26 protein-coding genes and 1 pseudogene are annotated in these 41345 nt (G+C 56.6%); 11 read left to right on the plus strand and 16 right to left on the minus strand.

The genetic code is table 11. From position 1 onward, the window contains the following. The 5 genes from nodI to nifA all read left to right on the plus strand — a co-directional run. Positions 1–763: nodulation factor ABC transporter ATP-binding protein NodI (gene nodI, locus SO140_RS37640; RefSeq protein WP_498543821.1), on the plus strand; the 763-nt coding region annotated here is incomplete at its 5' end. Beyond that, complete coding sequence (locus SO140_RS37645) at positions 763–1551, plus strand: ABC transporter permease (RefSeq protein WP_498543839.1); 789 nt, start codon at positions 763–765, stop codon at positions 1549–1551. The genes nodI and SO140_RS37645, both read left to right, overlap by 1 nt. Before the next feature lie 162 nt (positions 1552–1713). Beyond that, positions 1714–3762 carry a carbamoyltransferase family protein gene (locus SO140_RS37650; RefSeq protein ID WP_498543822.1) on the plus strand — a complete coding sequence of 683 codons (2049 nt, stop codon included), beginning with the start codon at positions 1714–1716 and terminating at the stop codon, positions 3760–3762. Positions 3763–3996: 234 nt separating this feature from the next. Next, complete coding sequence (locus SO140_RS37655) at positions 3997–4986, plus strand: nodulation protein NodZ (RefSeq protein WP_498543823.1); 990 nt, start codon at positions 3997–3999, stop codon at positions 4984–4986. A gap of 1716 nt (positions 4987–6702) precedes the next feature. Next, complete coding sequence (nifA, locus tag SO140_RS37660) at positions 6703–8520, plus strand: nif-specific transcriptional activator NifA (RefSeq protein ID WP_449382944.1); 1818 nt, start codon at positions 6703–6705, stop codon at positions 8518–8520. Positions 8521–8789: 269 nt separating this feature from the next. On the opposite strand, the gene SO140_RS37665 is transcribed toward nifA, so the two are convergent. Then, positions 8790–9020, minus strand: coding sequence for a hypothetical protein (locus tag SO140_RS37665; RefSeq protein WP_498543824.1), 231 nt, complete (start codon positions 9018–9020; stop codon positions 8790–8792). Positions 9021–9473: 453 nt separating this feature from the next. Here SO140_RS37665 and SO140_RS37670 point away from each other — a divergent pair, with 453 nt between their 5' ends. Continuing rightward, positions 9474–10382, plus strand: coding sequence for a LysR family transcriptional regulator (locus tag SO140_RS37670; RefSeq protein ID WP_498543825.1), 909 nt, complete (start codon positions 9474–9476; stop codon positions 10380–10382). A 287-nt stretch (positions 10383–10669) separates the two neighbouring features. Here SO140_RS37670 and SO140_RS37675 read toward each other — a convergent pair whose 3' ends face one another. The 11 genes from SO140_RS37675 to SO140_RS37725 all read right to left on the minus strand — a co-directional run bounded on the left by SO140_RS37675 (position 10670) and on the right by SO140_RS37725 (position 25894). Beyond that, positions 10670–10915, minus strand: coding sequence for a hypothetical protein (locus SO140_RS37675; protein ID WP_498543826.1), 246 nt, complete (start codon positions 10913–10915; stop codon positions 10670–10672). Positions 10916–11732: 817 nt separating this feature from the next. Further along, positions 11733–13040, minus strand: coding sequence for an MFS transporter (locus tag SO140_RS37680; RefSeq protein WP_449382950.1), 1308 nt, complete (start codon positions 13038–13040; stop codon positions 11733–11735). A 392-nt stretch (positions 13041–13432) separates the two neighbouring features. After that, positions 13433–14257 (minus strand): transglycosylase domain-containing protein, encoded by an 825-nt coding sequence (locus tag SO140_RS37685; protein WP_449382951.1) that lies wholly within the window; start codon positions 14255–14257, stop codon positions 13433–13435. Positions 14258–15320: 1063 nt separating this feature from the next. Then, complete coding sequence (locus SO140_RS37690) at positions 15321–15596, minus strand: LysR family transcriptional regulator (protein ID WP_449382952.1); 276 nt, start codon at positions 15594–15596, stop codon at positions 15321–15323. 412 nt (positions 15597–16008) lie between these two features. Beyond that, positions 16009–17529, minus strand: a complete 1521-nt coding sequence (locus SO140_RS37695; RefSeq protein WP_498543840.1) for a class I adenylate-forming enzyme family protein — start codon at positions 17527–17529, stop codon at positions 16009–16011. Positions 17530–17829: 300 nt separating this feature from the next. Then, positions 17830–18498, minus strand: a complete 669-nt coding sequence (locus SO140_RS37700; RefSeq protein ID WP_449382953.1) for a hypothetical protein — start codon at positions 18496–18498, stop codon at positions 17830–17832. A 36-nt stretch (positions 18499–18534) separates the two neighbouring features. After that, on the minus strand, positions 18535–19284 hold the full coding sequence (locus SO140_RS37705; RefSeq protein WP_498540911.1) for a P-loop NTPase family protein: 750 nt from the start codon (positions 19282–19284) through the stop codon (positions 18535–18537). A 1251-nt stretch (positions 19285–20535) separates the two neighbouring features. Next, on the minus strand, positions 20536–22143 hold the full coding sequence (locus tag SO140_RS37710; RefSeq protein WP_498543827.1) for an acyl-CoA carboxylase subunit beta: 1608 nt from the start codon (positions 22141–22143) through the stop codon (positions 20536–20538). A gap of 1 nt (position 22144) precedes the next feature. After that, positions 22145–22648, minus strand: coding sequence for an acyl-CoA carboxylase biotin carboxyl carrier protein subunit (locus tag SO140_RS37715; RefSeq protein WP_498543828.1), 504 nt, complete (start codon positions 22646–22648; stop codon positions 22145–22147). A 1-nt stretch (position 22649) separates the two neighbouring features. Beyond that, on the minus strand, positions 22650–24125 hold the full coding sequence (locus SO140_RS37720) for an acetyl-CoA carboxylase biotin carboxylase subunit (RefSeq protein WP_498543829.1): 1476 nt from the start codon (positions 24123–24125) through the stop codon (positions 22650–22652). A gap of 1574 nt (positions 24126–25699) precedes the next feature. Beyond that, positions 25700–25894 carry a hypothetical protein gene (locus tag SO140_RS37725; RefSeq protein WP_498543830.1) on the minus strand — a complete coding sequence of 65 codons (195 nt, stop codon included), beginning with the start codon at positions 25892–25894 and terminating at the stop codon, positions 25700–25702. Between the two features lie 280 nt (positions 25895–26174). Between SO140_RS37725 and SO140_RS37730 the strand changes: the two are divergent. Beyond that, positions 26175–26362, plus strand: a pseudogene (locus tag SO140_RS37730) (IS481 family transposase); the annotation flags it as partial. A gap of 353 nt (positions 26363–26715) precedes the next feature. After that, positions 26716–27090, plus strand: coding sequence for a hypothetical protein (locus SO140_RS37735; RefSeq protein WP_498543831.1), 375 nt, complete (start codon positions 26716–26718; stop codon positions 27088–27090). 386 nt (positions 27091–27476) lie between these two features. On the opposite strand, the gene SO140_RS37740 is transcribed toward SO140_RS37735, so the two are convergent. Together SO140_RS37740 and nolL are read right to left on the minus strand one after the other, a co-directional pair. Then, positions 27477–28118, minus strand: coding sequence for a hypothetical protein (locus SO140_RS37740; RefSeq protein ID WP_498543832.1), 642 nt, complete (start codon positions 28116–28118; stop codon positions 27477–27479). A gap of 531 nt (positions 28119–28649) precedes the next feature. Beyond that, entirely contained in the window at positions 28650–29774 is a 1125-nt protein-coding gene (gene nolL / locus SO140_RS37745) for a nodulation factor fucose acetyltransferase NolL (protein ID WP_498543833.1), read from the minus strand. 674 nt (positions 29775–30448) lie between these two features. Between nolL and SO140_RS37750 the strand changes: the two genes are divergently transcribed. From SO140_RS37750 to SO140_RS37760, 3 genes are all read left to right on the plus strand, one after another. Further along, positions 30449–36019 (plus strand): trifunctional serine/threonine-protein kinase/ATP-binding protein/sensor histidine kinase, encoded by a 5571-nt coding sequence (locus SO140_RS37750; RefSeq protein ID WP_498543834.1) that lies wholly within the window; start codon positions 30449–30451, stop codon positions 36017–36019. Between the two features lie 1103 nt (positions 36020–37122). Beyond that, positions 37123–37368 (plus strand): GSU2403 family nucleotidyltransferase fold protein, encoded by a 246-nt coding sequence (locus tag SO140_RS37755; RefSeq protein ID WP_498543835.1) that lies wholly within the window; start codon positions 37123–37125, stop codon positions 37366–37368. A gap of 7 nt (positions 37369–37375) precedes the next feature. Further along, positions 37376–37798, plus strand: a complete 423-nt coding sequence (locus SO140_RS37760; RefSeq protein ID WP_498543836.1) for a GSU2403 family nucleotidyltransferase fold protein — start codon at positions 37376–37378, stop codon at positions 37796–37798. A gap of 815 nt (positions 37799–38613) precedes the next feature. On the opposite strand, the gene SO140_RS37765 is transcribed toward SO140_RS37760, so the two are convergent. Together SO140_RS37765 and SO140_RS37770 are read right to left on the minus strand one after the other, a co-directional pair. Continuing rightward, complete coding sequence (locus tag SO140_RS37765; protein ID WP_498543837.1) at positions 38614–39555, minus strand: dihydrodipicolinate synthase family protein; 942 nt, start codon at positions 39553–39555, stop codon at positions 38614–38616. Between the two features lie 204 nt (positions 39556–39759). After that, on the minus strand, positions 39760–40203 hold the full coding sequence (locus tag SO140_RS37770) for a hypothetical protein (protein WP_498543838.1): 444 nt from the start codon (positions 40201–40203) through the stop codon (positions 39760–39762). Between the last annotated feature and the right edge of the window lie 1142 nt (positions 40204–41345).

The raw sequence follows: 41345 nt of genomic DNA on the forward strand, positions 1-41345 counted from the left end.
ACTTGGCATGGCGCCTCCGGACTCTGGCCAGATTAGGGTGCTCGGCAAGCAGGTGCCGACACACGCGCGTTTGGCACGCGCGGGCGTAGGCGTGGTCCCGCAGTTCGACAACCTTGAGAACGAGTTCACGGTACGCGAGAACTTGCTGGTTTTCGGGCGCTATTTCGGCATGAGCGCACGTGAAATAGAGGCGGTCATCCCGTCACTGCTCGAATTTGCGCGCCTCGAAAGCAAGGCGGATGCGCGGGTTGCTGAGCTATCCGGCGGCATGAAGCGCCGGCTGGTTCTGGCACGAGCTCTGATCAACGACCCGCATCTGCTTATTATGGACGAACCAACGACCGGTCTTGATCCACACGCGCGCCATCTGATCTGGGAACGGCTGCGTGCGCTACTTTCGCGCGGCAAGACGATCCTGCTGACGACCCATTTTATGGAAGAGGCCGAGCGGCTGTGCGACAGGCTCTGCGTGCTTGAGGAAGGACGCAAGATCGCCGAAGGCGAGCCGCAGGCGCTGATCATCGACCAGATTGGCTGCAATGTCATGGAGATCTATGGCGGTAATCCGCACGAATCGATTGAGCTGATCAGGCCTTACGCACAGCGTATTGAACTAAGGGGCGAGACCATCTTTTGCTATGCACCGGATCTGGAGAAAGTGCGGAAGCAGTTACGGGGAGCTGCGGGTTTACGCCTTTTGGAGCGTCCGCCAAATCTCGAAGATGTGTTCTTGCGGCTGACCGGACGCGAGATAGAGATATGATGAGAATGACTTATGGCGCGGCCATGCCCTCCAACGCATTTAATTGGGTCGCCGTATGGCGTCGCAACTATTTGGCCTGGAGGAAGGTTGCGCTTGCCTCGCTACTCGGCAATCTCGCCGATCCGTTGACGAACCTACTTGGTCTTGGCTTTGGTCTCGGGCTAATCGTCGGTCGCGTCAACGGGACGTCCTATATCGACTTTCTGGTGGGGGGCATGGTTGCGACCAGCGCGATGACGTCCGCGAGCTTCGAAACGATTTACGCAACGTTCGCCCGTATGCACACTCAACGGACCTGGGAGGCAATGCTGTGCACACAGCTTACACTTGGCGATATTCTGCTCGGTGAAGTGGCATGGGCAGCCAGCAAAGCCGTGCTGGCGGGTACAGGAATTACGATCGTTGCTGCTGGCCTTGGTTATGCGGCATGGCCATCCATGCTTTATGCGCTGCCGGCAATTGCTCTTACTGGTTTCGTCTTCGCGAGCTTGGCGATGGTCGTCGTATCACTAGCGCCAAGTTACGACTATTTCGTATTTTACCAGACGCTCATCCTTACACCGATGGTGTTTCTCTGCGGGGCAGTGTTTCCGATCAACCAGTTGCCCACCGCCTTCCAGTTCGCAGCCAGCCTGCTGCCCCTGAAGCATTCGATTGAGCTCATTCGCCCGGCGATGCTTGGGCGGCCAGTCGGCGGCGTCGGGGTTCATATTGGCGCACTCTTTATCTATGCGGTTGTGCCGTTCTTGTTGTCGGTTGCACTGCTTCTGAGGCGCCTCATGCGCTGAGAGGCCGCAGTGGTAAAGTTGACGAACGCGCGCGCCATGGTGTGGAGCACGTGAAAATCGCAAAGGTCACTCGGGCTGATGACGTCGTGCTTCTGCATACAGCGACGAACGATCGTGAGGCGGGTAACAAATCGAGTATTCTCACAATAAACGGAGAGTAAGATGCTGTGTCTCGGAGTTAGCGGCGGACTAGACAAGGTGTTTGAATGCCGACCCGAGCTTCCAAGCACATTTCTTCACGATGGCGCTGCCGTTCTCGTGCGCGACGGTCGTGTGATAGCAGCCGTCGAAGAGGAGCGTCTCAATCGGGTCAAGCACTCTAACAAGTTTCCAAGCCAATCGATCCAGTACTGTCTCGACATTGCCGGTATTCAACTGAGCGATGTCGATCGCATTGCGTTCTATGCGACCGAGGCTTACTGCAACGCCATGCTCGAGCGCCTGTTTATTTCGCAGCCGTCCAACGCTATTCCGATGGATGCCAGGCTCTTGCTCCGGACGATGCTGGCGCAGGAGTTCGGCACGGACATTGATCCGTCGCGCGTCTCATTCGTAAGTCACCACCGGGCGCATGCAGTCAGTGCGTTTGCAATGTCCGGATTTGAGCAAAGTCTGGTCCTTGCAATCGATGGCGGCGGTGAGTTTCTCTCCGGTCTCGTGGCCATCGGGTCTGGAACCGAAGTTAGGCAACTCGAGAGCTTCCCGGAGAGCAACTCCTTGGGATTGTTTTATCTCGAGACGATCCGGTATCTCGGATATGGCCTGTTCGACGAATACAAGGTCATGGGTCTTGCTCCCTACGGAGATCCTGCTCCATATCGCAAGCTCTTCGAGCAGTTCTATGAACTCACCGACAACGGCGGCTACCGTGTCCACCTGGATCGCATAGGACCGACGTTGCTCCGCAATATCCAAGTGCGTCGAAAGGGCATGCCATTCACGCAGCAGCATCGAGATGTGAGTGCTTCCTTGCAGGAAGCGCTGGAGCGAATAGTGTTTCACATGCTTCGGCATTATCGAGAAGCGACCGGCATGAAGCGCCTGTGCTTGGCCGGAGGGGTGGCCCACAACTGCACCATGAACGGTAAGTTGTTGTATTCAGAGCTGTTCGAAGACATATTTGTGCAACCCGCGGCACACGACGCTGGTTGCGCATTAGGTGCTGCACTCATGATGTCTTGCGAGGTAGGCCAGCCCGCGCCGCGAGAGCGGCTCCAGGAGGTCTATTGGGGACCCGATCTCGGAGCGGACCGCGCCATGGAGCAGGAGCTGAATGCATGGGCCGGACATCTCGAGATTGAACATAGCAATGATGTTGCGGGCAGGGCCGCCGACTGGATGGCAAACGGCGCAGTTATTGGCTGGGTGCAGGGGCGGTCGGAATTCGGGCCGCGTGCCCTCGGTAACCGAAGCATTCTTGCCGACCCTCGACCTGCAACGAATAAGGATCGCATAAACGCGATGGTCAAGAAGCGCGAAGGCTATCGACCGTTCGCGCCCTCTGTGTTGGAGGAAGATGCACACGAATATTTCGACCTCCCGGCCGGGAAGCGCGAGTTTCCCTTCATGAATTTCGTGGTTGGCGTGCAGGAGTCCAAGCGAGGTTTGCTCGGCGCTATTACGCATGTTGATGGTACGGCGCGGTTGCAAACAGTGTCGCGCAAGTCGAATCCAGCCTACTGGGACCTTATCGACGAGTTCAAAAAGCGAACGGGTGTCCCAGTTCTGCTCAATACGTCGTTTAACAACAATGCCGAGCCGATTGTGGATTCGGTTGCAGACGCCGTCACAACATTCCTGACGACCGAGCTCGATGCTCTTGTCATTGGCCCGTTCCTTGTCAAAAAGCGCTCCGTTACCCTGGACGATTGGACTTCGCTCGCTGTCTCATTGCCGCCTTATGCGTCCCTCCATCGGGTCCGGGCACACACAGCACGAGATCGGCAGGAGACGGTATGCGAGATCCGCGCGGCGTTTTCGGGCGATTATGGTGTCCGGATTTCACATAATGTGTACAATCTGCTGATGCGGGTCAAAGGCCAAGCCGTCCTCCTCGACGTCTTCAACTCGATGGCATTGGATCAGGCCGGGCGCGAAGCTCTCGTCAAGGAACTGCGGAGCCTGTGGGAGCAGCGCCGTGTTCGCCTGCATCCTCCCTCACGCGCTACTCGTGTAGAGGGTGACTGCGATCAGATGGCGGAGCCAGCATAAAGGCCCGATCGATGATTATGGCTACTCAGATCTCTCGCAATATGAGTTCGAGTGGGTCCAGAAGGAGCGTGTTCACCGAAGAACGAGCGCCCTGCATCGCATGGCCAGCTCGCCGAGAAGGTTCTACGAGGCGATTTGTCGGCGCCATTTACCGGATGACAGCCTCAGGCGAGACATCTCGTACAGTTGTGCTTCTCCCTGAGCCTTCAGGTATGTCGTGGCAAGGAAAATAAAATGCCGGTTGACGGGTCTAAGAAGGAAAGGTTCGTTGTTTCTCGGCGACGTACCGGTTTTGGGGATTGCCTCTGGTCGTTGGCGGCCGCCTGGCAGTACGCGAAGCGGACAGGGCGTACACTGGTCATCGATTGGCGCGGCTCGTGTTATCTCGATGAACCCTTCACCAACGCCTTTGGGGTGTTCTTCCAACCGATTCAAGACATCGCCGGCGTGCGCGTGATTTGCGATGACCAAGTCAATCAACTCTCACTCCCGGGGCCGTTTTTTCCGACTTGGTGGAATCGGCCGTCCATCGATTGCATTTACCGGCCTGACGAACAAATTTTTCGAGAGCGGGATGAGCTGAGGCAGCTCTTCGACGCCCAAGAGGACACTCAGGCGAATACTGTGGTGTGTGATGCCTGTTTGATGTGGGGGTGTGATCAAGACGCAGAGCGAGAAATATTTCGGGCCATCAAACTGCGGCCTGAAATTCAAGCACGGATTGACGCGACCCATCAGGAGCAGTTTGAAGGTCAAAGCGTAGTAGGTGTCCATGTTCGACACGGCAATGGCGAAAATATCATGGGGCATACACCGTACTGGGCCGATCCGGAGCTTGCCTTGCGGCAGGTATGCGCTGCCATTCAAAGAGCGAAGGCGTTTCTCCACACAAATCCAGTCAAGGTGTTTTTATGTACGGATAGCCCGAAGGTGCTGGAGAAGGTGTCGGCCGCGTTTCCAGACCTCTTTACCATTTCAAAGCGCTTCCAGGCGGATCAAGCAGGACCATTACACAGTGCAGAACTGGGCGCGGAGGGAGCGTTTTCTGCTCTCACGGAGATGTACCTCCTCGCTCGATGCGATACCGTAATTCGCTTTCCGCCGACCAGTGCCTTTACGCGCTATGCGCGCCTTGTGGTGCCACGCATCATTGAGTTCGAATTGAATGATCCCGGTCGCTTGATCATAACCGATGAGTCGCGCGAACATCACGTCGTCGCGTAACCTGCATAATCCGCACGCGCGGATCGTAAAGCCGGTTTGCATGTACCGTGTTGTTTCGTCGCTAAATGTATTGGCAGAGCTCTTTCAAAATGCACCGCGCCGAGTGATGCCGACAATTTCCCGGGTAAGATGAGCCTTGACGGATTGAGGCCGCCGGCGGGCTCGTCCGGGCCTGCCGAGGCCCTTGTGCTGACAAAGCGATACCCGCAGAGCATCAGCTAGACCAAGCGTCCTTTAAGCATGGGACAACATCGTATTCGGGTCGACTAACAGGCGTGTCGGTGCCGAAACAAACGCCACCGTCGGACCAAACCTGTCAAGTAGGACCACTGAGCCGATGAACCTGACATGTGAGGCTCACGACGTCCGATTGGCTGCCGTGGTGAGGATCGCGCCGCCGCAGTAGCCAAAAGCCTACCCGAGAGGGATGGTCGATGGGAGGGCCGGCAGTCGCAGCCCGGAGCTCTCACGACGCGACGACGAGACCGGACGGTTTGTCTCCTACGCATCGAAGGCCATCGAGCCAAAATAGGCGCGCCAGCGGCTGTCGTCTTTGTCGGTTCGGCGGTCAAATGAGAAACTCCCGGCGTTGAAGCGTTTCCGACAAAGAGGACACTATTGTCCTGGTTGAACTTGAGGGAAAACGAGGTCAGTCGAGCGCGTGTCCATCAGGATGGCTACTGGAGATCAATAAGTGACAAAGCGACGTCGCGCGCAGCTGTCAGAAGCGAACGCGCTATTGCTTTAACCCACTAAGTTAAGCGCGACACTGCGTCGCAATCGTGTCGCCCCCCTTCGCGTTGCGCTGGCCCAAATCCTGCACCGACGTGCGCGTGAGTGACCGCGGCAAGGACAGCGGAATGAGCGGCGGGTTTAGTTCTCGACACGGCAGCCGACGATGCGATCCGGTGTTGCATATCGTAAATGGACGTCGAGGTCCGTTTTACGCCGCAGTAACCTACTGCAGGAGGGAAGATGGAACATGCTGGTGCTGACGGGGAGCCGCGGCATCGGCCACAGGGCTAGAAGGCGCTTTTCGGGGTGGCACACCACCTTGCGCATGGCAAGCCGTCGATGGCGATCTATATCCGTAGGAAGCGGCGCCGGACAATGATGGCGAGTCGAGTTGGCTGTCGCAGACGGCCACCGCGCCGCATGACCGAACTTGATGAGTGTTGCCACATGCGCTTGCTGCATTGCCCAATGGTATGACCGTCTCGCCCAAGGCGCCGGATGGCACGCTGCTGCATCATCGACAACGTCAGTCGGAGAAGGCCCGATTAATTTTTGTCAGCGGCGGTGCCTGGTGGCCTGGTGGCCGTTCAATCCTCTGACTCACAAATGTCGCTTCTAATCAGTGCGATGTATCTGCCAGCACGCAATTGCCCGCAGGCGGCACTGTGGCTCGCTTGATCGCAATGGGTGGAGACACCTACTGCCAATAGCCGAAACGCAATGGGAGAACGAAAAGCGCATTTTGGGCTCGAATGTCACGCTCGACCTCGTGCGATGACGTAGAACATATGTGACGGAATCTGCACACATACGAAAGATCGCTGCTGATTGTGGGTAGATCTACGCCGGTCTTTTTCCAATGGAGTTCTTGCGCGATTTTGTGAAGGAGTGTGAATCAATGAAGGTGTATCATTTATACTCGTGCCATGAAAAAGTGTTATCTCCTGGCGCAATCAGAGTGCGCGCGAGATCGAGAGTGAGATGCAAGACAATGCTTCGAAGTGCGAACTAAGTGAAAACACGGCGCGGAAGGGCGACGTCGGGGTTGTCGCGGTTCATATTGCTAGCGAATCCGAATGGCATGACCCCGGCGACGGTGCGAACCATTCGGTGGTCCTGCCATTGAACGAAATCGCGCTCAGAGGACTGTTCGAAATATCGAACATGCTCGCCAGTCCTTCGCGGCTCGAAGTCGCGCTGGCAAGTGTGATCGATTTGCTACAATCATCTCTGCAGATGCGGCATGGCGTCGTCTCTCTCCTGGCAGACGATGACGTGCCGGAGATTGCGGTCGGCGCTGGCTGGAGCGAAGGAAGCGATGAGCGCTACCGGATGCGCCTGCCGCAAAAGGCGATCGAGGAGATTGTGGCAACGGGTATCCCGTTTGTCGCTGACGACGTTGCCACGCATCCAGCGTTCAGCGTAGCTGATATGGACGTGCTCGGCGCGTCCGACCACGTACGGTTATCGTTCATCGGAGTTCCCATCAGCGTCGACGGAAAAGTAGTCGGGACCCTATCCATCGAGCGTGTGCCGGACATCGATTCGATGTTCCCGCCGGATTGCGATGTCCGGTTACTCACCATGATCGCCAACCTCATTGGACAGGCGGTGAAGCTCCATCGTTTGGTGGCGCGCGACCGCAAGCGCCTCATGGCGGAGAGCTCTCGCTGGCAGAAAGAGCTCCTCGAATTTAAGCAGCCGGCGCGAGAGCGTAAGAGAGTTCACATCGATGGTATTATAGGTACCAGTCCGGCGCTGCGCGGGCTACTTGACAAGATCGCGGTGGTAGCCAAATCGAATGCCACGGTTTTGTTGCGAGGTGAATCGGGCACTGGCAAGGAGTTAGTGGCCAAAGCTATTCACGAGCTATCCCCGCGTGCCAAGCGGCCGTTCATCAAGATGAACTGCGCAGCGCTGCCGGAGACCGTGCTGGAATCCGAATTGTTCGGTCATGAGAAGGGAGCCTTCACCGGCGCTCTTAATTCACGCAAAGGGCGCTTTGAGCTCGCCGACAAGGGCACACTGTTTCTGGACGAGATTGGCGAAATCTCAGGCTCCTTCCAGGCAAAGCTGTTGCGGGTTCTTCAGGAGCAAGAGTTCGAGCGGGTCGGCAGCGGCCACACCATGAAAGTTGATGTTCGCGTGATTGCCGCAACCAACAAGGACCTGGAAGGGGCGGTGGCAAAAAACGAGTTTCGGGCCGATCTTTATTATCGCATTAGCGTGGTTCCATTGCTGCTGCCGGCGTTGCGCGAAAGGCGCAGCGACATTCCGTTGCTTGCCACTGAGTTTCTCAAAAGCTTTAACAGCGAGAACAGTCGAACGTTAACTTTCGATCCGAGTGCCATGGACGTGCTGATGAATTGCGGGTTTCCGGGCAATGTGCGTGAACTCGAAAACTGCGTGCAGCGGACTGCAACTCTGGCACCAGGCCCGTTCATTGTCAGGAGCGATTTTGCTTGCTGTCACGGTCAGTGCCTTTCCGCGCTGCTGTGGAAGAGCGGATTGGATGAAACGAAGCGGCGGGCCGCAGCGACCGGCGAGCTATCGGCGAGACCAGCTATGCCAACCCCTGACATAACTGCGTCGGCTGCGGTCCTCACTCCACCTGTTGAGATGGCGCCGGCCGACGGGGCGCTCGTGGGTGGTGCGAAGCTGACGGATCGCGAGCGCCTCATTGCTGCAATGGAAAAATCCGGTTGGGTGCAGGCAAAGGCGGCACGCCTCCTCGGACTAACGCCGCGCCAAATCGGCTATGCGCTGAGAAAATATTGCATCGAAATTAAGCGCCTGTGAGCGGTTTGGACTTGGCCTATGCTGTCAGACCGCGAGCTTGCGGCCAATCGATGGAGGCGTGCGCGTCCAATAAGCAGTCAATGAGAATCGATGACATGATCAGGCGTCCATCATCGCTTCGCTATTGATCCGAGGGCACCGGGCGCACTGAGCATGTTTCCTTAGAGGGGAGCACGAAGGACGGGCTTCCTCCAGCTTGAAACGGATCGAATCCGGGCGCGTCGTTTGTCAGGCGAGATCCCGCTGTGAGAGTTTATCGACCTCTGCCATCAAGCGTCCTCGCCATGCCCGGAGCTCGAAGACCAGTTCTTCGAAATCTCTAGGAGGAAGGCCTGCGAGGGATCGGCATCGTCGATCGATTCGATGGATCCGTCATCGAGATAGTGAACATCGCGGTCGCGGCGCAATTCTGTGGCAATTGCGTCTAGCGTTGCCATATTGGCCACGCCCATACCGTCTTTCGGAGTCGGCAACCGAGGCTCGGCGGCGAGGACAGCCACGAATCGCTCTCGTAGCAATCACCACGGACGTGCCGTCAATGGCCACGAAGCGACCACCGCGTTCTGAGCCTTGCATCGGCGTCAGTCCGCAGTCTGTGAGAAACCGGGCGGCGCCCGCTACGTCGACGCCGAAAGATGAGACTGTCCAATCCGACGATTTTCATTGTTCGTGTCTCCAGGCCGTGTCTGTTTCACGCAATGAGACTGCCAACGGTCTCGGCGACTCACTTTGCGATGCAATGCGTTGGTGCCGTCATCGTGGCTCGAGCGCCACTCTCGCGCCCGTTAAGGTTTTTGGCACGCGTGTCCGGCCGCTGTGCGGAAAGTGTTTGATCATTTGGAAGTCAACGCATTGTCCTCGATCACCGCCAAGCGTCTTGTCCACCATTTTAGAAATCCATTGTGGAAATTTCTTACGTTGATAGAGCTAACTGGCTGTGCAGGAAGGAATGCATGCGTTTCAACAACACGCTTGACCTTAATCTTCTCGTCGCGCTCGATCACCTGCTTCACTTACGCAATGTGAGCGCGGCCGCGGCACGAATGAACATGACTCAATCCGCCATGAGCAGCGCGCTCCAGCGTCTGCGTGATTACTTTGAGGACGAACTTCTAGCCAAAGTTGGCCGCAAGATGGAGCTCACACCACGAGCCGAATCGCTCAAGGAATCAGTGAGAGATCTGCTTGTTCGGATCGAAGGAACGGTCGCGACAAGCTCGCGTTTTGACCCTTCGCAGTCGGAACGCTGCTTCACCATCCTGGCTTCCGAGTATACTCTCGCGACGATCGCACCAGCCTTACTTCGACGTTGCGAACGAATCGCACCAGACGTGAAGTTCAACCTTGTGAGCGAGGTCGCCGCGCCGGAGCGGCTGCTCGAACAGGGAGCGGTCGATCTACTCATCATTCCGAACGAGTTCTGCTCGAAGCGCCACCCGTCGGAAATAGTCCTGCAAGACGAGTTCTGCGCCGTCGCGTGGAACAAGGGACGCTACGCGATCGGCAAACTTTCCAGGAAAGAATTCTTGGCGGCGGCCCATGTTGTGATTCGAGGCGCCGAAGACGATCGGTCATTCGAAACGTCTCTTGGGACGGGGCGCGGCGTACAACGCCGGATAGACGTGACCACCTATAGCTTCAGTGCGATGCCCGGGCTGGTCGCTGGTACCAATCGCATTGCGACGACGCACCGGCGCCTCGCAAAAGAGGTAGTTGGCCGGCTACCGATCAGGATCGTCGAGCTTCCGTTCCAGCTTCCGCCCATGCAGCTATCCGTGCAGTGGCACAGGTACAGATCGAACGACACGGGCTTGATCTGGCTTCTTGAGATGATTAGGGCAACGGCAAAGGAGTTAGATTAGGCTGAGCCCCACATGTGAGTGCGCGACACGTGCAGAACGGCCACACAGGGTTTTGCTCGGGACGGGGGAATGTTTTGCTATTTGCTCGGCCGAGCGCGACATAAAGCTTCCGTGCCGTCATGGCCGGGGCTTGATGAAGAGCCTCCTCTCAGAGGACTAAATCGGCCAGCTGAAACCGTTGAAGTGTTATACCGGAAAGTTGCGCGTCGTTGATCGGGATGAGACAGTCCGAAGTGTAGGGACGGTCGCTCATGGAACCGCGCGGGGGCCCTCCCCTGAAGGCGAGACTATAATCCCGGCCGCCGTCCCAGTTCGGTACGTAGATTCCCAATAGCGTTGTTGGCCAGATGAAGTACGTTCTTCTCACCTGTTCTCAATGAGCGTTCCAGGTGGACTCGCAGCCGAGCGCGCAGCAGCGCCTCCGCATTATGGGTCAGGAATGGATCTTTCTCTACGAAACGCCATGACTTCTCAAAGGCCACGCGTACCAGAGTTTCAAACGTTTGCTCCTGCTTAGGGGAAGCATGATCCATGGATAGAGACTCCAACAAAAATATCCTTTTCAGCAACGACTCGCCGCTGGTCAGAAATGGTAGGTCGAAAAGCTGGCGCTTAAGCGGGGCGGAGCCTGCCCAGTCGTCATTCAGCTTGTAGAACGCGTGTCGATTGCTGTCGGGTCTATACAGGCGTATGTTGAAGCGATGATGACCGCCGCTGTGCAAAACTCCTTCAGACTTCCCTGGTTCGGTATCCTAGTAGATTTGAGGACAATTGTTGGTTCGATTATCCCGACGCGGACGGCCGCTGGCATCGCCCATCGATAGGCGAATACGTTAGACCTGTGCATCTAGGAGGTCCACGAGCCAAGCAAAGGGTGAAGCAGGTTTGATATGCGCCCTAAGGCAACCAAGCTCGACGTTCAGGACTACCGGCGGATCAGCAGGCCGCCTATCTGGAAGCAGCGCTTGAGAACGAAGAGCCTTCGTTCATTGCTGCAGCTATCTGAGATTAGCCAAGGCTCGGGGAGTTTCGAATTCGCCCGCAAGACAGACTAAGCCGCGAAGCGATCTACGAAACGTTTCGCGTGGCCCGCAATCCAACACTCGATGAACTGAGCAAGTCGACGGACGTTCTAAGCTACAAGCAAACTCTTGTGCCGAGAGAGCGGATCGCTGGCTCAGCTGGTCACCCGAGCGGCCAGCGCGCGCTAGCATAGGTGGATCGCCGATAAGCGAACGCCATCGGTTCACGGGGAGCTGGCCGGCGACGATAGCGGAGCCGCGCCCAGCGCAAGCCCCCGAGCTGCGACTTTGTTCGACCACTTCGAGATCTAGCTCACGATTGGCGCGCTCAGGCTGCGACAGCTTTGCCACTCTCGACGGCTTGAGGGGTGCCTGGGTAGGCGGTGAGTGTTGCGATGATGCCGAGCACGGCTGCTAACATTAGCCAGAAGCCGGGCGAAGCTCGATCACTTGTCTGGTCTATCAGCCAAGTCGAGGCGAACGGCGTAAAGGTACCAAACAGCGCGGCCGCCAGTGAAAAGGCCAACGAGAAACATGTGGTGCGCACGTGCGCCGGCACGATCTCCACTAAGCACCCGAGCATGGCGCCGCTATAGATGCCGAAGTAGAATGAGAACATCATTTCCACCGCAAGCATCTTGCCGAAGTTCGGCTCGTTCACCAGCCAATGTAGGGCTGGATAGGTGGTTAGTAATGCCAGGATGGCTATGGTCAGGAGAACAGGTTTGCGGCCGATCCGGTCGGATACAGCGCCGCCAACCGGATTCCAAATGAAGTTGGTCACAGCGACGAGGGTGGTAACCAACAGCACTTCCTGTGAAGAGAGTTTTAGCACGTTCTTGCCGAATGTTGGTGTGTAAACGGTAACGAAGTAAAACGTTGTGGTCGTGAGGATCGCAATCATCATGCCAAGGACGACGATACGCGCGTTTGCGACGGCCGAGGCAAAGACCTCGCGAGCAGTGGGGTGTCTCTTCATGGCCAAAAAGTCCGGCGTTTCTTCGAGCGTTCGGCGCAGGAAGAAGATCAGCGGAATGATGAAGCAGCCGACAAAGAAGGGAATGCGCCAACCCCAGACAAGAACGGTATCAGGTGGCATCATCTCGCTAAGGATGTAGCCGAGGATCGCTGCGACGAAAATCGCGACCTGCTGGCTTGAGGACTGGAGTGAGGTGTAAAAGCCGCGATTATTCGGAGTCGATATCTCCGATAGGTAGACCGAAACGCCACCGACTTCTACGCCAGCGGAAAAACCCTGTAGGAGGCGTCCAAGCAGCACGATTACGGGAGCGGCAATACCGATGGTCGCATAGGTCGGACAGAATGCGATGACCACCGTGCCGATCGCCATGATGGAGAGCGTGACGATGAGACCCTGGCGACGGCCGATCCGATCAATATAAGCGCCCAGCACGATAGCGCCGATCGGGCGCATTAAAGCGCCCAGCCAGAACACACCAAAGGTGTTAAGCAGCGAAGCGGTTTCATCATCCGATGGGAAGAATGCCTTTGCAATGGCGCTGGCATAGAAACCGAACAGGAAGAAGTCGAACTGCTCGAGAAAGTTTCCGCTTGTGGCGCGCAGAATCGCACCAACCCGTGATTTCGGTCCGTGTGGGACAGTTGAGTACGACATCGGCGTTTCCCCGTTGAAATGGCCATTGTGGAATAACGCATTCCAGTCCGGCTGTGATTCGCTATCGGAAGGTGTTGCCGACAAATTCTGAAGCGCCTTGGATCATCGGCATATTTTCGGCGACAGTTCACAGAAGTAAAAGTGTCGGCATCCTCTTAATAAAAGAAGGGGGGCGCTGCATGACGGCGTATAAGCGCCCTGTAGAAGTCGGCACTAGCCGGCAGCGCAAAAATGGAGAGACCGAATGTCAAGAGACGCTCACTCCGCAATGAGATCCGACGAAATGGCTCGCCGAGCACGCAAGCTCGAATGGAGTTTTGCCATGGAACGCCAGATGACGGCCAGTGGCGACGCATGATGTCAAATACCTGAGCAACGGTGGGAAAGCTGCGTTAATTCGGTGAAGTCTTCATACCTCGTACGACTACTCTGGCTGCATCGGACCGTGCTCTCAGCACTTGGTCTTCAGTCATAAACCCGGCTTCGACCAGGTTGTCCAGGACCACGTTGGCGCGAGCACGCGCTGTGGTCAGGTCGATGTGAGGGGCATAATCTGTCGGCGCCTTGATCAGGCCGACCAGCATAGCAGCTTCCGCGAGCGTCACATCGCTGGCCGGTTTATTGAAATAAAATCGCGCGGCGCCATCGACGCCGAGGGAGTCGCCGCCCATATTGACACTGTTCAGGTAAAGTCTCAGGATTTCATCTTTGGTCAGATGCCATTCGAGCCAGACGGCAAGAAATACTTCATTGATCTTGAGTCCGATGCCGCGCTCGGTGTTCGAAAGCAGAGTCCGGGCGAGTTGCTGGGTGATCGAGGAGTCATCCTGGTGATCGTTCTGTGTTCTTGCCAGGAGAGCGTGGAGATCACCGGGGAAATCGATGCCGAAATGTTCGTAGAAGTGGCGGTCCTCGGTTGCGAGCGTGACCTTGATCAGAGCATCGGGAAAATCCTCAAGCGGGGTCGAAACACCACGGTCAACCGGCCTGCCACCAATCGGATCGCCGAACTGATCAAACAGACACGCCGCGACGTTGCAAGCCTTCAGCCAATCCTCTTGCAGGGGAGCGCGAATGGTGGGAACCGCAAGCGCCAACAACAGGATCAGTCCGCCAAAAATCAGAGTCAGAGTTTCGGAAAAGGGCTCGAGAAGCAGCCAGCGCTGCCGTCGGCCGAGAGAGATGCGGTCTAAGAATCGCGAGTAACGGCCATACAATGTCCGCAACTCCCTTGCGCAGAATACTAGGGCGGAATCGGAAGACAGCTGAGGGGCCGACAAGGAGTGCCGGAGCGTGGTCCACCGTTTCGGCGGAATAATCTGACTCACGTGGATCTTTCAGTTCTTGCTGTGTGCGTGGGGCCGCGCGAGGAGGGCGCTGCGACCGAGTGCGTGTCTCAATTTCAGCTCACGGGTCCGCCTAGGATTGCGGAAGCCGAACGAAATGACTGGAGTTCGTCTTTGGAAAAGTCGGACAATCCAACTTGATCCATCCTGGTCACAAGAACGACGGATCGCCGGTACTCACCTGAAAGTCGCTCGAGCTGCAGTGTCTTCGAGCGCCGCATCTTACGAGCCGTATCGAAACAAATGACGTTCTGACCAGGCATCGATGCTCCCGCTGTCTGATGTGGAGTCTGCTCTCTAAATCGGCGAGCAGATTCGGCCGCTCACATAGAGGGCAAGTGTGGCGTCTTCGCGCGGTCGCTGAAGCGAAAAATCGGCAACAGCTGACATCTTTCGCAAGTGCGTCAACTTTCGTCCGGAAAAGTCGGCGAGAACGGTCGTTACCGCCGGCTGCAGTCGATCTGGTCCGTGAGCTTAATGATGTTTCGTTGGCAGATTCGAAAATGGTCCCGAGCGGAAACCAGCTCCCTTAAGTCTGTGCTCGCTACGCCGCGCGTAGCCGCGATTGCCCACGCATTGAGGCAGAATTCTAGGACTTTGCGGGTTTGCCGCGCCCCCAAAAATGGGCAGTGCCGCCAGTCAAGGGCGGCTCGTCTGCTCGGCTTGGCCGCGCCAGACCGGTCAAGTGTTGAAAAAGTACGGCTTTGAGATCGAGCCCGCCAGAGGTTGATGACATTCTTCGCTCGAAAGAAAGGCCAGGCGGTTCGCTGGCGCTGATGGGTCTCCCTGTCATGGAGACGCCATTCATGACGGTGTGTCTCGGTGAGATCGATCCGAAAGCCTCTCTCGCCGATGTTCTCCATCGCCGAAACCGGACGTGCGTTAAGGCGCGTCGCGAAAGTGATCGTCACGTCTGGATTTCTGTGCCAGGAATTTAGGACGTCGCGGTGCCGACCTGCGCGTGCTGAAGCTTAGCAAGATCGTCGTCGCGATCGAGCGTATCGCCCTTGGCGCAAACGTTGAAGGAGGCAGTATTGATCTTCCCCAGCGCTTCGCGAACATCGCGCGCATAGGCCTCGCCGGCAGCGGTCAGGCGGATCGTGTGGCCCACGCGCGCAAAAAGTGCGATCTCGAGCTGCTCCTCCAAGCTCTTGATGTGCCGGCTGACCGCGCTCTGGGTGAGGCTGAGCTCGCGAGCTGCTAGGGTCACGCTGCCTGTTCTGGCCGCGGCGTCAAAAGCTGCGAGCCTTGCGGTGGACGGAAGAAACCGGCGGGATGTTGGCATTTTTGCTCCAAACGAGGATAGTCGTTTAGCAACGATGATTGCGTTGAAAAGGCGGCGGTGTACACCTAAGGAGGTGTCCATCCTCCACCGATTGTTCGAGTCAATTCGCTAGCCTCGAAACTGCCTCGACGGTTGGGAAACGAGCTACGCCGGATGAATACCACGCAAAACGATCTCCGAGGTCCTGTTGAGCACTAGACCGGTATTTCCGTTTAATCGACACCATCACGTGAGAGTTGGATGAGCTTCTTGCTGCACGCGCGAGCGAAGTGCATAGGTACGGTGGGACAGGAACCGTTGCAAGCGACCGAGATTCCGATCGTTAATTGCTGAAGCCTTACTCGCCTGATTGAGAATCGATTTTTCTGAGCACACTATGCTGAATCTTGCCTAGTACCGTTCGCGGCAATTCTTTCGTGAAAATGATCTCGCGTGGCACTTTGAAGCGCGCCAGATGCAATTGCATATGCATTACGAGTGCCTCCGCGTTCATCCGGGAATCAGGTCGCCTGACCACATAGGCGATCGGTACCTCGTCCCATTTTGGGTCCGGCCGGCCGATGACCGCGCACTCAGCAACATCAGCGTGCTCTAAAAGTACACGTTCGATCTCCGCCGGATAGATGTTTTCCCCGCCGGAAATGATCAGGTTCTTCTTGCGGTCATGAACCCAAAAATAGCCGTCGGCATCGCGACGGGCGATGTCGCCAGTACGATACCAGCCGTCATGCATCGCCTCGCACGTGGCTGGTTGATTGCCCCAATACTCGCAAAAAACATTAGGGCCGCGCACCGCGATCTCACCCGGAGTCCCCGCGGGCAATTCGTTGCCGCCGTCATCCGTGACCATCGCTTCGCAGCATAGTCCGGGTAGGCCGGTCGACCCCTCCCGTGAAAGGTCACCGCCGAGCCTCGTATAAACCGCAATGGGGCTCGTTTCCGTGGAACCGTAAACTTGAAGAACAGGCAGCCGGCACGCAACCAAGCGATCGATTAGGTGCTGCGGCACTGTCGTTGAGCCTACCGAGACCGCTTTCAGCGACGACAAATCGATCGTCGACCACCTAGGGTCGTCGGTCAAGGCCTGAATGATCGCAGGCACCAGGACGGTCAAAGTTGGTCGATCATGCTTGAGTGCAGCAAAGGTGGCGTCAGTCGTAAACCGCGAATGGATGGTGACGGTTGCGCCAAGCTGTAATGCGGGCGTCGTCTGAATGTTCAGCCCGCCGACGTGGAATAGCGGTAATACGGTCAGTACATGATCGTCCGATGTGAGTGCGTGCATATGCTGGCTCATCACGCCGTTCCACAACAAAGCTTCCTGGCGCAGCACCGCTCCCTTCGGCCGGCCTGTGGTTCCCGAGGTGTAGACGATCAGAAGCGGGTCGGTCAGGTCCGCGCAAGGGTAATAGCTGTCCCGCCGTGTCTGATCCAACAGGTCCTCCCACGCGCGAGTGCCGGAAGGCGCAAAGTCGAGGCCCACTGTCGCGACCTCGGGCAGTGCCTCTGCTAGAATCGACAGAAGTACTTCAAAAGCCCGCTCAATGACCAGAACCTTAGCGCCAACGTCGGACAAAATGAAAAGCTGCTCAGTAGCCGCGAGCCGCCAATTCAAGGGCACTAAAATCGCCCCGAGCCGCGCGCAAGCGTAGAGGAGAACGAGGTAATCAGGGCGGTTGAGGCTGAGGACGGCAACGCGATCGCCTCTGTTGACGCCGAGCCCGTTTTTCAGGGCCCGCGCAGCCCGATCAATGCGTCTATTAAGGTCGCCGTAACTTAAGGTATCGCCCTCGAAATGGATTGCGGGTTTGTCAGGACCGAACGCTGCGTTGCGCTCAATCAGTGTACAGAGATCCACCATCCTTCATCCTCGGTCGTTGGGCTCTCACAAGGCTCATGCCTGCGTTTTCTGAACCTGACTTGTCAGCGTCCATTTGAAGGTTGCGATCGTGCGTCACGTTTCTGGGGCCGGTTTAGCTGAACGGGAAAGAGTGTCACGCGAGACCGCCTGCAAAGAAGAATCTGCCCGGATCTCGTACAGCCCAGGCTGTGGCAGGGCGGCGGGCTTGGAACCAGATCGTGTTCGGCATTCAGTGGCCGTTACATAGTTATGGAAGCCGATCGACTCGTATGTCCTGTGTTCGTCGTGGATCACCGCTCACAACGAGCGCCGGGGCAGCAGACTCGATTCGAGATCACGAAAGATGGTGTAGTTTCGTCGAATCCACTCATGCAGTTCAGTCGAGGAATCCTTTTCTTGGCGCAGATAGCCGGTGAAAGACAAACTTAATCGGCAGATAAAGGCATTCAGAAACACCGGCAGCGCCGCGAGCCGGAGCGTGCGGCCGCGCTTCATGGCCTCGAACAACTCGCCGCGAACAACGAATTCGTTATGCACGGTGATCAGAATATGCCGCGGAACTTGCCAGCGTAGCATCTCATAGGCTCGCGATGAGACACGGTCGATGTCAGGTACGAACAGGACGATTGGCACGACGTTGTGCAGTATCGCCTCGCGTAAGAAGTCGATTTCGCTGCACACCTTGAAGAATTCGTCGAAGGCGTGGAAGCCAAGGTCTATCACCTTGGCCACGCTATCGTTGATGATTAGTCGGTCAATTAGCTGCATCTTGCCGTAGGTGTCCATGACATCTGCTGTCTCAGTGATGGAAGGAAGGTAGTCAAGCAACGACGGCTCCTTCAAGTTGAGGTCGAAGGAGAGCACCGTACCGTTCTTCAGCAGCAAGAACTCGCTCAAGAGCCGCGCGATCAGCGTCTTGCCGACCTGCGGGCTCGCAGAGCAGATGATATAGACCGGCGTTACCAAAACTGCGCATCCAGCGCTGCATAAGTCCTCGAACGACTATCTTTCTCCCGCACGGGTCACCGATTTGGCGCCGGCGAGGTCTGTTAGGTTGATGCGGTCATACTCGCTCCACACATTGGCGAGCCAATGCCGGACGTATCCGCGCAGCACGAAGGAATAGTTAGCGGCGTCATCGTGCGGCCCCTTGTTCGCGACAAAATTGACGAACGGGACGGAAGCGACCTCGACCTGTTCATAGGCCATCTCGTTGAGTTTCGGGATTGTCAGGTCGGTGGCGTCTTTGATGCGGTGGAAATAGGAATTGTAGGTCGACTGGTCCCACTGAAAGAATTGGGTGTCATTGATGAAGTTCTTGACCAGGAAGTATTTTGCGCCGGCCATGAAATTGCTCGTCTCGGCGATCTCGTCCAGCGAGGCGATAGACGATCCCAATACGTGGAAAACGGCAAAGGTGATTTGGCCCGATCGCGCGGCGTCCAAAAAGCCTATGTCGCGAAGCGATGCTAGTGCGGGGGACATCAGTCCTGCGCGCACGTCGATCACGCTGACGGAGAGGCCCGCGTTTAGCGTGTCGAATATCTTCATCTGGTCTGCGGTCCTTGTCATATCCACAATTTCAGTGATCGCGGGATGAAAGCGCTTTAGCGTTCCGCGGGGCGACTCGGTGTCAAATGCGCGGGTCTGCACATTGTTCGCGCTGAAATAGTCCAGAAGAGTCCGGGATACGGTCGTTTTGCCGACGCCGCCCTTGTCCGCGCCGACCACAATCACAACTGGCTTTGCCATGGAAGTCTTTTACCTCAAGATATTTGTTTAACCGGGAGAACCGCAAAGTGCGGCTGTATGTGTCTTGCGATGCTCTGGAGCCGAACATGGCAGAGACAAGAGATCGCGCGATGTCTTAAAACGTCAACGACACGAGTGTCGGGGAGTCTCCTAGCGCCAGGGCCGCACGAGGACGATGGCGGCGATGAGCCGATGAAACGGCAGTGGGCGATAAGCCGTCGGCGCACCGTCGTGGTTCGTACGCGCGGTTGGCAGTGAGCGATGATAGGCAGCGCGTCCTCGACAGGCCGTCGATACTCGGCAAACCGATAGTCATCGAGGGCTGATTGGAACTGGGCATCATCACGCTGACCTCTCAAGGACAGCGGATTCAGAGCTTGCGAAGTTAGAATGACGATCCTCCATCGTGATGTGGAGCATGACAGGGACAGCTTGCATGTTCGTTCCTAAGATATCTGAAGAGGCAGATTGATTATCTCGTTTCATGGGTCTCGAATAAGCTTGAGGCTGAGGTTATGGGCTATGGAGTGTCCATGCATAGCGCTTTCCGGTGCGCGCAGGGCGGAGCCCCGGCTCCAGGCTGAGGTGAATCCAAATCTGGAGCGTCTGACTGAACCGAGAGGGGGGACGAACTCCCGCCTTCCAAATTGCCGGTCATGTCCGGCCTATTGAGCCCGAAAAGGCAGACGATGATGGCAAGGACGAGTAGCGCGCAGCCTATCCACCTCCGAATCCAAAGTGTTGGCATTCAGGCGTTCCTTAGCGCGATGGTGCCGACGACCGCGAAGAGGGAGCGGCTCGCTCCTCGGTCGAATGACCGCGGCTCGGGCGGACGATCTCCTGTGCGCGGGTAGAAAGTCGCATCGTTCATGGGGGGGTCCTATTATAGTTCAGGCGCGAGCGATCCTCAGGCCAGCATTCTCGAGCGCAGCCAGAATCTCGCTTGCAACGCCCTGCGCACCACCCTGGTGCTCACCGATCAAGTTTGACGCCACGATATCCGCGATAATCGCGTACGCTCTCTGGCGATGGGTGAAATCGTCCTCAACATAGTCACCGCAGGCATTGCAGGCGAGCACCGGTCGGCCGCTCCAGGGGTCGTGAAATGCGGTTAGGTCATTGGCGTTACAATTCGGGCACTGCATTGGTGGCTCTTGGCATGTTTCATTCTTGCTCTGTGCTCATCTATTCAAGCGAGGATGCACTCAATCGTTCGCCGCAATCGCTCTTCGAGCCGACGCGACCGCTACGCTACATTCTGAAAACGCCGTAGTGCGGTGCTTCGATTGGAGCATTAAGCGAGGCGCTCAAGGCGATTGAGAGTGCGTTTCGGGTATCTACGGGATCAAGAATGCCATCATCCCAAAGCTCGGAAGTTGCGTAGTAGGCGCTCGATCGCTCCCGATAATCCGTCATGATTGGTTCTCGAATGGCCGCCAGTTCCTGATCGGACAAACGCCCACCTTCACGAGCCAATTGCCTTGCCTTGACGTGGGTGAGTACGCCCGCCGCCTGCTCGGCCCCCATGGCCGAAATCTGCGATTGTGGCCAGGTAAACATAAAGCGTGGATCGAATGCGCGACCAGCCATGGCGTATGTTCCCGCTCCGTGGGAGCCGTTGCAGATCACTGTAAGCTTGGGCACCGACGCTCCAGAAACGGCCATGATGAGGTTGGCGCCATCTTTGGTGATGCCGCCATGTTCGTACTCCCGTCCAACCATAAAGCCGGTGGTATTCTGCAGAAAGAGCAGGGGCGTCCGGTTCTTGTCGCAGAGTTGGATAAAGTGAGCGCCCTTCATCACGCTGTGATTCTGCAGCACACCATTGTTCGCGATAACGCCGATCTGATACCCGTGGAGGCGCGCAAAGCCGCATACCAGGGATTGGCCATAGTTCGGCTGGTACTCATGGAATCGGCTGCCATCCACCAAGCGCGCGATGATCTCCCGAATGTCGAACTGAACGCGAGGATCTTTTGGAAGAATGCCGTATAGCTCGGACGCATCGTAGACCGGAGGCTCCGGAGCGGATCGATCAATGGCTTCTTTCGTCGGACGCGTCAGGCGAGCAACAATGTCCCGGGCAAGAGCAATCGCATGCATCTCGGAAGTCGCGGCGTAGTCACCTGTTCCTGAGACGCTCGAATGCATGTGAGCGCCACCAAGCTCTTCGGCAGATACCACCTCTCCGGTGGCTGCCTTTACGACTGGAGGCCCGCCGAGGAAGATGGCTCCAGTCCCCTGCACCATGATGTTGTAATCGCTGAGCGCCGGAACATAGGCCCCTCCAGCGGTACAGTGCCCCATGACGATGGCAATTTGCGGCACTCCCATCTTAGAGAGAATTGCTTGGTTACGCAGGATTCGACCTGCGTGATAGCGGTCTGCGAAGAACTCCGCTTGCAGAGGCAAGAACCCGCCGGCGCAGTCGCAAAGATGGACCACCATGAGGCGGTTCTCAATTGCGATATCTAGTGCCCGTACGATCTTTTTCACGGATAGTGGATACCAAGCGCCGCCCTTTACACTGGAATCATCTGCATGAACAATGACCTCGCGACCCGCGACTATGCCGACGCCGACGACCTGCGCGGCGCACGGCACCTCGCCATCATAGGCCTTGTTGCCAGCGAGCGTCGAAAGCTCGAGAAACGGAGTTTCGGGATCGAGCAACGCCTCGATCCGATCTCGAACAAATAGCTTGTTTTGCTGCCGCAGACGCGAAAGGTCTCGTGCCGGTCGGTCGAAGCGAGCGGAACGTTGGCGTTCCTTCAATTCGGCCGCAAGCCGTCGGTTATGGAGCTCGTTGAGGCGGAATTCTTCTGATCGGGTGGCCGCGCGAGAAACGATCCGCTGCATATCAGCGTCCTTCCTCGGAAAACGTAACCAGCGCGGAGTCTCGCTCGAAGCTTTCGCCGACTTTAAAGTGTATGCGCTCGACCACACCGTTCCGCGGGGAGCGTACGACAAATTCTAACTTCATACTCTCGGCCAACATCAGCCTAGCGCCTGCGGAAACGACATCACCAGGTGAAACCTCGGTCGCAACCACGACGCCCGGCATCGGTGCGCGGGCTACAAGATCATCCGCCTGCGCGTGTGACGAAGCGAGCGCTCGCAATTGATCGCGATATTGTAGGATGTGCGTCCTACCGCGGATATGCAGGTAAAGCGTATCACCGCCGATTGCGAATTTGACCGGGATGGTGTCGCTCGGAATGACAAGAAGACCGCTGCCGTCGAGTTGATGCAAGAACGTCACCGGCGCAATGACCTCGTCATCCAGGTGAAGACGATAGCCGTGTTGGCCAGGTGAGAGCCACAATTCATAATTCTCAACATCAAGCGCAAAAGAGTGCCTCACGTCAGTTTCTCCACTTGCCGAGCTCCGCGTGGAGCGTGGGTACGGCATCTGCCGAATCACGAACGGCCCTGGTCAGGAGCGCGGCGGCTGCTAGGACGGCGGGTAGATCGCTCGCACATTGACCAACTGCGACGTGCGGATTGTCATCGAGATACCCGGTATGGATCTGTCCAGTCAAAAACGCCTCGTCCACGAGCAGACGCGAAAGGAAATCGACGTTTGTCTCGCAGCCAAGAAGCACCAACTCGCGCATTACGCGTTGGGACGTTGATGCGGCTTCGCGGCGCGTGTGCGAATGTACGACGACCTTTGCGAGCAAGGGATCGAATGCTGTCGTAATTTTCTGACCTTGAACGATTCCGCTGTCAATTCGTACGCCCGCAGTCTCTGGGTACTCCAGCTTGAGTATCTGGCCGGTCGTCGGAGCGTAGTCTCGTTCAGGAGATTCAGCATATATTCTGGCCTCAATCGCGTGACCCTTTGAGACGATATCGGACTGCGAAAAGCGGAGCTTGTGACCCGCAGCGATATGAAGCTGTTCGGCAACAATGTCGATGCCGGTGACCATCTCGGTTACGGGATGCTCAACCTGAAGCCTGGTGTTCATCTCAAGGAAGTAGAATTCACTTCCATCAAAGATGAACTCGACAGTTCCCGCATTTCGATAGTTGGCGCTACGAGCGATGCCGACCGCCATTTCGCAGACCCGTTTCCGCAGCTCCGGCGACAAGGCAGGTGAGGGCGTCTCCTCAATGATCTTCTGGAAACGGCGTTGCACCGAGCACTCTCTTTCGAAGAGGTGGACCACGTTTCCGAAGGAATCGGCTAGCACCTGCACTTCGATGTGGCGCGGGCGTTCAGCATAGCGTTCGACGTAAAGTCGGCCGTCCCCGAAGTACCGCTGCCCCTCCCGGCGTGTTTGAGCAATCGCGTCGTCGAGAAGTTCGAGATTGCGCACAATCCGCATACCCTTGCCGCCGCCGCCCGCTGACGGTTTGATTAGCAAAGGGAGGCCAAGGGCTCGCGCTCTAGAAAGGAAGGTCTCTGGATCGTCTTCTTCGACGGCTGAAGGCGCGACGGGAAATCCACTTTGCTGAACAAATCTGCGGCCGCGGATTTTATCACCCATTAGATCGATGCTTTCGGAAGTGGGCCCGACGAAGGCAATGCCTGCCCTGGCAACGGCTCTCGCGAAGTCAGCGCTCTCCGATAGAAAGCCATAGCCGGGATGCAAGGCGCCGGCACCTGCTCTGACGGCGCAAGCGATGACTTGCTCGGCATCAAGATAGGCCGCGCTCGGTGAGCGACCCTCGATGACAATCGCTGCGTCCGCCATAGAAACGGCCGGCGTGCCCGCATCGACGTCGTGGTAGACGATAGCTGATCGTAGCCCTAACTTGCGCAACGTCTTGATGATGCGCACAGCTATCTCGCCCCTATTGGCGATAAGAACTGTATTGAAGGGCAGGATCTGCATCCGCGTACTCGTCCAAGGAGGGGGGAATCACGACGTTCGAGAGCTGTTGGGTCTACGAGCAGCTGTCCGTACCAGTCACATAAAGGTGAAAATCCCCGCGACTGTCCTTTGGAGGCTGGAAACGCCGACCGGGACCATCAAAGGTATGAGCTGAAGTCATTTCGAGCTTGATTTTGCTTTTGCACTTTCATGCACTGAGATCACGTAGCGACACTGGTCACTCAAGCTGGTGAACTTGGTTCGAAGACAAGAAGTGATAGCCTCGACATCCGGGATGGCACTGCTGCACAGCCGAAACACGTCCGGGGTGCAAGCCTTCTGCTCATCCGCCGTCGCTTGTCGATCTCCGGCGATTGCGCATTCAAAGGTTAGAGAATTCAAAGCCGCAAAAACAATGAAAACCATGAGGTGGCAACCTGCTCGATAGGCCCGATCAGGTAGGGGACGCTGCATTCGGTTCACGAAATCCTCTTTGATGGTGAGTTGTGCCGTGTTGAGTGTCGTGCACGACACTCAACAAAGGAGGCCAAAGGCTCAGATTAGCGACGTTCCCGGCAAGAGGCCCATTTGAAGGTGGAAGTCGGAGCGATGGTGTTGGCCGTCGGTGCGATCGCCGTCACTGCAAGGTGAGCTCGAACGCATCCGAAAATGGCAGATGACAGACACGTGCTAAACTCGGCTCGGGACGCCAGTTAGCTGCACGTCGTTCATTTCCATCACAATGTTCTGTGTCGGGCACGCGCGTAACGCGTAGGGTTGGTGCTGTACCGGACACCTATCCGGTTTGTGACGATGAGTACGATACGACATTGTATGTGTGTCTGGATCCTGATGATGTCGTGCGGCGAGACCTGGACAGGCTAGACATTGACGATCCCTAAACGACTTCGAGCGTCGGCCTCGCCGGAGACCACCGCCACTTGTTCGATACCTTACAATTTGACGCTACGTACGATTCAAGCCTTCCGAGCGGCTTACTTGATGAAATTGTGTGAATTCGTATGGCAGCGGCAGGCGTATCATTTGCGACAATGTCTAGAGGCAGGGCGAAAGGAAAAAATGAGAGACGACTTCGCGGCTCACCCCGCGAAATCACAGTGCATCGTGGCCGATCCTGGTAAGCGATCGTTTTGATCGCACCTTCTTGTGGCGCGAGGATAGGCGAGGTTAACGATTTCTTTGAAGGGATCGGCTCGTGGCAGCGGCTGTTGCCATCGCGTTGTTCCGATGCTGGGACAATCGGTTGGACCTCAAAGATTAAGGTTTGTCCGTTGCGTACGGACTACGGCGTCAATGCGCGACGCGCCTTCGTTGCACGTATGGGGCAGCTATTGAATTTCCGTCGGTGCTGACTGAGAGCAAGTGTCGTGCTCGGCGCGCCCCCTTATCTCAATGTGCCCGAGCCGCAATCCAGCAGTTCGCGCAGCAGAGATCGATGCCCTGCAGCGACGTCTGGAGTGGGTGACCGATCAGACAAGTCGCGGGTCCAGAACAGTCCATCATCGAAGTCCCTCGTGCCGAATCAGCTCGGCGCGAGGGAATCAGAACCCGCTGATTAGACGGACTCTACGACTCTATCTGCACTCCGGGTCGACCAAGCAAAAAAAGGTTCGGCAGACCCATTCCATCTCCGGGCTGGCGCTGCAAAGATCGAACGTATCGGCGACCTGCGCATTGGTGTCGACCGGTGCTGCGGCCTCAGCGACAAAAGTCGGCTCCGTCGCTGCAATCGTTATGGCGGTCGCAGTCACAAACAAGAATGTTTTCATCGATCGTCACTTCTTTAGCTAAACCCACCCGTCCTTCTGCTTAACAGAGCCAACGCAAAACACAAATCTAACGTTACGTCAGGTTACATCTGGAGATTATTACTCATCAACGCAGGTTTCCGATGGCGTATTGGGCTCGGCTTCCGATCGCGCTCGCGTAGTTGGGTTTTGGCGATTGGAAGCGGGATTACGGCCGCGGCAGGTCGAGGCCGCGCAACATTCTTGTATGCTGCGCTCTTTAGAAGACGCAGCGCGAGGGATCGCCGATCGTTCGACTGATCCCGGGGAAGCCAGGTCGACTGTCCTTTTCGTCAAGGAAGAGGTGATCATCGTCGCTTTCCGGGCTGCACACGCTGCTGCCGCTCGACGATTGCCTCTATGCGGGGCCAACCGACCATCCCGCGTCTGACGCGGTCATCCCAGCATCGCTGCCTCCAGCGCCATGTCATCTGCCGATTGCCGGAGGTCAAAGCGATCCGGAGACGTTGCGAGACATGAAAGAGTTGGCCGCTCAGTCGCAAGACGACACCACGCGTGGGTCAAACGGAAAACGGTCCGTTCTACGTCCGCCCGCGCGCCGTGAACGAGAACGACGAACTAAGCAGAGACGGTCGCATGAGAGGCGGCAGCGCTTGCGAGGCGAGCCGAAGAGTTGCTGTCAGCGCACCTCCGCGTCCGCAAGATTGGGAGGTCATGTGCGCAGGCTTAGCAATGGGTCACGGTTGGAGCCAATTAGATTTGGTGGTGACCTGAGGAAAAGCTTGAAATGCACATAACGTCACATTGTAGGTTCGGAGCGCGAAACATTAAAGGTAGCCACCATGCTTCAATCGCAATTGCATTCGCTCTCCACTTACGCGCTCGGCATAGAGCACGGTATCATACCAGGCGACTATCCCGTAGGTGCCAAATGCGGCGTGTCTAAGAACGAACAGGAGGAGGCTGAAAATATATGGGCCTACTGCTTCTCACCTCAGGATCGGATCAAGTACATTCGCAAGAATCGTTCGCAGTTTGAATTTCACGACTACAGCCAGATGGTCGGGGTCGTGCGGGGCCGCTGCTTCACCGGTTCCGCCTCGGAGCTGGTCAACTGGCGCCGTCGATTCAGGGTATGGGCATGGCGCGCTGTCTTATTGTTCTGTGTGGCGACGTGGGTAGCCATTGTCCTCGCCGTAATTCGAGCGGCCGGTTGAACGTTGGCAATTGAGCCACTACGAGCAAAGCAACACATTAGTTCGGATCGATAGAGTGCCGAGAAGCCGCGGAAGCATCTGCTAGTCTGCATTTGCGGGCGGCGTTCGGTTGCGCCAAAAGCTCGCCAAGCGATGTGTCGTTCATTACCCACCGGGGCGGATAGCCGGCATGGATGATGCTGCGGCTTATATGAGTGTATCTGCGATGCCGGGAAGGAAGTCCTGCTTTGGCGTGAACTTGGAGATTGGGCGGCGAGATCAGGTGCCGCCGCTGTACTAAAACGTCGTCTTGTCGAGCCACCCCACGCTGAGGCGAAAGCAGCTCGACGTCTCTTTTGCAAAATCATGTGCTCTATCTCATAGCGATGGCAAGGCCATCAGCTATATCATGCGGCAGCTACGACAGCGATAATCAACTTAACAAGAAGTCCAAGTTCGACTCGAGTAAAAGATGTGCGTCCTAAAATGAGTCTGGCGATCTCTGTTCGGTTGGAAGGAGTTCGCATGCTTGGGGGTAATGCCAAGACTGCTTCATCGAAAAGCCGTCCCAGTGTCAGAAGCTCTTGTGGCTCGTATAGCTTGCCGTACTCCTGCTCCAGACGGCTCGCGCCCTCTTTGATTGCCGCACTGTCGGCTTGTTCGTCGATTTCCGGGCATAGGCCGAGCTTCGCCGCTACGAGTTCGTTTGTAAGTGCATCGAGGAGCCGGGTCGCCTCGAGTGCGCTCTCGTCCTCGCAGATCAGCCTTGCAACCTCTTCAATTTGTAGCTCGATCCTCTGCTTAAGATATTGAATACGCGAATTGCAGGGATGAAGGTGCTCAGCACGTTCTCGAGGCGGCGGTGCTGTGGGGATATTTGGATCGGTATCGGCTTTCAGTTGAATGGGCGATGAGTGGGCGAAAGCGCGTAGAGGAAGGACAAAATATCGAAGGAGCTGCGAAAAGAAACAAACCACTATCTCCCGATAAGCTTGGTTCAGGCCCTCAACTGGCCTGGATTTTCTAGGCACGTACGTTGTCATAGTCATGGCTGCCTCATGTATCGTTCTGGCACACGGATCTTCTGTTGCGCAGCGCTGGCCTGCAGCCCGCGTGAGGATGCCGCTTGACGAGACCTGCCGATAACCGTTCGAACGGCCCTTCTGAAGCCTTGCTGTTGAGCAGGTGGCGAACGAGGCCACCTGGAGGAACTGCCCTCAACAGCCGACGATTAATCCTCACGACCTGCTCCATCCCCGAGCTCAACCGCCGCGTTGACTAGCAGTGTTCCTCAGGTTCGGTAAAATAGATTGTTATGATGGAGCGCATTCACCTCATGGATAGAACGGTGCGACAATGACTCCATCGCGGATTACGTCCACGGCAGTCAACCGCCGGGCTCGTTGCGGCACACAATTCGACCGCGTCTGGTCGAGCTTTGCGCTGGGAGCTGCCGAACGTTGAGGCGGCGGTGCTACGCCCTCGAAGTGCTTTTGTATCGGCGGCGTAGGTTGGGCACTATGGCTTTTGACAAGTGTTTCTGTCGCGCGTCTCGATCAGCGCCTCTGGTTTTTGCAGGGCTAAGTAGAAACAGATTGAGTTTTCAGCAGACCTGAGCGTGGCGGTGCTCCGAGAACAATTCGCGACATTAATCCAAAGTCTTGCACAATCCAGCGAATGCCTGTCGCGATAACAATAATGGTCACACCAAGCGAAATCGCGACCGCGATCCTGGTCGATGGATCCCAGAGCTCTCCAAACTGGACCAGGTCCATGAGACGAAAGACGCTTCCTTGAAGGAGATAAAGTAGCAGGGTGCTCTGACCCAGGTCTACCGCGATAAAGCGAGCTATCCGACTTGAACCACAAAAGTTCCAGCATCGCAGCATCACTTCCGCGGCGACAGCTGAGGCTGCTGCAGAGCCAACGAACATAAGCGATACTTGTTTGGCCGACTGTGCATCGTGAATCAGAACTAGATTGCTATAGGCATAAGTCTCCTTGTCCCAAGCCAGGAAGCATACGCAAGCGAGACCAAAGAGCAAGAGAAGCAAAAGGGACTTGTGACATAAGAGGGCGCTCGTCCGCCAGTCAGAAGACTTGGCGAGCACGAACCCGAGGCAAAAGAACGGATAAGTGTACCTGATCAAGGGGAATATCGAAAATGTGACCGGCGCGAGTGCGATCAGGACCGCAGATACGGATACCATCCATGTCGACCGCAGATTAGCAGCGATGAGAAGTCCAACGAGAAGAAAAGAAGCAAACGTTGCCCATATAAACCAGTATGTGCCAGCGAACTCCCTTGGGAATTCCAGCGCACCGTTTACTACGCTTGGCGCGGGCGAAAATGCGGCCAACTTAACCGTTTCCATGAGCGTGCCCCAGAACAGCATAGGCAGCAGTAGCTGCACCGCGCGTTCCTTGACGCTGCGAGTGAAAGATTTTCGCAAAAGTGCGCCCGAGGACAGATATCCGCTAATCGCCATGAAGAGGGGCATGTGAAACATGTAGATCGACTTGAAGTATGGTGAATACCAATACTGATTATCTCTGTAGACGACATATTGTAATAGGTGTCCCACGATCACCAGAATGATGAGGATGCCTTTAGCGAAATCAAAACCCAGATTTCTGTCGGCTGAGCGCGAGTTGCGTTCTGTCGACGCTCTTGGTGTCTTGTCAGTATCAAGCTCTCTAACCATTGTTCCGTGCGCACGCCGTTGGCAGGTTGTCCGCTTTTGGTTCTGCCCTATTTCCATTCTCAATGGAAGATGACCTCAACGCTTGAGAGCGGCGAGGATGTAGGAAGCGGGATGCTTTTTGGGTAAATTCAAGGCTCTCTGGATGCGGCCGGATCGGCCGTGATAGCACTCAGACCTTTGTCAATCCGGGACGTGCAACGCATCTAGCACATTGGCTAATCGGCTTCGTCGCGCACTTTGTATCTCCTCCAGACATCTTGCGGGGAAACGTTCGTGGTGTCGCCGCATCAAGACCGAATTCACGTGTTGTCCGTGCTCAGCTCTCGCGATCGCACTCGCGGCGCCTTGAAAGCGGCATTGGGCACTCGTCGAGCGGATCACGTTTGGATTGCGCATCAAGTCGTGTCCCTTGCGAGAGCGGTGCAAGCGATTATGAATTCTTGCGGGCCGCAATCGCCTCATGGTTGTATCTCAAACCAATGCGAGAAGTGGGCGAATGGCGCACCGTCCTTGCGTTTCTGAGGGCGGCTTCCTCCCGTGCAGGATTAGCGTCCCACCTCGGATCGCTACAGATAAAGGGAGATCCGAGAGGCTCCTCAGCGAGCAGAAATTGTCATGTTGCGTGATATATGGCAGGTTCTAACTGAGCGTAATATCATCGACCGGACGGTCGAATGTCGCAGGAAAAGCCGCCTCAGTTCGACATGGAAAGACATGACGATTCGGCGGTCCTCTGGGAAGACGGTGATTGCGTCTTCTGCCGCGCATGGCGTCGGACCGCAGATGGTGACCGACAACCAGTTCTAATTGTGCGACCGGCTACATTGCATCCTCCGCGTGCTGCGCTTGACCGCCTGGCTCATGAATATGAACTAGGGGAACGGCTCGGGGGGAAATGGGCGGTGCGGCCCCTGGAGCTAGTCCGCGACGGTGGCCGAACCACTCTGGTTCTGGAGGATCCGGCCGGTGAACCCCTGGTTCACTTGCTGGGCGCACCTCTGGAGTTGGACTGCTTTCTGGGACTGGCGGTTAGCATTACGGCAACTCTCGGTAGTATTCACCGGAGCGGCTTGGTCCATAGAGACGTGAAGCCGGCGCATATTCTGGTGAATTGTCCAGACGGAGAGGCCCGGTTCACCGGCTTTGGTCTTGCTTCGCGTCACCCGCGCGAGCGGCAGGCGAGCGAACCGCCCGAGTTCATCGCGGGCACACTGCCCTACATGGCGCCCGAACAGACGGGACGAATGAACCGTTCGATCGATTCCCGCAGTGACCTCTACTCACTTGGCGTCACGTTCTACGAGATGCTCACAGGTGCCTTGCCGTTCGCCGCGTTAGACCCAATGGAGTGGTTCCATTGTCATATCGCGAGAAAACCAATAGCACCGAGCGACAAATCCGAAAGCATCCCGGAGCAGCTCTCCCAGATAGTGATGAGGTTGCTGGCCAAGGCCGCGGAGGATCGTTATCAGACGGCCGCCGGCCTCGAGCACGATCTTCGGCGCTGTCTCGTCGAATGGTCAAGCTACCGATGTATCGAACCATTTGAGCTAGGCGAACAGGATACACCAGATCGCCTGCTGATCCCCGAGAAGCTCTACGGGAGAGGCTCCGAGATCGAAGCGCTGCTCGCCGCTTTCGATCGAGTCGTCAAGAGTGGCGCGCCAGGGTTGGTACTTGTCGCCGGCTACTCCGGCATCGGCAAGTCGTCCGTCGTCCATGAGCTGCATAAAGCTTTAGTGCCCTCGCGCGGGGTCTTCGCGTCCGGCAAATTTGATCAATTCAAGCGCGACATTCCCTACGCGACGCTAGTTCAGGCGTTTCAGGGTGTTGTCCGGCCTCTTCTCGGCAAAAGTGACGCTGAGCTCGCGATCTGGCGCAACGCACTCCTGGATGCGCTTGGTCCGAACGGACGGCTGATGACAGACCTAATTCCCGACCTACGGCTGATCATCGGCGAACAGCCTGCCGTTCCGGAGCTTCCGCCCCAGCAAGCGCAAACTCGATTCCAGCTGGTATTTCGCCGGTTTGTCGGCGTCTTCGCCCGCCAGCACCATCCGTTGGTGATCTTCTTGGACGATTTGCAGTGGTTCGATGCGGCAACACTTGACATGCTCGAGCATCTCCTGACAGAGGCCGATTTGCAACTGCTGCTCATCGGTGCGTATCGGAGTAACGAGGTTGATTCCAGCCATCCTCTGAAACGCAAGCTCGATAGCATTAGCAGCGCGGGCAGGAACGTGGAAGAGATCACGCTTCTGCCACTCACCCCCCGGCATGTCGAGCAGCTGGTCGCGGATGCATTTCGCTGCGAGCCGAAGCGCGCAGCACCACTCGCGCAGCTGGTTCACCAGAAGACTGTGGGCAATCCGTTCTTTGTCATTCAGTTCATTTCTGCACTTGCCGAAGAGGAGCTGTTGACCTTCGATCACAACGCGGCGCGCTGGTCTTGGGATCTCGAACGCATCCACGAAAAGGGGTACACCGATAACGTAGTGGACCTGATGGTCGGGAAACTCACCCGCCTACCAGCCGCAACGCAGAACGCGCTACAGCAACTCGCCTGTTTCGGTAACATCGCCGAAACATCGGAACTTTCAATTGTTTTCGGGACTTCCAAGGCGCGGGTGCACGCGCTTCTATGGCCGGCGATCCATCAGGATCTAGTCGAGCGGCACGCAGACACGTACAGCTTCATTCACGATCGAATTCAGGAGGCGGCCTACTCGTTGGTCCCGGAGGAATCGCGCGCTCCAGCTCATCTGCGGATTGGCCGGATGCTCGCGGCACATACATCTCCGGAGAGCCGTCGCGCGGCTATCTTTAATATTGTTAATCAGCTCAATCGAGGTCTGTCCCTAATAACCTCCAGTAAGGAGCGGGAGCAGCTCGCAGAATTCAACCTGATCGCCGGCCAGCGTGCCAAAGCGTCCGCAGCTTACGCATCTGCGCTCACATACCTGATCGCAGGTATTGCGCTGCTCGCGAAAGACTCGTGGCTAAATCAACGCGACTTAACCTTCGCACTGGAGCTGAACCGGTCCGAATGCGAATTCCTGACCGGCGAGCTGGATGCCGCGGAGGAGCGCCTATCCGCGCTTTCCAGGCGTGGTATGGATGCGGTCGAACAAGCCAGTGTAGCCTGCTTGCGAATCGATCTGTATCTAACGCGCGGCGACCTCGAGCGCGCGGTGGCGGTGGGTCTCGATTATCTCCGCGGCGTCGGGCTTGAATGGTCGCCACGTCCAACGGAGGAGGAGGCTCTATCCGAATATCAGCTGATGTGGTCCAAGATCACTGATGGCCAGATTGAAAGGATAGCAGATCTGCCTTTAATGAAAGACGAGACGTGCCTTGCTATTTTAACGGTCTTGACGCGGATCCTTCCTCCCGCGGTATTTACTGATGCCAACCTGTCCACGTTAGTCATATGCCGAGCGGTGAATCTTAGCCTCGACTACGGCAACTCTGATGCTTCGTGCGCACACTACGCTTGGCTTAACAGGGTCTTAGGTGGCCGCTTCGGCGATTATCAGGCGGCTTATCGATTTGGTCTGCTCGCCTGCGATCTCGTCGATCGTCACGGGTTGAGCCGCTTTCAGGCTCCGGTCTATCTAGCCGTCGGATCGACTGTGATCCCTTGGACCAAACACCGGGGCAGTCGCGATTTGATATCGCGATCGTTGAAGGCGGCCACTGAAGTCGGCGATCTCATTTATGAGGCCTACAGTCTGGCCCATTTGACTTCAAGCATGATAGCCGAGGGCGATCCTCTGGAAGGTATACAGCGCGAAATAGAGAGAAACCTCGCCGCCGCTCGTAAGATGAAGTTCCGCTTCGCAGCCGACATTATACATCTGCAGCTTGGACTCGTTCGCACCATGCGTGGCCTCACGCGCACATTCGGCTGCTTTGATGACGAAGAAATTAACGAATTGGCTATCGAGCGCTCGCTCGAGCAAGGACCGCAGGCACCCGCCCTTGGTGCTATTTATTGGATCCGTAAGCTCCAGGCGCGTTTCCTAGCCGGTGACTATGTCGCTGCAATCAATGCGAGGTCAAAGGCAGAGCCTCAAATGTGGACCATACCGACAGAAGGCTCAACAGCGGAATTCCACTTCTACGGTGCGCTGTCTCACTCTTGCCATTGCGACGGTTCAGCCGCGAGTGAAGTACAACTGCATCGAGATATCATAAGCGCCCATCACAAACACCTTCAGGCGTGGGCGATGAATTGCCCTGAAAATTTTGAACACCGAGCTGCTTTGGTTTCAGCCGAAATCGCACGGATTGACAATCGTGACGCAGAAGCAATGCGCCTCTACGAACTCTCCATACAATCCGCAGCGGTTAATGGTTTTGTTCACCATGAAGCGATCGCCTGCGAACTTGCGGGGCGGTTTTATGCTGCGCGTGGGTATGAGAGGATCGCAAAGACATATCTGAGAGATGCACGCTTCAACTATTTGCGTTGGGGAGCGGATGGCAAAGTGCGTCAACTTGGCGAGTTGTATCCCTATCTGAATGAGGAGGATGCAACTCGAGCCTTGTCCGGCACAAGCATAGGGGCGCCGATTGAGCATCTCGACCTTGCTACGGTGATCAAAGTCTCGCAGGCGGTTTCTGGTGAGATTGTCCTGCAAAGGCTCATTGATAAGCTCATGCGCACCGCAATTGAGCAGGCCGGTGCCGAGCGAGGTCTTTTGATTTTGCTCCGTGGCAATGAACCGCGGATCGAAGCAGAGGCGACAACGGCCAGTCAATTGCTTCTTGTGCATATGCATGAGCAAGCAGTGACCGCGGCAGCTCTCCCAGAGTCGGTGCTCCATTACGTCATGCGCACCGGTGAAAATGTCATTCTCGATAATGCCGCCGTCCAATCTCCATTTGCTAACGACCCCTATATCCGCGCACGCGGGTCGCGCTCCGTTCTGTGCCTTCCGCTAATCACTCAAGCCAAGCTCATCGGCATGCTCTACCTCGAAAATAACTTGGCGGCTGGCATCTTCGCGCGGGCCCGGAGTTCGGTGCTAAAGCTGCTTGCCTCGCAAGCTGCGATAGCGCTCGAAAACAGCCGTTTGTACCGTGATGTTCAGGAACGTGAAACGAAAATCCGGCGCCTGGTCGACGCCAACATTATCGGAATCTTTTTCTTCAGCCATGAGGGGGACATCCTCGAGGCTAATCATGCCTTTCTCGAGATAGTTGGTTACGACCGAGAGGATCTCGTCGCGGGCCGGATACGCTGGAGCGATCTAACTCCGCCAGACTGGAAAGAGCGCACTGCGCGCGCTCAGACAGAGATCCATTTTACAGGAGCTGTCCAAGCTTACGAAAAGGAGTACGTCCGAAAGGACGGTACTCGCGTCCCGGTGCTGATCGGGGCGGCCGCGTTCAACGAGCAACAAGGTGTCGCTTTTGTCGTCGACTTGACCGAACGCAAGCGGGCGGAAGCCGAAGCCCGCGAAAGCGAGCGGCGGTATCGCGAGACCCTAATCGATCTCGCACACGCCAATCGCCTCACCACAATGGGACAACTGACCGCCTCGATTGCGCATGAAGTCAACCAGCCGATCGCGGGCGTCATCAGCAACGCCGGGGCCGGGCTAAACTGGCTCAATGCTCAGCCGCCTAACTTAGAGCGGGTGCGGCAGACATTCGGTTTGATTATCAGAGATGGTACGCGAGCTGGAGAAATCATCGATCGGATTCGCGCGCTCATCAGGAAGTCGCCTCCACAGAAGGCCTCTTTGGCGATCAATGATGTGGTACTTGAAGTTATAGCCATGACTCGCGCAGAGGTGATGAAGAATAGTGTCTCAGTGCAAACGCAACTCGGGGAAGCCTTGCCGCTCATTCTGGCGGATCGAGTTCAACTCCAACAAGTGATTATCAATTTGATCATCAACGCAGCCGAGGCGATGAGCGGAGCAAAGGAGGGAGCGCGGGAGCTGTTGATTAGCACAGCTAGATCTGACTCAACTGGCGTACTGGTCAGCGTGCGAGATTCTGGTCCAGGATTGGGCTCGAATAGTGTGGAGCACCTCTTTGAGGCCTTCTACACCACCAAAGCGCAGGGTATGGGCATGGGCCTAGCCATCTGCCGTTCAATCATCGAGGCCCACGGAGGCCGGATGTGGGCGAGCGCGAAAGAGGCTCGTGGCGCCGTCTTTCAGTTCACGTTGCCTATAGAGCCGGGCGATACCGATCCCGCTCTACATGCCGATGGAATACCAGTTGCATGAGATGCGATGGGGGCGAAAAAAGAGTCTCGGCAAAGTCCGATCGCAAGCGTCCATGCGGCTTCCAAAACAATCCTGCCCTTGCTCGGTCGACCTTGCCGCCGGGATAAATTGCAGGGGGCCAGTTGGAGCGAATCGAGCTACGTTCCGGCAACGAGGTTTGGCGGGCGTTCCACATTTTCACCTAGCGTTGTCGCGGACCAAGTCTCAAGGGATTTAGCGAAGCCGTCGCGGTTTCGTTGCGCGCGATCGCCGCGAACGCGCAAAGAGAAGCAAAATGCCTTGCGCTTTGGCGCGAATCAGGTGGTGCTGGCTCTTGCGTTCGTGCTTGCACAGCTACAGACGACGCTCGAGGCTGTCGCATACGCGACCAGCGCCAACCCGGATCTGGGTTGGACACTCCATCAGCCATGTTAAGTGCATCGCTCGCCCTGCCGTTCGGATCCGGCATTCCCATCCGGTTTATCGTCTGGACGAACTGCTGCCTAGAACTGGAGATTCCAGGCGTAGGCTCATCCCGACGAGGCCGCGCCAATCTTCCTCTTGGCTCGTGTTAAAAGAAAGTACTGGTTGTCAGACCGGTTCACTTCTCCGCGGACGGACTTGGTACGAGCTCTCTTTGATAACTAAGTCATTGAATATATTGTGTATTACGTTATTTCGCGATTTTAATGTAACGGGCTTACTTTATTCCATTGGTTATACTATTTCCGCGAAAACAGTATAACGGGGGCCTGCCATGCGCAAAGCCAACGATATTACATACCAGACGCTCTATTCCGAATTGGTCCAGCGCAGCCTCGACGATAGCTCCACCTCCAGTTCTCTTCGAACGGTCGGTTCGTGGCAGTCGAGGTCAAGGGCAAGAAATATTGGTACTTCGACACGCCCAGGCCCGGAAGGCGGCGGCCAGGACCGCCGCTATGTTGGTCCGGTGGACGATTCCGAAATCACCAAGAGGGTCGAGGCGTTCAAGGATTTGAAGGCCGACCTGAAGGGACGTCGCCGTCTCGTCTCCACATTGACGCGAGAGGCCTATCTGCCGCACGCCTTACCAATGACTGGCCAAGTGGTGGAGGCGCTGGCGAAAGGCTGGCTTCTTCCGCATGAGGGGAGTGCTTGTCGGCACAGTTGCCTACCAATGCTACTCCGCCGTGCTCGGCAGGCGGCTCGATGCGGCCGCGATGCAGACCGGCGACGCCGACTTTGCACAGTTTCACGAAACCTCGGTCGCCATCAAGGACTCCATGCCTCCCATTCTAGAGGTGCTTCGACAGGTTGACACGACCTTCCCGGAGGTTCCGAGCCAGGCCGACGGAAGGGTCTCCACCCAAGTTCGTATCGAGGGATAACTCCAAGGTGGAGTTCTTGACGCCGAACCAATGGTCCGATGATCAGGCGGGCAAGCCTGTCCCGATGCCAGCGTTGGGCGGGGCGGCGGCACTTCCGCTCCGTTTCCTTGACTACCTGATCCACCAGCCCATCCGCGCGGTCCTGCTGCATGGTGTGGGCGTGCCGGTTCTCATTTCGTCGCCAGAAAGATACGCCATCCATAAGCTCATCATCGGATCTCGCCGCAAGGAGGATCGCGATGCGACCGCAAAGAGTTCGAAAGATCGGCTTCAATCCAGATCGATCATCGAGGCAATGATTGCGAACCGGCAGCACGCTGATGTCGCCGCCGCGTTTGCGGAAGCATGGGATCGCGGCGATCAATGGAAAGCCGCAATCCGCACCAGCATCGCGACGATGACTTCCGAACTTCGCTCCGATCCGAACTAGAGAAGGGCATCACGCAGCTTGGGTTGGACCTGGCCCAATGCGCAACTAAGCTCTCCGAAGGGGAAACTTTTACAACGCGATCAAAATGAGTTGCTGATGGCAGCCGAGTAGAGCCTCGATCCGCAGGCGCCACATCGCTTTCGGCCGCAATTGCGGCGGCAGCTTTAGTTTGGCCCCAACGTGATCGGTTCGGCCATGGCTGCACCGCCGACCATGATGTAGCTGTTGGCTTGCCGATCACGCCAACGATCATCGATCGTGACCTGGGTACCGCGGGTGTCATCTCCATGACTATCAGTGGTTCGATGTGCTGCGCGTAGCTTGCAGCTCGTGGGCACAGGTAAGGACTTCCCCATCAGTTTCCCAAAAACGTGCGGTGCAAACGCAACTTGCGGAAACCTTGCCGCTCAGTCTGGCGGATCGAGCTCGTCTCCAACAAGTGGCTATCAATTTGATCATCAACGCGGCCGGGGCAATGAGCGGAGCAAAGGAGAGAGCGCGGGAGCTCTTGATTAGCACGGCTAGATCTCGCTCGACTGGCATACTGGTCAGAGTGCGACATTCTGGTCCAGGATTAGATTCGAATACCTGCTTCAGGCCTTCACCAAAGCCCAGGATATTGGTATGGGACTGGCCATCTGTCGTTCAATCATTGAGGCCCAGGGCGTTGGACGGGCTCTCTGGTGAACGGAAGTTGTGGTGACGTCGAGGTGCCCTTTGCATCCCGCATTGAGCGGCGATGTACGCGCGTGTAGGCGGCGCGCCCGATCCAGGATACAGCAACCGAAGGTAGATAATCTTTTCTGCTGTGTTCTTTACACCGGATCGTGCGCACTCTTGTCGAGCAGACCGGCCTCGATCATCCCCTGATGAATGCGCGTGATCTCCGATCGCTCAATCTTCACCAGCGGCGGGCGCACTACTGCGCGCGGCAATTTACCGCACAGCACCAGCGCTTCTTTCATGCGGTTGTGCATGTCGACAAATGGATCAGCGTAGAACACTCGCATCAGCGGTTCGATGCGGTTGTTGAGCTGCCTTGCCTCGACGAAGTCGTTGCCCTTCACCGCGCGGAATAGGCGCGCTTGCAATTCTGGGATCACGCTGCCGGAGCCTGACAGCAATCCATTGCAGCCGAGCACCAGGGAAGATAACAGCCAGGCACTATGCGTGGTGAGCACATTCACGGGCCGCGGCAGATTCTGCAGCGTGCGCACGTGCCACTCGTGATGCGGCACGTTGCCGATCCAGTCCTTGATGGCGCGGATGGTCGGTACCTCCGCGCACAGCTTCAGCAGCGTGTCCTTCGGATAGCCTTGACCGGTCGCGAGCGGATACTGGAACGCGATCAGCGGCAGGTCGGTCGCGTCGGCGATGCGCTTGAAATGTGCGAGCACCATTTCCGGCGACTGGCCGAGGGTGAACAGCGCCGGCGGGAATACCAAGAGTGCGGAAGCGCCGCCTTGTGTTGCCATGCGCGCAACGCGCGCCGCCTCAAGGCTGCCGTCGGCCCAGATGCCGTTGATCAGCGGCAGCTTGGTTCCGATCTCGTCCTGCGCGATGTCGAGCACCCGGCGCTGTTCGTCGAAACTGCAAGAGCCAACCTCGGTCGAGTGCGCATTGACGGTGATGGCCGAGAGGTCTTGCACAGAGGCGACGTCTCGAAGGTGCTTACGGAAACTCACCTCGTCGATGGTGAGATCTTCATCAAATGGCAGCAGCACCGCCGGAATCACGCCGTGCGGGACATAGTTCACATGTCGGGGCGTGGCCCGCCTCCTATTCCTCATTATTTTCCGGCGTGAGCAAAGCAAACCGACTCGGAACCGCGGAAATGGGCGCCGAATTTCTATCCAGATTCCATGCCGTCTCGCGTGACCGCCAAATTGTACTGCCCGCCTTCAAGGCAGGCGAATTCCGACGAGAAGCGGCTGACGGCGGCGCGCATAAGGCGCGCCATCTTATAGCATGTCGGTAAGGATGGCCGCCAGACAGACGAAGGCGACACCGTTTGCAAACCGATCGCCAGCTTCTTGACCAAAATCAGTCAGTTGTTTTCCATCAGGCCGTAGCCGTTCCTTTGGCAGATAGAACCGATAGGCCCCCCAATCCTGGCTCGCCCAGCAGCATCGAAGAGCTGTCGCCACCCGAGTTGATACCCATCCTAAAAATTCCCAACAAAAACGTCGTATCCAGCCAGTTGAGCGGCGATCTAAGTAAAAAAAGTTTGGCCGCTCACCTGCAGAAAGCACGGCTCCGTTCGGCGCCACGATATAGAGCCAAGCCCAAGACAAATTGCATGCCAGTTCGATTGCTGACCTGCCCAAACTCTTACGGATGATGCGCCCGGGGTCTTGAGCTCGAATGAGCGCCTCCACAATATCCATGATGTAGATGCGGTACATCAATACAATGAATTTTACCAACCTTGTTGGATGTCGCATAAGAAGACGTCGGTTTGGAGAAAAGCCTCGGTCCCATCAGAATGATTATCGATCTTTGCCTAGGCGAGGAGAAACATTTTGGGTGTACGTCAGGCATCGAGCCACGCGCTGCAGTCTGGCCACTCACCTAGTGCCGCGCGGGTTCGGCGCGGCCGGCACCGCCCAAAGGGTTGGCCGTTGTTCTCCAAATCCTTGTATCGGGCCGAGCATTAGGCCGAATTCCTTGGACTCTGGTTCAATTGAACAGAAGAAAGAAACGCCAAATTTTGCTCGGAACGGACATTGGCCTTTTGTGGCTTAAGGTTAGCGGCGAATGCCCTCGCCGCAAATGGACCATCGGTGGTAGCCTCCTGCTGCCGATGGAAGCCGGCGCGATGTTAGCAGCGTCGCTCCTCCCTAGACTGACTTTGCCCGGCCACTGAATGTGGCCGGGCCTCTTTTGTGTGCCGAGCGTGAGGGACAGCGTTGAGGCGGAGGTTTCGTAAATAAGCTATGCGCTTCGTTCTAACAGCAAGTGGCACCTCTGTTGTCGAGTTGGTCCTCCATGAATGAATCTCAGCGCAGCCAACGATCATGAAGTTCATTTTGGTAAATCACAGGACGCCAAGCAGTTCGACTATCTGCGCCGAGTGTCATCGATGCTTGGAGACAGGTTACTTGCGAGATATGTCCACGCGACAGCCCTATTGTGACTACGATTGTTATCTTCGTTACCGGGAGAAGATGCTATGCGTCCCATGGCTTGCGATAAAATGCGGCATCCATCGGCTCGCGCATGACTATTCGAATTGCATCGAAGCGGTCGTTTGCTTTGCTGTTTTCACGTGCTGGTATTCGATCGCTCTTACCGAAGGCGCGCTGCGGCTTGGGGAAATGGGACTGCTGAAGCGACCTCGCGCGTAAGCGTGCATGAAGATAACAGCACATCGCTGAGCCGAAATCATCAATCTTCTCGAATAGTTGTTTAGTATCTTGGGCGATCGCGTGTGCAGAACAATGAAGCTGCGTTGAAAGTTATCTTTGAGGTTGGGGGATATTGATCCGCATGTGCGGGATTGTCGGCATTCTCGGGCTCGAACCGGTTGCAGAGCAATTGGTGGATT

The sequence above is a fragment of the Bradyrhizobium sp. UFLA05-108 genome (assembly GCF_059803455.1).

What these genes read in the sequence shown, in the direction of transcription:
- SO140_RS37705 (WP_498540911.1), bottom strand. Translation starts at nt 19,284, where the DNA reads ATGGCAAAGCCAGTTGTGATTGTGGTCGGCGCGGACAAGGGCGGCGTC.
- nifA (WP_449382944.1), top strand. Translation starts at nt 6,703, where the DNA reads ATGCAAGACAATGCTTCGAAGTGCGAACTAAGTGAAAACACGGCGCGG.
- SO140_RS37725 (WP_498543830.1), bottom strand. Translation starts at nt 25,894, where the DNA reads ATGAAAACATTCTTGTTTGTGACTGCGACCGCCATAACGATTGCAGCG.
- SO140_RS37670 (WP_498543825.1), top strand. Translation starts at nt 9,474, where the DNA reads ATGCGTTTCAACAACACGCTTGACCTTAATCTTCTCGTCGCGCTCGAT.
- SO140_RS37770 (WP_498543838.1), bottom strand. Translation starts at nt 40,203, where the DNA reads ATGTACCGCATCTACATCATGGATATTGTGGAGGCGCTCATTCGAGCT.
- SO140_RS37680 (WP_449382950.1), bottom strand. Translation starts at nt 13,040, where the DNA reads ATGTCGTACTCAACTGTCCCACACGGACCGAAATCACGGGTTGGTGCG.
- SO140_RS37650 (WP_498543822.1), top strand. Translation starts at nt 1,714, where the DNA reads ATGCTGTGTCTCGGAGTTAGCGGCGGACTAGACAAGGTGTTTGAATGC.
- nolL (WP_498543833.1), bottom strand. Translation starts at nt 29,774, where the DNA reads ATGGTTAGAGAGCTTGATACTGACAAGACACCAAGAGCGTCGACAGAA.
- SO140_RS37740 (WP_498543832.1), bottom strand. Translation starts at nt 28,118, where the DNA reads ATGACTATGACAACGTACGTGCCTAGAAAATCCAGGCCAGTTGAGGGC.
- SO140_RS37755 (WP_498543835.1), top strand. Translation starts at nt 37,123, where the DNA reads ATGAGGGGAGTGCTTGTCGGCACAGTTGCCTACCAATGCTACTCCGCC.
- SO140_RS37720 (WP_498543829.1), bottom strand. Translation starts at nt 24,125, where the DNA reads ATGCAGATCCTGCCCTTCAATACAGTTCTTATCGCCAATAGGGGCGAG.
- SO140_RS37655 (WP_498543823.1), top strand. Translation starts at nt 3,997, where the DNA reads ATGCCGGTTGACGGGTCTAAGAAGGAAAGGTTCGTTGTTTCTCGGCGA.
- SO140_RS37735 (WP_498543831.1), top strand. Translation starts at nt 26,716, where the DNA reads ATGCTTCAATCGCAATTGCATTCGCTCTCCACTTACGCGCTCGGCATA.
- SO140_RS37645 (WP_498543839.1), top strand. Translation starts at nt 763, where the DNA reads ATGAGAATGACTTATGGCGCGGCCATGCCCTCCAACGCATTTAATTGG.
- SO140_RS37750 (WP_498543834.1), top strand. Translation starts at nt 30,449, where the DNA reads ATGTCGCAGGAAAAGCCGCCTCAGTTCGACATGGAAAGACATGACGAT.
- SO140_RS37710 (WP_498543827.1), bottom strand. Translation starts at nt 22,143, where the DNA reads ATGCAGCGGATCGTTTCTCGCGCGGCCACCCGATCAGAAGAATTCCGC.
- SO140_RS37675 (WP_498543826.1), bottom strand. Translation starts at nt 10,915, where the DNA reads ATGGATCATGCTTCCCCTAAGCAGGAGCAAACGTTTGAAACTCTGGTA.